This window comes from Candidatus Phytoplasma palmae, assembly GCF_046896035.1.
GTDB classification, from domain to species: domain Bacteria; phylum Bacillota_I; class Bacilli_A; order Acholeplasmatales; family Acholeplasmataceae; genus Phytoplasma; species Phytoplasma palmae.
Genome location: NZ_JBIPDD010000001.1, coordinates 1 through 57671 on the forward strand (window position 1 = coordinate 1; position 57671 = coordinate 57671).

A 57671-nucleotide genomic window follows, 5' to 3' on the forward strand; every position below is an offset into this window, starting at 1 on the left:
ATGCTTGGAAACTTGCTTGTTCGGTGGTGTGAGGGGTTTAGATTAATATCTAGTAAATAGAAAAACGGTCTAATTCTATCTCGATTAACAAATGGAACAGCTGTTTTAGGATTAGGTAATATTGGTACATTAGCTTCTATTCCAGTTATGGAAGGTAAATCAATGTTATTCAAAAAATTTGCTAACATAGATTCTTTTCCTATATGTGTAGATTCAGAAGATTCAGATGAAATTGTCAATATAGTTTCTAAAATTTCAGCTATGTTTGGCGCTATTAATTTGGAAGATTTTAAAGCTCCTGAATGTTTTTACATTGAAGAAAAATTAAAAGAAAAATTAGATATACCAGTATTCCATGATGATCAACATGGTACAGCTATTGCTGTATCTGCAGCTCTTTTGAATGCTTTAAAAGTAGTTAAAAAATCTATTGAAAATATTGAAATAGTTATTTTAGGTTCAGGTTCTGCGGGAATTGCCGTTGCTAAAATGTTGCTTCTTTTGAAAGCTAAAAATGTAGTTTTAGTAGATAAAGATGGCGCTGTTCATAAAGATTGCAATTGGTTAAACGATATGCAAAAGAAATTAGCATCAGTAACTAATATTCATAATGAAAGAGGAAGCATATCTGAAGTTATAAAAAACAAAGATGTTTTTATAGGAGTATCTAAACCAAATTTAGTTACTAGTCAAATGGTTTCCTCTATGAATAAAGATGCTATTGTATTTTCTTTAGCTAATCCAGTTCCTGAAATTATGCCTGAAGAAGCTAAAAAAGGAAATGCTAGAATTGTTGCTACAGGAAGATCTGATTTCCCGAATCAAATTAATAATTTATCAGCTTTCCCTGGCGTTTTCAAAGGCGCTTTAAAAGCTCGTGCAACTCAAATTACAGAAGAAATGAAATTAGCTGCTATTCATGCTTTATGTTCAGCTCTTCCAGAAAAAGAATTGAATGAAAATAAAATTGTTCCTTCAATTTTTGAACATAATATAACTGATAAAGTTGCTGAAGCAGTTGCTAAAGTTGCTATTAAATCAGGTTTAAGTAAAAAATAATTTTTTCCAATAAGTAAATTTGTGTATTTTTTTAAAAAATACACATTTTTATTTTTTATAGTTGTTTTTCAAAAAAATATAAAAAAAATAATTTAGAATTAACATATATATATGTTACAATTATTAAGAATATAATACTTTTTTCAATAAAAAAAATATGCTGATGTGGCGAAATCGGTATACGCATTTGACTCAAAATCAAACGAGATTAAACTCATGTCGGTTCGAGTCCGACCATCAGTACCAGCAAATAAACACAAGTAATTTGTCAATAATAAAAAAATAAATAAATTATTTTAGTTGATAAAATTTACTTTTGAATGTTTTTTTATTTTTTTATATTAAGAAAAAAAAATTAATTTTATTCAGAAGAGTAATAAAAATGTTTATACCTTTAGACAGGGAAGAAAAAAAAGAAAAATTAATTCATGATCATAGCAACCAAATATCTTTATTTGAACAATATTTAAATAATAATATCGATAATTCTTTTTCTTTTGTTTTTAAAAAAGTAAAAATTAAAGTATTAAAAAAGACTTGGAATTTATATTTTTTTACAAATCAAATAAAAAGCGATATTATACAACGTATGCATAATTTCGAACAAAAAGTAAATAAATTTATAGAAAAAGAAAGTAAAAAAATTATAAGAAATTTAAAGATTAATGTTTTTTTTGAATTAAATCAATTAAATAACTTAGATAAAGAAATTTTTTTTAATCTTTTATACCGTGTTTTTAAAAAAATAAATAAAGATGCAAGTTTATTGAATTTTTTAAAAAATAAGATTATTTTTTTTAATTTTGAATTGAAAATATGTGAATTTAAAATTTCTGAATTGTTTATTTTTGAATATTTATCGAAAAAATATTTTGAAGAAAAAATATATTTTTTTTTAGATGAAATAACAAAATTATTTTTTAATGAATATTCTGTTTTTTTTAACTTTAAAATTTTTATTAGTAAAAATGATTTTATATCTAATAATAATTATTTAGATGTTAGTGAAATTGATAATATTAACAATGAAAATTTATTATGGAATGAAAAATTTTATTTTATTTTAGATTTAATTATTAAACAAAAAAAAGAGAATAAAGTTTTTGAAATTTTTAAATATAAAATTAATTTCGTTGATTTTAAATTAAAAATATGTGAATTTGTTTCGGATTCAAAATTAATTAAATATTTTGTTATTCCTGAAAATTATGTTTTAAACAAGATAAAAAAAACTTTAAAAGAATTAAATTTAATTTTAAAAGAAAAATATGGTTTTTTGTTTGAATTAAAAATTAAAGGAATCGAAGATAAAGAAGATATAGAAGAAAATAAAAAAATGATTAAAATTAATGATGAAAAAAATATTAATAAAGAAAATAAGCAATTCGAATATATTGAGTTTAACAGCATTCCTATTACGCATGATAAAATAAAAGAATTTAGACAAAAATATAGTTATTTTAAAATTAAAGGTTATGTACAACAAAAAGAAGAGTATATTGTAGCAAAAGGGAAAAGCATTTTATTCTCTTTTTATTTGTTAGAACCTTTAGAAAAAAAAGATTCTATTTTATATAGAAAATTTTTCCTTCCTGAAGAAGAAAATTTGATTCATATAAGAAAAGATTTAAAAGAAGGAGTTTTAGTAGAAATAGATTCTTTTGTTGATAAATTTGAAAAAAATCAAGAATTTTATTTTAGTTTTAATTTTGATAAAACAAATTCTTTTTATAAACCTTATAAAATTATAAATTCTGTTCCTTTCCAATTGCAAAGATTAGATGATTATAAAGGAAGAAAAAGAATTGAATTTCATCTTCATACTAAAATGTCTAATTTAGATGCTGTAACTAGTGCGAAAGATTATATCGATACAGCTATTAGATGGAAACATGAAGCTATAGCTTTTACAGATCATGATGGTATTTATGTTTATCCGGAAATTGATAAATATACTAAAAATAAAAATATCAAACCTATTTTAGGATTAGAAATTAATTTTAATGAAGAAAAACCTGTTTTTATCACAAATCAAGAAGATTATACTCATTTTTCTGATTTTAATTTAAAAAATCATAGTTATGTTGTTTTTGATTTAGAAACAACTGGTCTTTCTAAAAATATAGATAAAATAATAGAAATATCAGCAGTAAAAATAGAAAATGGAAAAATAACAGATGAATGTTTTAATGAATTAATTAATCCCAAAATCAATTTAAGTCAAAAGATTATAGAATTAACTGGAATACAAAATGATGATTTAATTAACAAACCTACTATTGAGGAAATTTTTCCAAAATTTCTTGATTTTATCAAAGGATATGTTTTAGTGGCGCATAATGCTTTTTTTGATATAGGATTTTTAGAAGAAGTTATTAAAAAATTAAATTTAAATTTTACAGTAACTCCTGTAATAGATACTTTAAATTTAGCTAGAAAACATTTTAGTTCAGTTTTAAAATTTTTTAATTTACAAAAAATATCAAAATTTTTTAAAATAAAAAACCCTCTTGAAAGTCAAAACCACAGAGCTTTATTTGATTCTTATTCAACTGGTTTAGTTTTTTTAGAAATGATTAAAAAATTAGAGGAACAAAATATTTTTAATTTTTATGATTTAAAAGGTTCTTTACCTTTTATACTTGAACAAAGTTATCATGTTAATCTTTTAGTAAAAAATCAAATTGGTTATAAAAATTTATTTTTACTTTTAAGTGATGCTTTAACTAAAGATTTTTATAAGAAACCAATTATTATGAAATCTAATTTTGTCAAAAATAGAGAAGGGTTGTTAATAGGAAGTGGTTGTTTTGATGGTAAAGTTTTTAATACAGCTTTATATCAAAATGATGAAGAATTAAGTAAAGTTATTTCTTTTTATGATTATATAGAAGTTCAACCTGTAAACGCTTATAAGCATATTATTTGTGAATTAAGCGGTGATAATCAGGAGTATAAAATAAAAATTATTCAAGATACTATTATTAAAATAATTAAAGAAGCGAATAAACAAAATAAAATTGTTATAGCTACAGGAGATGTACATTATTTATCTTCTTATGACAAAATTTATAGAGAAGTTTATATTAATGCGAAATTAATTAGAGGAGGATTGCATAGGTTATCTAATTATGATCATGATAATTTGCCTGATAATTATTTGTTAACTACTCAAGAAATGTTGGATTCTTTTTCTTTTATTGAAGATGAAAAAACAAGAAAAGATTTAGTTATTAACAATACTCATTTACTTAATGATCAAATTGAAAAAATCCAGATATTACCTGAAAAACTTTTTTTCCTTAAAGATAATGCTTTTTCAAAAAATTTAAATATTCCGAGTATTAAAAAAGAAATAGAATTTTTAATAAAGGAAAAAACTAAAGCAATTTATGGAGAACCAATGCATCCTTTAGTTGAAAAAAGAATTTTTTTTGAATTTGACAAAATTATCGATAAAAGTAATAATTCTAAATCTAATCCTAGTATTGCTCCTATATATTATCTAACTTATTTGTTAGTAAAAAAATCAATAGAAGAAGGATTTCCAGTTGGTTCTCGAGGTTCAATTGGTTCTTCTTTAATAGCTAATGTTTTAGAAATAACTGAAGTAAATCCTTTAAGACCTCATTATCGTTGTTCTCAATGTCAATATACTGTTTTTCCGCAAATGAGCGAAGAGGAAAAAAAAGAAAAAAAATATAAAAATTATATTAATTCTAAAAATATTGATAAAAATAATTATAGTTCTATAAAAAGTATTTTTTCAGGTTATGATCTTCTAGATATGGATTGCCCATTTTGTTTTAAAAAATTTATTAAAGATGGTCAAGATATTCCTTTTGAAACTTTTTTAGGTTTTGAAGGAAATAAAACTCCTGATATAGATTTAAATTTTTCAGGTAATTATCAAAGTAAAGCTCATGGTTATATTAAAGAATTATTAGGTTCTGATTATGTTTATAGAGCAGGAACAATTCAAACAGTTGCTAAAAGAAATGCATTTGGTTATATCAAAGGATTTATTAAAGATAAAAATTTAGAAGATAAAATTCGTTTTTGCGAAATAAATAGAAGAACTCATTTTCTAGAAGGTATTAAACGTTCTACTGGACAACATCCAGGGGGCATTGTAGTCGTTCCTAATGAAACTTCTATTTTTGAAATCACTCCGGTTCAATTTCCTGCTAATGATATTACCGCTACTTGGAAAACTACTCATTTTGATTATCATTCATTTGAAAATAATTTATTTAAAATGGATATTTTAGGACATGATGATCCTATGTTAATTAAATTTTTTATGGATTATGTCCATAATAATCCAGAAAAATTTTCTTTTAAACGTTATCAAGATATACCTACAGATGATGCTGAAGTGTACAAAATTTTTTCTCAAACTGTTCAAAATATTTCTTCTTTAGCTATTCCTGAATTTGGAACTAAATTTGTTATTGATATGTTAAAAAATATTTATCAAAAAGAAAAAAAAGACTTTAATTTTTCTACATTAGTTAAAGTTTCTGGTCTTTCACATGGAACAGATGTATGGATTAAAAATGCTCAGGATATTTTGAAAAAACAAGGTGATTTTGAAAATAATACTAAAGGGAAAAATATTTCTTTTGATGATATTATTTGTTGTCGTGATGATATTATGAATTCTTTAATAAAACGAAATGTCGAAAAATTAAAAGCTTTTGAAATTATGGAATTTGTTCGAAAAGGAAAACAACATTCTAATCCTAAAGAATGGAAAGTTTTAGTTAAAGAAATAGAGAATAAAGTAGAAGAATGGTATATAAAATCTTTAAGTAAAATTAAATATCTTTTTCCTAAAGCTCATGCTGCTGCTTATGTTTTAATGGCTGTTAGAATTGCTTGGTTTAAAGTAAAATTTCCTCTTCTATTTTATAGTGGTTTTTTTTCTACTAGAGTGGAACAATTTGATTATGAATTGATGGTTACTAATGATATTCAAGCAATTAATTTGAAATTGTCTTCTTTAAATAGAAAAAATATTACTGCTAAAGAACAAAATATTTTTAATACTTTATTAAACGCTTCTGAAATGATTTCAAGAGGATTTAAATTTTTGCAAATTGATTTAAATAAATCTGATGCATATAATTTTATTATCGAAAAAAATAAATATTTAATTATGCCTTTTATTTCTATTGATGGTTTAGGAAAAGTATTAGCCGAAAATATTGTTAAAGAAAGGGAAAATAAGTTATTTACTCAAAAAGATTTTCTAACGAGAATTAAAATTAACAAAACCCTTCTTAAAAAAATGAAAGATGAATTTAGAATAATAGAAAAATTGCCCGAAGAATAAAATAAATTTTTTATATAAAAAACATTAATATCCAAAAAATATCAAAAATATCTTTTTTTTAATTCAAAATATTTATTATAATAATAACAAGGTAATAAAAAATTTAATATCAATAATTTTGGTATTTTATGTATAATATATTTTTTAAAGTTTTTCACATATACGCATATACATAAAAATTTTATTAATTATTATTACTAGTGTTGTTAAAGAAAATTTATTATAAGAAAATTATTTATTTCTTTTTTATTTATTTTTCAAAATTATATAAAATAATTTTAATAGGAGAAAAAAGTGAAAGTAATAGTTATTGGGTGTACTCATTCCGGCACTGCCGCAGTTAAAACAATGATAAATAATAATGATGATATCAAAGTATCTGTTTATGAAAGAAATGATAATGTATCTTTTCTTTCTTGTGGAATAGCATTATATATTGGCGGAATTGTTAAAGATAAGAAAGGTTTGTTTTATTCCAATCCTGAAGAATTAATTCATATGGGAGCTGATGTAAAATTAAGACACGATGTTTTAAAAATTGATTTTGACAAAAAAGAGATTTTAGTGAAAAATTTAAAAAATAATGAAGAATTTATAGATAAATTTGATAAATTAGTTTTATCTACTGGTTCTTGGCCTGTTATTCCTAAAATAGAAGGAATAAATTCAAAAAATGTATTAATTTCCAAAAATTTAGAACATGCTAATAAAATTATTGAATATGCTAAAAATATTAATAAAATAACTATAGTAGGGGCTGGTTATATCGGAATAGAATTAGCTGAAGCTTTTATTCATCAAGGTAAAGAAGTTACTATGATAGATATTCAAGATAGAGTTATGTCTAAATATTTAGATGAAGAATTTACAAAAATAACTGAAGAAACTTTAAAAAAGAACAACGTTAAATTATTATTAGGTCATAAAGTTACTGATTTTATTGTTAAAAATAATTTAGTAACTCATGTTAAAACTGATAAAGGTTCTTTTGAAACTGAAATGGTTATTATGTGTGTAAGTTTTTTACCTAATACAAAATTAGTAGGAGAATTTTTAAAAAAATCACCTAATGGAGCTATAGAAGTTAATGAATTTTTACAAACTTCACAAAAAGATGTTTTTGCTTGTGGAGATTGCACTAATATTTATTTCAATCCTACTCAAAAATCTTCTTACATTCCTTTAGCTACTAGCGCTATTAGAATGGGAACTATTATTGGTTTAAATATTAAAAATAATGTACAAAAATATTCTGGTACACAAGGAACAAGTTGTGTTAAAATTTTTGAATTAAATATTTCTTCTACAGGTATGACTGAGAATTTTGCTAAGTTTTTAGGTATTAATTGCGATTCTGTTCTTATTAAAGACGCTAATAGACCTGAATTTATGAACAATTTTGATTCTGTTTTATTAAAAATTGTTTTCAATAAAGAAACAAATAAAATTTTAGGTGGACAAATTTTATCTACTGCTGATTTAACTGAAAAAATGAATACTTTAAGTGTTTGCATTCAAAAGAATATGTCTATGAATGAATTAGCTTTTGTGGATTTCTTTTTTAACCCTTATTACAATAAACCATGGAGTTTGTTAAATTTGGCTGGTTTAAAAGCTTTAGATTCAAAAAAATAAATAACATAAACAAAAATTTTAATTCTTTTTAAATTTTAGATTAAATAAATAAATAAAAAATTATAATTATAACTATGTTTCTATTTTTATTGATATATAAAATATATAATAAATATAAAACATAGTTTTATTTATATTAATGTCTATTTTTTTAAAAACTTTAATTATAAAAATCTAATTTATATAATTTTTAAACATTATATTGTGAAATATGGAAATAATTGATTAATTTTCATAAATTTTATACTTTATATTTTAAAAATTATAAAAATTGATTCATTAAAATAAATAAAAATTTTAATATTTAATAAAAAAATTATAATTTTTTTAAATTATAAAAAATAATTTTTTAACATAAGAAAGGTTTTTAAAAAGTAATAATTATGTTTAATTTAATAAAAAAATTATTTCATTGGATAAAAGGTTTATTTAATCCTTCTAATAGATTCTTGAAAAGAAATAACAAAATTGTTGATAAAATAGATAAATTACAAGTTTATACTAGTAAGCTAAGAGATGAAGATTTTCCTAAAGAAACAGAGAGATTAAAGAAACTTTTTAAAAAAGGTTTTTCTTTAGATCAACTTTTAATAGAAGCTTTTGCATTAGCTAGAGAAGCTGCTAAGAGAATAACTGGATTAAATTGTTATCGTGTTCAAATACTAGGGTCTATTGTTTTGCATCAAGGAAAAATAGCTGAAATGAAAACTGGAGAAGGTAAAACTTTGACTTCTGTGTTACCTGCTTATTTGAATGCTTTAAGCGGGGAAAGTGTTCATATTGTCACTGTTAATGAATATTTAGCTGATAGAGAAGCTAATGGATTGATAGGTAAAGTTTTTAAATTTTTAGGATTATCTGTAGGATTAAATATTAAATCAAAAAATATTGAAGCAAAAAAACAAGCTTATGAATGTGATATTTTGTATTCTACTAATAGTGAATTAGGATTTGATTATTTAAGAGATAATATGGAAATGAAATTTTCTAATATTTTAATGAAAAGAAAATATAACTATGCAATTTTAGATGAAGTTGATTCAATTTTGATTGACGAAGGAAGAACTCCTTTAATTATTTCTAATCAAACAAAACAAAATATTCATTTTTATAGGGATTCAGATCGTTTTGTTAAAAAACTGAAAGAGGATCATTATCTTATTGATTTAGAATCTAAAACTATAGAATTAACGGAATCAGGAATTAAAAAAGCGGAAATTTTTTTTCAAACAAAAGATCTTTATAATTCGAAAAATTATATTTTATTACATTGTATTAAAAACGCTTTAAAAGCTTATTTTATTTTAGAAAAAAATAAAGATTATTTAGTAGAAAAAGATAAAGTTTTAATTATCGATCATTTTACAGGAAGAATTTTGCATGGACGTCAATTTAGTGAAGGATTACATCAAGCTTTAGAAGTTAAAGAAGGATGCACCGTTAAAGAAGAAACAGATATTTCGGCAACTATTACTTATCAGAATTTTTTCCGTATTTATAAAAAACTTTCAGGAATGACAGGAACTGCTAAAACAGAAGAAAGAGAATTTATAAATATTTATAATATGCCAGTTGTAGAAATTCCTACTAATAAACCTATGATTAGAGAAGATGCTCCTGATTTTGTTTTTTTAAATTTAAAAGATAAATGGGAAGGTTTATTGAACGAAATAGAATATAGATTTAAAAAACAACAACCTATTTTAATTGGAACTGTAACTGTAGAAGTTTCTGAACAAATTTCAAAAAAATTAAAAAAAATAAAAATACCACACGAAGTATTAAATGCTAAAAATCATTTTAAAGAAGCTGAAATTATCGCTAAAGCAGGAAATAAAGGTTCTGTTACTATAGCTACTAATATGGCTGGACGTGGTACTGATATTCGTCTAGGTGAAGGAGTTAAGGAATTAGGAGGTTTAGCTGTTTTAGGAACAGAAAGACATGAATCCAGAAGGATTGACAATCAGTTAAGAGGACGTTCAGGAAGACAAGGAGATAAAGGATATTCTCGTTTTTTTGTTTCAGGAGAAGATGAATTAGTTGTACGTTTTAGTGGTAGTAAAATTAAAAAATTAATTTCTTTATTGCAACAAAGTAAACAACAAAAAGAACGTATTTCTTCTAATTTTTTAACTAATTTTTTTACTAATTTGCAAAAAAAAATTGAATCTAGCAATTATAATAGTAGAAAATTTCTTTTACAATTTGATTCTGTTTTAGGACTTCAAAGGGATATTATTTATAAACAAAGAAGAGAAGTATTAACATCTGATAATGTTAATATCGAAAAAATAGCTTTAAGTTTGATAAAAAAAACTTTAGATCAAAAAATTGATTTATTTTTCTATAAAAAATTTAACAAAAATAAAAAAGAAGAAAATTTAGTTAATTTTATTCATTTTTTAGAAATTTCATTATTTCCTAAGAATACTTTAAATTTAGAACTTCTTAAAAATATATATATGGAAAATAAAAACTTTTCTAAAATAGAAATCAAAAAAACTCTTTTCCTAACAGTTGAAGAACTTTTAAATAAAATAAAAATTAAACTTAATAATATTAATGAGAAAAAATATTTTATTTTCTTAAAAGAAATTATATTAAACAATATTGATATGCATTTTAAAAAACATATTTCATTAATGCTTTCTTTAAGAAAAAGTATTAATTTTGTTGGTTACGGACAACAAAATATTTTGATGGTTTATCAAACAGAAGGACAAAAATTTTTTAATGAAATGATACAAAATATCTCTTTTGATATTAGTTGTATGATTTTAAAATCATCTGTATTAGAAAATATTATTTCTAAATGATAATAGAAATTTTATTAGGATTTGAAAGGAATTTTATTAAAATTTATGGAAATGTATGAAGTTAATAAAATTTTAGAGAGTCTTAAAAATATTTTAACTGCTTTAGAAGAAAAAATAAATTTAAAAGAAAAACAAAAAGAAATACAAAATTTAAATTTAATGATGGAAAATTCTTCTTTTTGGAAAAAAAATAATAATGATGTTATAAATTTTACTCAAAAACTTCATAGAATTAAAGAACAAATTAGTATTTTTAATAATTTTAAAAAAAGTTTTAACGATTTAAATGTTCTATTTCAAATAACTGAAGAAAATACAAAAGATTTTTTATTATTGATTAAAGAACTAGAATTGATTCAAAAAAAAATAAAAAAATTCGAAATTGATGTTTTATTGAATCAACCTTATGATGAAAATAACGCTATTTTGTTATTACATTCTGGAGCAGGAGGAACTGAATCCCAGGATTGGTGCGAAATGTTATTTAATATGTATCAGAAATATGCTCAAAAAAAAAAATTTAAAATTAAAATATTACATTTACAAGAAGGAGAAGAAGCTGGCTTAAAATCTGTTAGTTTTTCCATAAAAGGACTTCATGCTTATGGTTATTTAAAATCTGAAAAAGGGGTACATAGATTAGTAAGAATTTCTCCTTTTGATTCAAATTCTAGGAGGCATACTTCTTTCGCTTCTTGTGAAGTTCTTCCAGAAATTAATGAAGATATTCAAATAGAAGTAAAAGATGAAGATATAAGAGTTGATGTTTTTAGGAGTAGCGGTGCCGGAGGACAACATGTAAATACTACTGATTCTGCAGTGAGAATAACTCATTTTCCTAGTAATATAGTAGTGAATTGTCAAAACGAAAGAAGTCAAATAAAAAACAAAGAAAAATCTTTGCAAATTTTAAAAATAAAATTGTTACAATTAGCAATTGAACAACAAAAAGAAAAAACACAAAGTTTTAAAAAGAATCAAAAAGATATTAGTTGGGGAAACCAGATAAGAAGTTACATTTTTCATCCTTATCAAATGGTGAAAGATCATCGTACTAATTGCGAATCTGGTCAAATTAATTTAATTATGGATGGAGAAATAGAAGATTTTATTCATGCTTTTTTAAGGAAAAAGTAATTATTAATTCAAAAATTTATCTAAAAATTTCTCTAAAATACTAATAAATGTAAAAGGTTTTTCAATGATACAAAATAAACAATTAAAAAACAGTAATTTATATAAATGGTCATATTTAATTTTTAATGATTTGATTTTAATTATGGTTATTTATTTTTTAACTTTTGGGACTAGATTGAATACTGGAGGTATTGATGGTTTATCAATATTAACAGTTCAATTTTTGGAATTTTTCTTTTTTAAACATAAAATGTCAGATATTATAATTACTAATTTTATGATTTTTTATAATATTTTAGCTTTATTAGTTGGTTATAAAGTATTCGGAAAAGATTTTTTTTATAAAACTGTTGTTTTAGTTATTATATTAAATTTCGGAGTTTTATTTTTAGCTCGTTTTTTTGGAGATGAAAATCAAAGTTTTTTATTACAAATTATTTGTCGAGATAATATATATTTAAAATTAACATTAGCTTCTGTTGTAGGTGGATTTTTTATTGGTTTAGCTTTAAGTAATATTCGTCGGTTAGGATATACTACTGGAGGAATAGATATTTTTCAGAAAATATTAAAAGATATTTGTGGCATTAATTTTATGATAGTAGTATTTTTGACTGATGGTATAATTATATTTTGTTCTATATTTTTCGAGAGTATAAAAGATTTTAATTTATATTATTTTTTAACTCAATCTTCAATAAGATTATTTTTTTCTTTTTTATCTATTTTAATTATTGGTTTTATTATGGAAAAAACAAGCCCTTTAAAAAATAGTTGATGAAAAAAAATAAGAATTTTATTTTTTTTTTTTTTTAAAAAAATTTTTACCTTAGGATTAAATTATTTTTATTATAAGCCAGAAAGGAAAAAAAAATAATGTATAAAAAAGGTTTTTTAAAAATAGAATTATCAAATCCTGATTTAAATGTGGGTAATCCATATAAAAATGCTCAAACTATTATTAAAGTTTTAAATAAAAGTAAGTCTAGTTTTGTTTTATTTTCTGAATTATGTTTAAGTGGGTATTCATCAGGAGATTTATTTTTTGATACTGCTTTTTTAGAAGAAAATTTAAAAGCTTTAAATTTTATAATTAATAATAATAATTTTAAAGGAGTTTATTTTATTGGGATGCCGTTCTTTTTTTCTGAAGGATTAATATTAAATATAGCAGTAGTTGTTCAAAATAAAAAGATTTTGGGAATTGTTCCAAAACAAACAATACCTAATTATAAAGAATTTAATGAAAAAAGATGGTTTAGTTCTGGAAAAATAATAAAAAGTAGAATTATTGATTTTCTTGGTCAAAAAGTTCCTATTGGTGATATTTTATTTATTAATAAAAAATTTGATATTATTTTTGGTGTAGAAATATGTCAAGATTTATGGAATATTGAATCCCCTAGTGATTTATTAGTTTTAAACGGAGCTCATCTTATTTTCAATTTATCAGCTTCTACTGAACATATTGGTAAAGTAAATTTTCGTAAAATGGCTGTTTTAAATCATTCTAGAAAACAAATAGGCGGATATTTTTATACTAGTAGTGGTATTACAGAATCTGTTACAAATACTATTTTTTCTAGTCATAAAATAGCTGCTGTTTTAGGTAATGTAATTGGTGAAAAAAATTTATTTGATGAAGACAAAAATTTAATTGTAGATGTTTTTGTCGATGTTATTAAATTTCAGCGTAGAGTAGATACTACTTTTGCTGATCAAAAAATAGGTAAAGAATTTCCTTTTTTAAAATCTTATTTTCAATTAGAAGAAACTGAAAATTATCACTTTGAAAAGCCTTTCTCACCTAAACCTTTTGTTGAAGTTCCAGAATTAAAAGAAAATTTAAAATTATCACACATTATTCAGGTTAAATCTTTAAAAACTAAAATATTGAATATTAAAAACGCTAAAATTATTTTAAAACTAAGAGACAGAATAAATGAATTTTTAACTCTTATGGTTGCTATTCAAAGTTTAAAAATGAATAAAATTTCTTTAGATAATGTAATTGTTATAATAGAGAAAAAATATTTTAAAGAAGAAGAATTATTTTTCTTAATTAATGAATTTTTGACAGAATTAGGAATTAATTCAATTATGGATAAAAAATTATTTTTAAGTAAAAAAATAAAAGACAAAAAAATAATTTTAGAAAGTGATAATTTATCTGAAATAGCTTTAGGAAAAGTTTCTTCGAAATATTGTGATTATGACTATATATATAATGTTAATTTAGGGATACCTAACACTTTAATGGCAGAATTAATTATTTTTTATTTTGAAGAAAAAATTATATCTATAAATCCAAAATTAAAAGAATTTTATTTAAAAAAAATAAATGAATTTTTATCTTTAAAAATTTTAATAGAAGATTTTATTTTATTTCATCGTTTGAATAACAATTTTAATACAGAAAAAATAGCATATTTAATTAGTAAAACTTTTATGTTAACTTTTGAAAAAAGTTTAGAATTGACTAGAAAATATATTAAAAAATTTTATAATTCTCATCATAAGAGGCAACAAATGGCTCCTGGTCCTAAAATTATAGAAAATAGTGTTTCTTTTAGAACGGAATTACAATTGCCCATTTTTTTAGATTTTATGAATTAAATTAATATATAAAAAATTAATAAAAAATATTTAAAAATTATTTTAAAGAGGGAAAATGAAAAAAAAAGTAATTATTGGAATGTCTGGAGGCGTAGATAGTAGTGTATCTGCTTTTTTATTAAAAAAACAAGGTTACGAAGTAGAAGGAATTTTTATGCGTAATTGGGATAGTAGTTTGAATTATGATATCCAAGGGAACCCCTTTATTAATGAAAATATTTGTCCCCAAGAGCAAGACTTTAAAGATGCTTTGGCTGTAGCTCAACAATTGAAAATTAAACTTCACAAAGTTAATTTTACAGAAGAATATTGGAAAGAAGTTTTTTCTAATTTTTTATCACTTTTAAAAAAAAATTTAACTCCTAATCCAGATGTTTTATGTAATAATAAGATTAAATTTTCAACTTTTATAGATTATGCCTCTAAATTTAACCCTGATTATATAGCTATGGGTCATTATGCTAATATTACCTATATAAATAAAAAACCAGTTTTAACCAAAGCTTTTGATAAAAATAAAGATCAAACTTATTTTTTATCTCAATTAAAACAAAAACAATTAGAAAATATTATTTTTCCCTTAGGGCATATTACAAAAGAATCTGTAAGAAAAATTGCTTCAGAGTTAAAACTCATTAATGCTAATAAAAAAGATTCTACAGGTATTTGCTTTATCGGGGAAAGAAAATTTTTTTCTTTTTTAAAGAATTATTTAAATTTCCAAAAAGGTCCTATTAAAGATGTCAATAATGTTTTTTTAAAAGAACATGAAGGAGTAATAAAATACACTATTGGCCAAAGAAAAGGATTAAATTTGAAAGTTACTAAAGAAAATTCTTCTCCTTGGTTTGTAGTAGGAAAAGATTTGAAAACCAATACTCTTTATGTTGATCAAAATATTGATAGTCCTTATTTATATAGTGATTCTGCTATAGTTGTGGATATTGTATGGAGAAGTTATGATATTTATCAAAATAATGGTAAAATGAAAATGAAAGCAAAATTTCGTTATCGTCAACCAGATCAAGACATAGAAATGATTTGGTTAAACGAAAAAACTGTTAAAATTTATTATCCTCAAAAAATAAAATCAGTTACTCCTGGGCAAATTTGCGCTTTTTATAAAGATGAATTTTGTTTAGGTGCTGGTATGATTAAAGAAGTTTTTTTAAAAAATAAAAAACTTTTATATGTTTAATTTTTTATAGTTTTGACGTTAATATTGTGGGTTTAAATTAAAAATAAATAGAAAAAAAATAATAAAGAAAATTATATAATTTTAAATTGGAGTTAAAAAAATTGTTATTTAATTTAATAAAAAGAAACAATAATAAAATCGAAAATGAAGAATTTTTGTATAATAATTTAGTCAAAACTATTTGCAATTATATCAAAGATAAGAATATTTTAGAAAAAATTAATCAATGTTTCTTTTTGGCTAAAAAGAAACATGAAAATCAAAAAAGAGTAACAGGAGAAAATTTTATTATTCATCCTATTTCTGTCGCTCAAACTTTAGCTGATTTAAAAAGTGAGCCAAATACTTTAATGGCGAGTTTATTGCATGATGTATTAGAAGATACAGATTTAACTTATAAAGAATTAAAAGAAATAGTGGGACAGGATGTAGCTGATATAGTCCTGAATACTACTAAATTATCTAAATTAGTTTTTAACCAAAAACAAAGAGAAATAGAAAATCAACAAAACATGTTTTTGGCTATGGCTAAAGATATTAGAGTTATACTGCTAAAAATAGCAGATAGATTGCATAATATGAAAACTTTACAGCACTTAAGACCAGATAAACAAATACGTATTTCACAAGAAACTTTAAGTATATATGTCCCTCTAACTCATAGATTGGGTTTATTTTCTATAAAATATCAATTAGAAGATTTAGCTTTTAGATACATTAATCCTGAAAAATATTATTATATTTCCAATTTAATTAACATGAAAAAAAACGAAAGAGAAAATTCTATAAATAATATTATTCGAAATATAAAAAAATTATTTTATAAATCTAATATTAAGAATTTTTCCATCACAGGAAGAAGTAAAAATATATATAGTATTTTTAAAAAAATGAAACAAAGAAAATTAGATTTTACAGAAATTTTCGATCTATTGGCTGTTAGAATTATTGTGGATAAAGTAGAATTGTGCTATTATTGTTTAGGCATTATTCATACTCATTATTCTCCCATACCTTTAAGATTTAAAGATTATATAGCTATTCCTAAATCTAATTTATATCAATCCTTACATAATACTGTTTTATCTAAAGATGGTTTATTATTTGAAATTCAAATAAGAACCAAAGAAATGGATAAAATTGCCGAATACGGCATTGCTGCTCACTGGGGTTATAAAGAAAATAAAGTTTATTCTAAAGAAACCAAACAATTAGAAATAGTTAATAAATTAAGATGGTATAAAGAATTAATTAAAATTACTGAAGAATCTGAAAATTATTTCAATAAAGATTCAAAAAATTTTGTAGATGCGATTAAGAATGATATTTTAGGGCAAAATGTTTATGTTTTTACACCTAAACAAGAAGTGTTTGAATTTCCTTCAGGTTCAACTTTAATTGATTTTGCTTTTAGAATACATTCAGATTTAGGATATAAAATTACTAATGGTTTTGTAAATGGAAAAATTGTACCCATAAATTATCAATTAAAAAATGGTGATGTAATTTCTATTAAAACTAATTCAAATATTTTAAGAGTTAAACAAGAATGGTTTAATATAGTAAAAACTAGTTATGCGAAAAAATTAATTAAAAGATTTTTAAATAAACAAAAACAAGAAAAAATGTCTTTATCCCAAATAGGAAAAGAAATTTTACACAAAAAACTTATTTTTTATAAAATAGAAGATTTTAAATTAGACAATAATTTTATTAATATCAATTTTAATAAAACAGAAATCAAAAATATAAATGATTTTTATGAAGCTATAGCTAATAAAAAAATTAACATTAATAATGTTATTGATAAAATAAAAAATTTAAAAAAAATAAAAAATCATAATTTTTTATTACCTGATAAAATCAAAAACTTTAAAAACAAAAATATTAAAAACCAAATAGATATTTTCATAGAAGATAGACCAAATTATAGAACTAAATTAGAAATAGCTAATTGTTGTTCTCCTGTGAGAGGAGAAGAAATTATAGGTTTTATTACCAAAGAAAAAGGCGTCAAAATTCATAAAAAAGAATGTCCAAATTTAAAAAATTTTGATAATGAAAAATTAATTAATTCTTTTTGGAATCAAAATTCTAATTCAAAATATAGTGCTTGGATTTGTATTATTGCGAAATATGATACTTCTTTAGTTAATGAAATTATTAAAAAATTAAATTTTTTAAAAATTGATATTTTAAAAATTAAATTTTTTAAAAATTACGAAAATTCAGAAATTATTATTCGTTTACGAGTTTCACTTTCTAATATAATAGAAATGAAGAAAATATTTTTTTCTTTATCAAAAATGAAAAATATTTATCAAATATATAGAGGAATAAATTAATCGATAATTACATGAAAAAAATACAAAAAATAAATAAAATAAAAGGTACTAAAGATTTAATATTCGAGGAATTAGAAAAATGGAAATTTGTTGAAAATAAAGCAAAAGAACTTTTCAGTAAATATAATTTTCATGAAATAAGAACCCCTATTTTGGAATATAATGAAGTTTTTTATCGTTCTAATCAATTTTCCGATATGGTTATGAAAGAAACTTTTAAATTTAAAGATAAAAAGGATAGAATATTAGTTTTAAGACCAGAAGGTACTGCTTCTATAGTACGTAGTTATATTGAAAACAAATTAAATTATTTAGAAAAGACTTATAAATTTTTTTATATAGGACCTTTTTTTAGATATGAAAGACCTCAAAAAGGTCGTTATCGACAATTTCATCAAATAGGAGCTGAAACTCTTAATTTGAAAAATTTTTTATCTGAAATAGAAATTATTTTATTAATTCAAGATTTTTTACGAATTTTTAATCTTGAAAATGCTTTAATCAAAATTAATACTTTAGGGGATAAAAATACTCGTGATAATTTTTTAAATGTTTTTTACCCATATATTGAAAAAAATAAACAATATTTATGCAATTTATGTCTAAATAGGATGGAAAAAAATATTTTAAGAATTTTCGATTGCAAAAAATGTCGTGAAAAGGAATTTTTTCAAAAAACACCTGTTATTTTAGATTTTTTATCAGAAGATTCTTTTTTAAAATTTGAAAAAACAACAAATATTTTAAAAAATAAAAAAATTAATTTTCAAATTGATCCTAAATTAGTTCGTGGATTAGATTATTATAATGATTTAGTTTTCGAAATTATTATTCCTTCTTATGGCAAAGAAATTGTTTTAGGCGGAGGAGGATCATATAATGAATTAATTTCTTTATTTGGAGGAAAAAATTCTAATAGTATAGGATTTGCTTTCGGTTTAGAGCGTTTAGTTGAAATTTTAGATGAACAAAATTTTTTTAAACATTTAAATAAAAAAAATAATTTAGATGTTTTTTTGTTAGTTTTAGAAGAACAATTTTTATTAAAATCTTTTGATTTTCTATATAAACTAAGAAAAAATAAAATTATATCTGAGATGAATTATAATAATTTTCATTTTGAAAAAAATTTTAAAAAAATTTTAAAAGAAAAACCAAAATATATTATTTTTATAGGAAAAAAAGAAATTCAAAATAATAAGTTAACTATTAAAAAAATTAATACTGATTTTGTGTACACTTTAAATGAAAAAGAAACTATAGAATTTTTAATTAAGGAATTATCAAGTGAAAAATAAATATATCGTAAATAATGAAATAAATGAAATAACATTTCAAAAAATAGGACAAAAAGTTCATCTAAAAGGATGGATTTCCAGAAAAAGAAATTTAGGTAATAAAATTTTTTTAATTCTAAAAGATATTTCTGGTAATATTCAACTAGTTGTAGATAGTAAAAATGAACAATATAAATTAATTTCAGAAATAACAATCGAAAGTGTTGTAGAGATAGAAGGAACAGTAATCGAAAGAATTAATAAAAATTATAATTTAAAAAACGGAGATATAGAAATTTCTGTTGCCAAAATTAATATTTTTTCTTTAGCTGAACCGCTTCCTTTAAATGTTTTAGATAAAATAGAAGCTGCAGAAGAATATAGGTTAAAATACCGTTATTTAGATTTAAGAAGAGAAGAAAAACAACAATATTTAATTCAGAGACATAAAATAACCCAAAATATTAGAAAAACACTTTTAAAAAATAATTTTTTGGAATTAGAAACACCTATCTTATCTAAATTAGTCCCTGAAGGAGCTCGAGAATTTTTAGTACCTTCTAGAATTCATGAACATAAATTTTATGCTTTACCTCAATCTCCACAAATTTTTAAACAATTATATATGATTGCTGGTTTTGAAAGATATTTTCAAATTGCTCGTTGTTTTAGAGACGAAGATTTAAGATCAGATAGACAACCAGAATTTACTCAAGTTGATATTGAAACTTCTTTTTTTAATAGAGATAAAATTCTCTCATTAATAGAAGAAATTATATATGAACTTTTTAAAGAAATTTTGAAAATTAATTTAAAAATACCTTTTTTAAGATTAAAATATGAAGATTGTATGAATTTTTATGGTAGTGATAAGCCTGATTTAAGAATAGATTTATTAATTGAAGAATTTACTGATTTTTTTGAAAAAAAAATTTTAATTAATCAACAAACTCAAATCAAAGGAATTAAATTTAAAATTAATACAAATGAAGAAAACAAATTAAGCAATAAAAAAATAAATCATTATAAAGAATTGTTAAAAAAACAATATAATTTAGAATTAAACGTTTTAACTAAAAAAAATAATATTATCAAAGGAAAATTTAGTGAATTTATTAAAAAAGATTTTTTTTCTCAAGATAATGAAATTTGTTTTTTTACAATTTTATCCCTAGAAAATAAAGAATTTTATAATAATGCTTTAAAAGCTCTAGGTTTTTTAAGAAATAAATTAGGAAAAGATTTAAATTTTATAAATACTGATAAAGAATCTTTAATTTGGGTAGTTGATTTTCCTTTATTTGAATTTAACGAAAAAGACAAAATATACTATTCTATGCATCACCCTTTTACATCTCCTTTAGAAATTGATTCATTATGGCACGAAAAACCAGAAGATATAAAAGCAAATTCTTATGATTTAGTTTGGAATGGATATGAAATAGGAGGCGGTTCTTTAAGAAATTATAGATCAGATGTTCAAGAATTAATTTTTAAAATATTAGGTTTTTCTGAAAAAAACATAGAAAAACGTTTTGGTTTTTTTATTAAATCTCTTAAATATGGAACTCCTCCGCATGGCGGTTTTGCTTTAGGATTAGATCGTTTAGTAATGCTTTTAACAAAAACTAACAATATTAAAGATGTAATTGCTTTTCCAAAAACTCAAAGCGGACAAGATTTAATGTTAGAAACTCCTAGTTTTATAGAAGAAGAAAATTTATCAGATTTAAAAATTAAATTACTAAAAAAATAAAAAAGGAATATTGTGTTTAAAAAAAAATTATCTGTTGATTTGAATAAAAATAATTTTTATATTATTTCTGTAAGTGGTGGAATTGATTCTATGACTTTATTGCAATTTTTATATAAAGAAAAATATAAATTAGTTGTAGTTCATTTTAATCATTTATTAAGGAAAGAATCTTTTAAAGATAAATTAATAATTCAAAAATATTGTAATGACAATAATATCCCTTTTTATTATTTTGAGTTAAAACTTTCCTCCCAAAATATTCAAAATGAATCCAGAATATTGAGAAAAAAAAAATTAAAAGAAATTGCTTTTTTATACAAAACTAATTATATATTAACAGCTCATCAATTAGATGATTTGTCGGAAACTATTTTTTTTAAACTTTCTCGCGGAAGTTCTTTATTAGGATATGCCGGAATGCAAGTAATTTCTAAAGATGATGATTTCTTTTTTTTAAAACCATTTTTGTATATTTCGAAACAAAAAATTATCGATTATGCTTTGAAAAATAAAGTTTCTTTTATAGAAGATGAAACTAATAATTCAAATAAATATACTAGAAATAAAATAAGAAATCAAATAATTCCTTTTTTTAAGTCTATTAATAATAATTTTTTAAAAAATATTAAACATTTTCATATGCAAATGTCTGAAACTTATGATTTTATAAGAAAAAAAACCAATATTTTTTTAAAAAAAAATAAAAAAAAGAATGGTTTTTGTTTGAAATCTTTTTTAGAGCTACATGATATTGTGCAACAAGATATTATTTTATTTTTGTTTGAAAAACATAAAATTAATAAAAATTTTTTTTTAATAAAAAATATTATTAAAGGAATAAAAAATTTTTATAAGCCCAATATTAAATGGGAATTAAACAAAAAATGGGATTTTATAAAAACTTATGAATATTTTGATTTAACGAAAAAAGAATTAAAAAATAAATTTTTTCATCAAAATAATAAAAAAATTTTATTATATTCTTGTACAAATAGAAAATTATTATTTTTTTGTGATAAAATAATAAAAGTAAATTTTAATTTAAATAATATTTCAACACCATTTATTTTAAGAAAAAGAATTCCAGGAGATATTTTGCAATTTCCTTTCGGTACAAAAAAACTAAGGAAATTTTTAATTGAAAAAAAAATTATTTCTTTCGAAAGAGAACAATTATTTTGCATAGTAGATAAAAATAATGTTATTATTTGGATTCCTGAACTTTATATTAATTCCACTTTAGGAAATAAAAATTTTATTTATTTAGGTTTAAAATTTTTATAAATGTTAATTAAATTACATTTGGATAATTATTTTGGTTTTTATTTATATAAAGATATAAAGTTAACAGGAGTTTTTTCAGTATGATAGATTTATCTGTTTTTTGGATTCAAATTAGAACTTTTACTGCTTTTTTTATCGGTTTATTTTGTGGTTTTTTATTATTTTCACTTATGTATTTGTTTTTTATTATTAAAAATTTTAATAAAACTTTTCATCAATTAAAAGTTAAAAACAATAAATTAACAAATGAACAAATGAATGAATTTATAATAAAAGCCCAACAAAAATTTAAAAAAGATATTAAAAAAGATAAAAATGATTATATATTTTCTTTATGGCGTAATATTCATGAATTAACTTATAAAATATCGTCTAGTTTTTTTCCTGATTCAGAATTTCCTTATTTAGAATTAACTATAGATGAAAGTTTAGTTTTAATCAAATATCTTCATCACCGTATTGAAGAATTATTTCAAAAAAGAATTATTTTTGTTTTTAAAAAAATGACTTTAAGAAGAATTTTTACTTTAAAAAAGCAATTAGTTGATAAAAAGTATATTGATAATTTTAAAAAAACAAATAAATGTATTAATTTAGTTTCTAATACTTTGAATTTGTTTAATCCTTTTCATTGGACAAAAAAAATATTTTTTAATACTTTTTACGAAACTATCATTTCTAAAATAGGGTGTTCTATTATTGTTATTACAGGAGAAGAGGTTTATAAAATTTATAGCAAAACATTATTCACTGCAGATCAAAATTTGAATAAAATTTTAGCTACTTTAGAAAAAGAAATTTTAAAAAAAAATAAAAAAAAAAAATAAAAAAAAAGATATAAATAAAATGATATAATTTTTTGTATGGATACGAAAAATAATATTATTAATTGGTTTCCAGGCCATATGAAAAAAACTTTTAAAGAAATAAAAAATAATTTAAAATTAGTAGATATGGTTCTGATTATTTTAGATGCTCGCATACCATTTTCGAGTATGAATTTTGAACTTTTGAAATCTTTAAACAATAAACCTGTCTTAATTTTATTAAATAAAAGTTCTTTAGCTGATTCTTCTAAAAATAAAATTTTTATTGATTTTTTTAAAAAAAAAAATCTTTTCACTTTAAATATTGATGCTAAAGAAAGAAATAATATTAATTTAATCATTCCTAAAATTAAACAAATAATAAAAAATTATACTTTTAAAAAAAAAAGAATTAACAATTTGTTGAGAATAATGATAACAGGTGTTCCTAACGTAGGAAAATCTACTTTAATAAATTGCTTAGTTAAAAAAAAATCTACTCAAACAGCTGATACTCCTGGAGTTACTAAAAAATTACAATGGATTAATTTGAAAGATAAAATAAAATTATTAGATACTCCTGGAGTATTATATTTTAAAAATTTAACTATAGAAAATGGTTGTTCTTTATCTATTTGTGGTTGCATTAAAGATAAAATGATTCCAAAAGAATTTGTCTTAAATTATTTTTTTTCTTATTTAAAAAAATATTATTATGAAAATTTAAAAAATTGTTTTAATTTATCTGATGAAGAATTAAAACAAGAAGACTTATTAACATTAATTATCAACAAAAACTATAATTATCAAAATAATATATCTAATAAAAATCAAATATTTACTATGATTATAAAAAAAATAAAAAGCGGAAAAATAAAAAAAGTTAATTTTGACTTAAATCTTTATAAAAAAATGATAAAATAATACTAGTTTTTTTAACTAAAAAATTATTTTATTTTTTTTTAATATTAAAAAAAAGGTATGGTTTTTATGAAAAACAAAGTTATTATTTTAGAATCTCCTGCTAAAGCAAAAACTATTAGCAGTTACTTTGATGACAAAATTTTAGTTTTATGCTCAAAAGGCCATATTAGAAATTTATCTTTAAAAGGCAGAGATCGTTTAGGTATTTATATTAATGATGGTTTTAAACCAGATTATCAAATTATTCCTGAAAGAGAAAATTTAGTAAAAGAATTAATTAAAAAAACAAAGGGAAAACAAGTTTTTTTAGCAACTGATCCAGACAGAGAAGGAGAAGCTATAGCTTGGCATTTGTCTGAAATATTAAAATTAAAAAAAAATCAAAAAAATAGAATTTTTTTTAATGAAATAACTAAAAAAGTAGTTTTAGAAGCTTTTGAAAATCCTTGTTTAATTAAAAATTTATTAGTAGAATCTCAAGAAACAAGAAGAATGCTTGATAGAATTATTGGTTTTAAATTATCACGTTTAGTTAGGAAAATTAAGGCTCAATCAGCAGGAAGAGTTCAATCTGTTGTTTTAAAATTAATAATAGAAAGAGAAGAAAAAAGAAAAAAATTTATTCCTGAGGAATATTTTTTAATTAAAATTATTTTTTCAGATTTTCAAGCCAATCTAATAATAAAACCTAAAGAACATAAAATTAAAAAAGAAGAAGCAGAGATTATTAATGAAAAAATCAAAAATAAAAGTTTTTTGTTAAAAAAAATTAATAATAAAAAAGTATTTAACAAACCACCTAAACCTTTTATAACTTCTCTTTTACAACAAGATGCTTTTAAAATTCTCAATATGAATTCTAAAAAAACTATGATGATTGCTCAAAAACTTTATGAAGGTGTTATAATTGATGGAAAATTAACAGGTTTAATTACTTATATGAGAACAGATTCTTATAGAATTTCGAAAACTTTCATAAAAGACATTAATATTTTTATTCAGGAAAAATATGGTAAAAATTATTTAGGTTCTTATAAAGAATATAAAAATAAAAATAATCAAGATGCTCATGAAGCGATTAGGCCTACTGATATAAATAAAGATCCAGAATCTCTTAAAAAATATTTAAATAAAGATGAACTGGCTTTATATAATATAATTTACCAAAGAACTTTAGCTAGTTTTATGTCTGATTCTATTATTGATAGAACAGAATTTATTTTTCAAAATGGTAAATATCTTTTTTCTGCTGAAGGACATAAATTATTATTTGAAGGTTTTTACAAAGGATTAGGATATTCTTTTCAGGATAATATTTTGCCTCCTCTAAAGGTGAATGAGAATTATTTAGCTAAAGAAATTCAATCAATTAAAAAAACAACTAATCCGCCTTCTAGATTTAATGAAGCTTCTTTAATTAAAAAATTAGAAAAATTAAAAATTGGCCGACCTTCTACATATGTTAATATCATTGAAATTTTAAAAAAAAGATTTTATGTAATTTTAGTAGAGAAAAAATTTGTACCTACTAAAATAGGTTTTTTAACGTATCAGTTATTAGAAAAATTTTTTTCTTCTATCATTAATGTTGAATATACAGCTCAAATAGAAGAAAAATTAGATTTTATAGCTAATGGTAAACTTAATAAAATAGATTTTTTAAAAAATTTTTATAATGATTTCAAAGAACTTTATAATACAGCAGCTAAACAAATAGAACCTGTTAAGTCTGTTTTAACTGATAAAAAATGTGATTTATGTGGATCTTTCTTAGTTAAAAGAAGAGGAAAATATTCTGTTTTTTTAGGCTGCAGTTCTTTTCCTAAATGTAGAAAAGTTCTTCCTTGTAAAGACGAAGAAGATTTAATTTAATTATTATAAAAAAATAAAAGATTATGGATATTAGTATATTATGTTTAACTTTTTTAAAAAAATATTTAATAAAAATAAAAATGAAAAACAAATAGATTCTTTAGGAATAAGAAATCTAGAATATAACTTTTCTCAGTGGATACAAAAAATTAAAAAAACAAAATTTTTAGAATTATCTTTATTAGATGAATTAAAAATTTTATTAATAAAATCTGATATCGGAATTCAAACTTCTTCATTATTAATAAAAAGAATTAAAGATTCTGTAGAAAAGAACAAAATTAAACAAACTGAAGAATTTTTAAACTTAATCAAACAACAAATATTATTTTTATATGAAGAAAATAAAACTGAAAATTTAAACAAAAAATATCCTTGTAAAGATAATTCTAAAAAAAAAATATTTTTATTAGTTGGAGTTAATGGATCAGGAAAAACAACTACTATTGGTAAATTATCTATGAAATTTAAAAAAGAAGGAAAAAAAGTTTTATTAGTTGCTGGAGATACTTTTAGAACTGGGGCAATTGAACAATTAAAATTATGGGGAGAAAAAACCAATTGTGAAGTTTTTTATAAAAAAAAGGTAAATTCTTTTGTGAGTCCTTCTAATGTTATTTTTGAAGCTTTATCTTATGCTAAAAATAAAAATTTTGATATTATTTTATGCGATACTGCGGGTAGATTAGAAAATAAAAATAATTTAATGAAAGAATTGGAAAAAATAAAAAAAATAATACAAAACCAAAACCCTAATGATGAATTTAAAAAATTTTTAATTTTAGATTCTATGACTGGGCAAAACGGATTAAACCAAATAAAGCTATTTCATAATGCAATTTCGTTAAATGGTGTAATTTTAACTAAATTAGATGGCATTTCTAAAGGTGGTTTAATTTTAGCAATAAAACATATTTATAATATAGAAACTAAATACATAGGAATAGGAGAAAAAGCCGATGATTTAATTAAATTCGATATTCAAACTTATGTAAATAATTTATTTGAATAAAAATAAAATTTAAGTTTAATTTTCTTTTTTTTATTTTAAGAATAAAACAATTTTAAAGGATCTAAAAAATATGAATTTTTTAAATAATAGTTTTCAAAAAATTATTAATAAAATAAAAAACAAAAAATTTATTCAAGAAAAAGATATAGAGTTAATAATGAAAGAAATTCGTCTTTCTTTTATAGAAGCAGATGTTAATTATGAAGTTATAACTAGATTTAATGAATTAATTAAAAAAAAATCTTTGGGTAAAGAAATTTTAAAAGGTCTTAATGCGCAACAACAAATAATTAAAATTATTAGAGACACTTTAACTGAAATTTTAGGATTTGAAAATGTAGGTTTAAATTTAAGTAAAAAAATGGATACTATTTTATTAATAGGTCTACAAGGTAGCGGAAAAACAACAATATCTGGAAAATTATCTTTCTTTATTAAAAAAAAATTAAATAAAAAAGTTTTATTAATTGCCGCAGATACTTATAGATACGGAGCGATTGATCAATTAATAGCCATAGGAGAAAAAATTTCTGTAGAAGTTTTTTTTCAAAAAAATAATAAAGTTTTAGATATTATTAAAAATGGTTTAAAATATGCTTTATTAAATAATTTCGAAACAGTTATTATAGATACTGCTGGTAGATTAAGTATAGATAAAGAATTAATAAAAGAATTGCAAAAAATAAAATTAATTTCTGCACCTTCAGAAGTTTTAATAGTTTGCGATGCTCTTTTAGGGCAAGAATCAGCTATTGTTGCGAAAAGTTTTAATGAACAAATAGGAGCTACAGGTGTTATTTTAACAAAAATGGACGCAGATATTAAAGGTGGTTCTGCTTTATCAATTAAATCTGTTACTAATCTTCCTATTAAATTTATTTCTTCTTCTGAAAAACATGATGATGAATTTGAAATTTTTTATCCAGAAAGAATGGCTTCTAGAATTTTAGGAATGGGAGATATTTTAACTTTAATAGATAATATAGAAGAAAAAATTGATAAAGAAAAAGATCAAAAAATCTTTAACAGAATTTTACAAGAAGATTATAACTATTTTGACCTAATTAAGCAAATAAATTTAATTAAAAAATTAGGTTCTCTAAAAAAAATATTGAATTTTGTTCCTATGATTGGAAATCAAATAAAAAATTTTCCTTTCTTAGAAAATGATATTATTAAAAAAATGGAATCATTAATAAAAAGCATGACTATTGAAGAAAAAAGAAATCCTAAATTAATTGAATCTAATAACAGAAGAAGAATAAGAATTTCTAAAGGTTCTGGTAATAATTTAAAAGACGTGAATTCTTTAATTATTTTTATTAAAAAGCAAAAAGAAATATCCAAAAAAATGGGTAATTTGGCCAATAATAATTTATTAGATAATTTAACCAATGAACAAGATATAATTAAAAAATTTTTCGATAAAAATTAAAAATTTTAAGGTTTATTATAAAATGAAAAAATTAATTTTAATAGATGGTAATGCTTTAATATTTAGAGCTTATTATGCTACCTGTTATAAAAAAACTCATTCAATGCAAAATTCTCAAGGAAAAGATGTTAATGCTTTGATAGTTTTTATACAAATGTTTAAAAAAATTTTAGCAAAAAATCAAAAAAATAATCATATTTGTGTAGCATTTGATTTAAAAACAAAAACTAAAAGACATGAATTATGTGAAAAATATAAAAAAAACAGACCTGTTACACCTGATTCATTAATACAACAAATAAAAATGATTAAAGAATATTTATCTTTATCAGGAATTAAATATTATTCTAAAGAAAATTATGAAGCTGATGATATTATTGGCACGTTAGCGCAACAAGCAAGTAATAATAATATTTCTGTTGTGATTTTTTCTAGTGATAAAGATTTTTTACAATTAATCGACGAAAACATTCATGTTTGCTTAATTAAGCAAGGTTTATCTAAAACAATCTATTATGATATTGAACAATTATGGAATGAATATCAATTAAAACCAAATCAAATTATAGATTTTAAAAGTTTAGTAGGAGATAAATCAGACAATATAGAAGGTGTTCTATCTATAGGTCCTAAAACTGCTTCTAAATTGCTAAATAAATTCGATAATTTAGAAAATATTTTTAATAATTTAGAAAAAATAGAAATCAGAATAAGACAGAAATTATTAGAATTCAAAGAAAGAGTTTTTTTGAATCGTCTTTTAGTTTCCATTGATAAAAATGTACCTCTAGATTTTAATTATACTGAAACAAAAATAAAGAAATTTTGTGTTTTTTCATTAAATGATTTTTTAGAAAAAAATAAAATTCAAAAAAATAATTTTATTTTATAAAAAAAAGATAAGTATTGTATCTCAATACTTATCTTTTTTGTTTTTATGATAATTTTTTATCATATTTTTTATATTCCGAAAAATAAATTATTTTTTCCTTTTTTCTTCTAAAATTTGTTTTTCTTTTTCCAAAAATATTATTTTGATTTCTAATTTTTTATCGCGATAGAAATTAAGACGTTTGTCAATTTTTTGTTAAAAAAGTTATTATCTTAAGCCCCGCACACCACCACGCAAGCAAGTTTCCAAGCACATAGCGGTTACATCGTTAAATTATATATAAAGCGTGAATTTAATTTTTATTTGGATTTTTTTAATATTAAATTTTTTTAAAAAAAATGAAATTATTTTTTTATGCTTTTTCTAAAAACGTGTTTTCCCTTTCGCCTTGTAAAAGTCATTAACTTTTTCCTTGATAGATCATTATACTTTAATATTCCAATTAAAGTTTTGAATATACTACGACTACTATGGTTCTGCTTTTCCCTTATCTCAAATTTAATTATTTTTATTAATTTTATAAAGACTTAGGGAGATAGAAGTTACTATAAAACAACACCTTGTGCTTTTAGGAGAGATAACCTTTATTAGTATAGAAGGTGGTTTCTTGTTTTATGAAAACTATAAAAGTATGATAATTTAATTTATCGAAGTAAAAATAAATTAACGTAAACAAGAAAAAAATAAAAATTATTTAATATATTTATTTTGATTATTATTAATAACCTCTCTTTATTCTCTTAGAAGCCTTTCAGCTTTTATCCATGAACACTGTCATCTTGCAAAATCTGTTTGGTTAATAAAACCTCAATTTGCTTTTTTCTTCTGCTATAATTCATAATTTTTTCATTTTATGAACCGAAAAAATGATGTGCGACATTATCACGATCGCTACGATTGGTTAGTTCGTTATTGTTTTATGCATCTTTCTCGCCCTACTTCTTGAATTAGTCTATTCACTTCTAAAACTAAAGAATCCAATTCAGAATCTTTTGGAACAATGAATTGCCCTTTTAGCAATAATGTTCTTTTGATATTATCAATTTTAAATGCTTTATTTTTAGCTTCTAATTTTAATTGGTTATTTTTTGTTTTTAAATCGATTATTTTCATTTCTAAAGAATTTATTTTTTCATCAATTTCAAAACAAGAAAAATTTGAAATTTGAAATTTTTCAGAATCAAAAATTTTATTTTTTTCTTTTATTTTCGTATTAGAATTAGAATTAGATAAATTTACACAAGAAGATTGATTAGAACCTTTTGTTTTATAATTTTTTTCGTTTTTAATGTAAATGTTTTTATATATTTTATCACTTTGAATATCTAAGAATACTTTTAAAGCGTTATTATTATAATAATTTAAAAAAATTATAATAAATAAAATTAAAAATATTAAAGATATTAATTTCATTTTTTTTAATTTCAATTTCAATATTCTTCCTGCTTGTCTCTTTTTTTATTGATTGTAAATTCATTAAATTATAAAAAATTTTTTTAAATTTTTATATTATTTAATAATAAACAATTTTTATTATAATATATTTTTTATTTTTTTAAATAAAAAAAAAAATTATATTTAGTTATAATAATATTTTTTTATTATTAATAATATTAATTATTAATGTTTTAAAAAAAAATAATTCAAAAAATAACCTTTTTTTCGATGTTTTTAAAATTATTATTTTTTGCATTTAAATAAAAAAATTTAAATAAAATTATAAAAATAGCTTTTTTTAAAAAGTCCTTTTTTGGGTTATTTTATTTCCTTTATTACTTCCTATAATGTATATTATGTAAACCTAAAATAACAAAAAATTAAAAATTTTTTTTATTTTTACAAAAATATTTAAAATTTAAAAAAAAATTCTTGAAAAAGAGTGTTTTTTATTGATTTTTTTAAAAAAATGGCTTTTTTTATATTATTAAAAATAATAAATTATTAGTATAATTAAAGTTATTTTATAATTTGTATAAAATTTTAATATTATTTTTTTTCAAAAAAATACAATTGACTTTTAATAATAAAAATTTTATAATGAGTTAGTAAAAATTAAATTTATTATTGATTAGTTCGTTGAATATTTACTTTTTTGTTTCTTTATTTAGAATAAATATTATGAAAAAAATTTAAAATAAATAATAATTTAATACTATTAAAAGCATAAATTTTATTTATTTTAAATTTTTTTTTATTCATTTGTTGTTTATCCAATCAAAAAATTGAAATATAAATAAAATGAATCAACTATAAATATTAGTGATTAATGATTTTAAAAATTTCCAGTTTCCACTGTAAAAAATAAAAAAGGTTATTATGAAAATAAAAAATATAAATTTAAAACAAATTACTCTAGGGGCTTTGTTAATTTCTTTATGTTTAATTTTGTCTCAATTGAATTTTTTAATTCCTTTTAAAATAAAAATGCCCATAGTTTATTCTAATTTTTGGGTCTTTTGGCATTTCCCTTTATTTATTGTATGTTTTTTATTTAAATTCAGAAACGCTTTGTTAATCATTATTATTTATTTCGTTTTGGATACTTTTACTTATTCATTACCTCGATATATTATTTATAATGATTGGTTTCATTTAATGAATAATTTAAAAAAAAATTTTACAAAAGATAACTATAACTTAACTTTAAGTATATTATTTGGAAGTTTAATTCCTATATTGTCTTATGTTCTTTTATCTTTAAATTTTAATAATAATAAAGAACAAAAATATTTTTTTAATAAAAAAACAGTTTTATTTTTATTTTTTGTCATATTATTGCAAAGCATTTCTAGAACTTTAAATGGATATTTTGTTTTTTTTTATCGTATTAAAACTTTATTAGAAAACAATTATAATTTAAACAACAATTGGATGAATTTTTTTTTAAACATATTAAAAAATCATAATATTAAAAGTTTTTTTATACTTTGGATATTAAACATAATTCCAATAATAACTTCAAACTTAATTAATTTCATTTTATTGTCAACAATGGATAAAAAAATTAAAAAAATTCACAATCATTATCATTAGAAGAATTTTTATTTTTTTGATATATTCTAATATATTTTATATGTTATAATTAATACAAAAAATAATGTTTTTTAGATAAAAAAAATAAGGAATATAAAAATTATGAACAATGAATTTTTAACAATAATTCTTATTGTTATTTTTTATTTATTTGGCGCTATTCCTTTTGGTTTAATAATAGGTAAAATTTTTAAAAAAAAAGACTTACGTTGTTTAGGGTCAAAAAATATTGGTTCTTCAAACGCAGCCAGAATTTTGGGTTTTAAATATGGTGTGATTATATTTATTTTAGATTTTCTAAAAGGATTTTTAGCTATATTTTTGATTAAGAATAATTTTTTCAATACATTACATTTAGATAATTCAATTCAGGAAAAAAGAATTTTTTTCGGAATAGCAGCGATAATAGGTCATATTTTTTCTATTTTTAATAATTTTAGAGGAGGAAAAGCTATAGCTACTTCTGTAGGAGTTATTTCTGGTATTAATATTATCGTCGGTATATTAGGAATTTTAGCTTTTATTATTTTATTAATTTGTTTCGGATATGCTTCTTTAGCTTCTATAATAGCGACTTTATTGGTTAATATCGCTTTATTGATTTTTACTTTTTTCAATCCCAATTATATTCAAAAATTTGAAATATTTTTTATATGGTTAATAAGTATTATTATTTTTTTAAAACATTATAAAAACATAACTAAAATATTAAAAGGCAATGAAAATAAATTTATTTTTTTTAAAAAAATAAAATTAAAAAATAAAAAAAAGTAAATTTTATATATTTTGTAAAAAGATATTTATTTTTATAAAATTTTTATTCATTGAAAATTATTAAAAAGGATTTATTTATAAATTATAATTATGAACAAAAATATTGATCAATTGCAAGAAAAAATAGAAAAACTAGAAAATAAAATAACAAAAACAATAAAAGAAATTCAAGAAATAAAAAAAATAACTGAATTAGAAATATCTTATTTAGGAAAAAACGGTTATTTATCTTTTTTATTAAAAGAAATTAAAAATTTTAATCTACAAGAAGATAAAAAAACAGCGGGTAAAAAAATTAATTTTTTAAAAGAAAAAATTATTTTTTTATTAAAAGAAAAAAAAACAATTTTAGAAAAAAAACATTTAGAACAAATTTTAAAAAAAGATACAATAGACACAACTTTACCAGAATTTCCTTTTAAAAAAGGTTCCCTTCATCCTTTAAATAAAACAATTAAAAAGATAGAAAATTTTTTTTTAAAATTAGGTTATTCGGTTATCGAAGGAAAAGAAATAGTAACAGATTTATATAATTTCGAAATGCTTAATATAGAAAAAGATCATCCAGCAAGAGATATGCAAGATTCTTTTTATCTTGATATAGATTCAAAAACTCTTTTAAGAACGCACACTTCTTCAGTTCAAATCAAAGCTATGCTAAATAGTAATTCAAAACCTTTAAAAATTATTTCTTCAGGTAAAGTTTATAGAAGAGACAAAGATGATGAAACACATAGTCATCAATTTACCCAATTAGAAGGTTTTATGATTGATTACAATGTAAATTTAAAAGATTTAAAACAAATTATTATTAATTTAATAAAAGAAATTTTCGGAGAAAAACAAAAATTAAGATTTAGACCTTCTTATTTTCCTTTTACTAAACCTAGTTTAGAAGTAGATTTAATAATGGAAGATAAAGAAAATAAAAAATTTTTTTTAGAAATTATTGGTGCAGGATTAATTCATCCAAAAGTTCTTTCTAAAGGTGGTTATGATCCTAAAAAATTTAACGGTTTTGCTTTTGGAATAGGAATAGAAAGAATAACAATGTTAAAATACGGGATAAAAGATATTAGACATTTTTATAATAATGATTTTCGTTTTTTAAACCAATTTATAGAATAAAAATTAATATTAATAAAATCAATATAATATAATAAATTTATGATTTTTAAAAAAAGCTCAATTTTTTATTCCAAAATTATAAAAATTATTAAATTAATTTCACGCAAAGGTATATAAAAATGATAATTAACGAAAATATTTTAAAAAGATATATTTCATTTAAAGATTTGGATTTAAATATTTTAAAATCATTAATTAATAATCATATGATAGAAATAGAAAATGATTTTATTTTAAATAAAAATGATCAAAAATTATTAATAGGAGAAATTGTATCATTTGAAAAAATACCAAACTCAAAAAATTTAAATTTAGTGCAAGTGAATATCGGAAATTCTATTTTACCTATTATTTGCGGTGCTGATAATATTAAAATTAAAAAAAAAATAATAATAGCTTTAGAAGGGGCTTATTTAGGAAAAAATTATACCCAAGTTAATAAAAAAACAATTTTAGGAATAGAATCTCCAGGAGTAATTTGCTCAGCTAAAGAAATAAATTTGAATGATGAAATTTTATCTGATGATGAAAAAAAAGGTATTTTGCTTTTAGATGAAAAAGATTCCAAAGCTATTGTAGGTAATTGCGCTTTAGAATATTTAAGTATGAAAGGTTTTTTTTTAAAATTATCTTTAACTCCAGATAGAGGTGATTTATTATCATATTTAGGATTTGCTAAAGATTTAAAAGCAATATTAAAAGATAATATTCATAATAATGTTGTTTTATTAAAACAAAAATTAAATGATATTATTCCGACAAATCAAAAAAATCCTTTTCAAATTGAAATAAAAAATCCAAATTGTCAAGAATTGCATTATATTTATTTAACAAACGTAAAAATTCAAGAATCACCTTTATGGTTGAGAAATTTTCTTATAGTTCATGATGTAATTCCAATAAATAATATTATAGATATAATGAATTTAGTTTTAATAGAAAAAGGAGTTCCTTTAGATATAATAGATGTTTCTAATTTATCAGATTATAAGCTTACAATTAGAAATGCTTATAATAATGAAAAAATTATTACCCCTTCCGGAAAAAAATATTATCTAAATAATGAAGATTTAGTTATAAAAAATAAAAATAAAATTATTTCATTAATTGGAGTCATTAACGACAAAGAAAACACTTTAAATGAAAAAACAAATAAAATTTTAATAATTTCTAGCTATTTTAAATATCAAAATATTTTTAAAACAAGTAAAAAATTAAATATTAAAAATGAAAAAATTGTTAATTGGTCAAGAGGTTTTGATCCTTCATTAATAAAAAATGCTTTAAATCAAGCCATTTTTATTTTAAAACAATTAAATAAAGAAATAATTATAAATGATAATATAATTTCTATTTTTAGAGAAAAAATTTCTAAAAAAAGCATTTTATTAAATTTAGAATTCGTTAAAAATAAAACAGGAATTATTTTTGATTTAACCAAAATAATAAATTTTTTAAAAAATTTAGATTATAAAGTAAAAATATTAGATGAATTTAATTTAGAAACAATACCACCTTTAAGACGTCAAGATATAGAAACACAAGAAGATATAATATCTGATCTAGTAAGAATGCACGGTTATGAAAAAATAGAAAATGAAAAAATAATTAAAAAAAATTTAATCTCTAATGAAAAACAAAAAATAAATAAACTAAAATATTTACTTATTAATTTAGGATTTTACGAAATAATAACCTACAGTCTAGTAAATTTACAAAATTGGTCATTATTTTCAGTTGGCGAAAACAAAAATTATTTAACATTATCAAAACCACTTTCTCAAGAAAGATCTATTTTAAGACAAAATCTAAGCGGTAATATGTTAGAAGTTTTAAGTTATAATCAAAAATACAATAATTTTGATAATTCTTTTTTTGAAATAGGAAATATTTACAAAAAAGAAAACAATAAAAAAACTAAAGAAATTTTACATTTATCTTTAGGAATAAACGGAACTTTTATTAATTCCGGCTGGATTAAAGAAAATATCAACAGTTCTATTTTTATTTTAAAAGGGGTTTTTAAAAAAATAGAACAACTTTTCAATATTAATTTTTTATTATGCCCAAGCAAAAGTTACTCTAACTTACATCCTGGAAAACAAATAGATATTATGTTTAATAATGAAAAAATAGGTTTTATAGGAGAAATTCATCCTTCTTTAAAAAAAATGTACAATTTAAAAAATGCATTTATTTTAGAATTAACTTTAAAAAAAGAATTTTTTCAAAAAACCAAAAAATTAATAACTTTTCAAGAAATAACCAAATTACCTTCTATAGTAAGAGATTTAAGTATTTTAGTACAAAAAAAATATAACTACGAAAATATTTTAAAAACTTTATTAGAAGAAATATCAGATATATTAATCAAATGCGAATTAGTAGATATTTATCAAGATGAAAAGTTTTCTTCAAAAGAATATTCTTTATCATTTAGATTAATTTTTAATGATCAAAGTAAAAATTTGCAAAAAAATATTGTAAAAGAAATTATGGATAAAATAGAAAATAAAATTAAAACAAAATATAAAGCCAAAATAAGATAATTTTAAATAGATTAAAAAAAATAAAATTATATTATTTTTTTTAAAAAAGAAAACTATAGTATAAAATAAATATATGATAAATACTTTATAGAAAAGTGTGGAATAATTTTTGCAAAAAGGAATTGTAATTGAATTTTTAGTAAAAGAATATGTTATCATTGATTTAGAAACAAAAGAAAAACATTATGCTCAAATTAAAGGCAAATTAAGACACTGTTTTGTTAAAAAAAATAAAAATAAAATTTCGGAAAAAATAGAAGAAATAAAAATAGGTGATATAGTTCTTTATGAAAAAAAAAATGATACATTCTTAATAGATGCTATAACGCCACGTTTTAATTCTTTAAAAAGACCAAATATAGCAAACATTAATCAAGTTTTATTAGTATTTTCTTTGAAAAAACCAAAATTTCAATTTAAATTACTAGATAAATTTTTATTAATATTAAATAAATATAAAATTAAAGTTAATTTAATTTTTTCTAAAATAGATTTAATAAATGAAGAAGAATTTAAAATTTTTCAAAAAAAAATTTCATATTATGAAAAATTTTACGATATACATTTTGTAGATAGTAAAAATAAAACAGGTTTAGAAAATTTATTTAACATATTCAAAAGCAAAGTAACTATTTTGGCTGGACAAACTGGAGTAGGAAAATCTACTTTAATAAACGCTATTACTTCTTTGAATTTAAGAACACAAGAAGTTTCTAAAGGTTCAAATAGAGGTAAGCATACAACTAAGAATTCTAAATTATATTTTTTTAATGAAGGTTATATTGCTGATACACCCGGTTTTACAAAACTAAATTTATCCGACATAAATTTTAATGAAGTTAAAAATTTCTATAATGATTTTGTTTTTTTTTCTACAAAATGTTTTTTTGGTTTTAATTGCTTACATTTAAACGAAAAAAACTGCAAAATAAAAGAAGTTTGTCAAAAAGGTTTAATTCCTAAAATAAGATATAAAAATTATTTATCATTATTAAAAGAAATAGAAAACAAAAATTTTAAAAGAAAAAAAAGAAATTAAAATTATTCTTATTAATGAAGGAATATATATGAATTTTGATGAAATTAACCAAAGAAAAAAGAAAATAAGAAATTTCAGTATTATTGCACACATAGATCACGGAAAATCGACATTAGCAGACCGTATTTTAGAAATTACTAATACAATAGACAAAAGAAAAATGAAAAATCAATTTTTAGATTCAATGGAACTAGAAAGAGAAAAAGGTATAACTATTAAATTAAACGCAATAGAAATTAATTATCTAGCTTTAGATAAAAATAATTATATTATGCATTTAATAGATACTCCAGGACATGTAGATTTTAATTATGAAGTTTCTAGATCTTTAGCAGCATGCGAAGGAGTTTTATTAATTATAGACGCTACTCAAGGAATTCAATCTCAAACTTTAAATAATGTTTATTTAGCTTTGGAAAATAATTTAATTATTATTCCTATTTTAAATAAAATAGATATGCCTAGCGCTAATATAGAAAAAACAAAAAAAGAATTAAAAGAAACATTAGGAATAAACGATGATTTAATGATCTTAGCAAGTGGAAAAACAGGAGAAGGAGTAACAAATATTTTAGAAAGTATTGTGAAAAATATAAACCCTCCTGAAGGAGATATAAAATCCCCTTTACAAGCTTTAATTTTTGATTCATTTTTTGACCCTTATAAAGGAGTAGTGCCTTCAATTAGAATTATTAACGGTATTGTTAAAAAAGGAGATAGAATTCGTTTTATTTCTACTAAAGCTACTTATGAAGTAATGGAAGTAGGCATATTTAATCCTAACCCTGTTCCAAAAAAATTTTTATCAGCAGGAGATATAGGATATTTAACTGCATTTATAAAAAATATAGAAGATATTAAAGTAGGAGATACTATTACATTAAGTAAATATAATCAAGTATCTCCTTTGCCTGGTTATCGAGAGATAAATCCTGTAGTTTTTTGCGGATTATTTCCTGCAGAATTTAATAAATATCATAACCTAAAAGAAGCATTAAAAAAATTAAAATTAAATGATTCTTCTTTAGTTTATGAAAAAGAAAATTCCAACATGTTAGGCGCTGGTTTTCGTATAGGGTTTTTAGGTTTATTGCATATGGAAATAACAAAAGAAAGAATAATAAGAGAATTTAACATAGAAGTAATTATAACCGCTCCTTCAGTCGTTTTTCATGTTTATCAAAAATCAAATAAAAAAATAATTGTAGATAATTTAAACAAATGGCCAATTAATCAATCAATAGAAAAAATAGAAGAACCTTTTATAATGGCTTTTATCACTTGTCCAGAAGAATATATTGGTTCAGTAATGGAAATTTCTCAAAACAAAAGAGGAATTTTACAAGATATTCAATATTTAACTAATAAAAGAGTAACTTTAAAATATTTATTACCTCTTTTAGAAGTTATTTATAATTATTTTGACAAATTAAAATCAGCTACTAAGGGATATGCTTCTTTTGATTATCAATTAGATAAATATTATTCTAGTAATTTAAAAAAAATAGATATTTTATTAAATTCAGAAATAGTTGATGCTTTATCTTTTATTGTTCACGAAGATTTTGCTTATAATAGAGGGAAAATTATTTGTCAAAAATTAAAAGAATTAATTCCAAGGCAAATGTTTGAAATAGTTATTCAAGCAGCTTTAGGTAAAAAAATTATCACAAGAGAAACCATTAAATCCATGAGAAAAAATGTTATTGATAAATGTTATGGCGGAGATGTAAGTCGTAAGAAAAAACTTTTAGCAAAACAAAAAAAAGGGAAAAAGAAAATGAAATCTTTAGGAAAAGTAAAATTACCGCAAAAAGCTTTTTTAGCGATATTATCCTCTTATGATAAATAAAAAATAAATAAAAATTTTATTTTTTCGAAATAAATATTTTTGAAATTATAAAATTATTATGTTCGTTCGAAAGAAAGGATAGTTTAAACAAAATGGTAAATTTAATAGAATTAAAATCTATAACAAAAGTAATTGATAATCAGATAATTTTAAAAAATATTAATTTACAAATTAAAAAAAATGAATTTGTTACTTTATTAGGTCCTTCAGGTTGCGGAAAAACGACTATTTTAAAAATACTTGGCGGTTTTGATGAATTTAACAGCGGAGATATTCTTTTTAATAATGAAAGTATAATTCACGTTCCCCCTCATGAAAGATTAATAAATACTGTATTTCAAAAATATGCTTTATTTACTCATTTAAACGTTTTTGAAAATATAGCTTTTAGTTTAAGAATAAAAAATTTTAATACAAATGTTCAAGAAGAGATTAAAATTTTAAATTTTAATTTTAAAAATAAGATAAAAAAAATTAAAAAAAATTATAACAATCAAATAGAAAAAATAATACTTTATCCAAAAAATTCTTTTATGTTTTGGATTAATATTTTTTTTTGCGATAAAGAAAAAAAACAACAAATAAAAAATTTAAAAAAAGAATTTAAACAACAAATTAATAATTTAAAAAAAGAAAATAAAAATATTTTATATAATTTAAAAAAAAAATTTTTGTCATCCAAACAAAAAGAAAAAATAATCCAAGAAAAAGTGTTACATTATTTAAAATTAGTAGGTTTAAAAGGATTAGAAAAAAGAGAAATAAGTCAACTATCAGGCGGTCAACAACAAAGAATAGCAATAGCCAGAGCATTAATTAATGAACCTAAAGTTCTTTTATTAGACGAACCTTTAGCAGCTTTAGATTTAAAATTAAGACAAGAAATGCAATATGAACTCAAAGAAATACAAAAAAATTCAGGTATTACTTTTATTTTTGTAACTCATAACCAAGAAGAAGCTTTAACAATGAGTGATAAAATAGTTGTTATAAATCATGGCGAAATTCAACAAATAGGAACTCCTGAAGATATTTATAACGAACCAGCAAATAAATTTATAGCTCAATTTATAGGAGAATCTAACTTAATTTCAGGAACAATGCTAAAAGATTTTTTAGTTTTATTTGACGAACAAAAATTTCAATGTGTTGATTATGGATTTGAAGAAAATCAAAAAGTAGATATAGTTATTAGACCTGAAGACATTGATATTGTTGATTATGAAGAAGGTTTGTTAAAAGGAATAGTTCATTCTATTTTATTTAAAGGTGTTTATTGGGAAGTTATAGTAAATACTCAATATAGAAAATATAAAATACATACAACTGATTTTATAAAAATAAATACAAAAGTAGGAATTTTTTTTAAACCAGAAGATTTACATGTAATGGAGGTATGGTAATTTATGCCTTATGTTGAGCATAATAGATTTAATAAATGGGCAAAATATTTAGCATTACCTTATTTAATAATTCTTGTATGTTTCATTTTAACTCCTATTTTAATTATTATTTTCGATTCTATTCAAAAATATAATAATCGTAGTCTTTTTCAAATAGTTTTTACTTTAGAATATTATAAAAATTTTTACACTAATTTATCTTATATTTACGTTTTATTAAGATCGATAACTATTGCCATCATAGCTACCATGTTTATTGTAATTATAACTTACCCTTTAGCTTATATAGTTTCTCAATGTAAACTTTTTACTCAAGCCATTTTAGTTTTATTAATAAATGGAACTATTTGGATTAATATGATATTAAAAACACAAGCTTTAGTACAAATTTTTTCTTTAATAGAAATTTCTTTCAACACAAATTTATTAGAAACTAATGCTTCAATGTTTATTGGGTTTATATATTTGTTTTTACCTTATATGTTTTTATCAATTTATTTAAGTATAACGCAAATAGATAATTCTTTAATAGATTCAGCAAAAGATTTAGGAGCAAATACAACTCAAATTTTTAGAAAAATAATTTTTCCTTTATCTTTACCAGGATTAATTACAGGAAATGCTATAGTTTTATTACAGATTGTAACAAATATTGTAGTTCCTAAATATTTAGGTCCATCTAATGTAAATGTTATTAGTGAATTAATAGAAAACAAAACTTTTTTAAGTGGAGATATTAAAAGTGCTTGCGCTATAGCGGTAAATTTAACTTTTTTAATGTTTTATATTTTAATTTTGTTCAAAATTGATCCTCCAGGAAGTGTTAAAAAGAAATATGTTGAAAATAAGTAAAAAAAGAATATCTTTTTTATATTTAATCTTAGTACTTCTTTTTATTTATTTACCTATCTTATCTTTAATTATATTTTCATTTAATGAAAATGAAGGCAGAATATCTTCTTTAGTTCATTTCAATAAATTTAGTTTTAAATGGTATTATAAAATTTTTACCGATGCAACAGTTAAAAACTCAATAATCATTACATTTAAAATAGCCATTTTATCTACTATTTGTTCTACTATTTTCGGAACTTTAGCTGCAATTTCGTTAATGAATTACAATAAAAAATGGAGTAAATTAATTTTAAATGCAAATCAATTATCAATTATAATACCAGAAATAATTAACGCTTTAGCTCTTTTTGTTTTATTCAGTTTTATAGGTTTAAATAATAGTTTTTGGAGAATGTTATTATCTCATATTTCATTTAGCATACCATACGTTTTAATAGCTGTTTACACGAAATGTTGTGATTTAGATTCAGATTTATTTGAAGCAGCTTATGATTTGGGAGCTACTTTTTTTCAAACACTAATAAAAGTAATCTTACCGCAATTAAAAGGAGTTATGATCGCTAGCGCTGGTATAGCTTTTGCTTTATCTTTTGATGATTTTATTATATCTTATTTTGCAGGTGGATCTGATTATCAAAATATATCTGCTTATATTTATAGTTTAAAAGGAACAATAAATCCTACTATTAACGCGTTATCTTCTATTTTAATTTTATTTGTTTTATTTAAAATATTATTAGACTATTATAAATTAAGAAAAGATTCTATAAAAAAATGAAAAAAAAAATATTATTTTTTACAATTTCTTTATTGATTGTAATAATTTACATTTTTATAAGTATACTTTTATCAAAAAATAAAAAAGAAAAACAAATTATTTCATTATTTAATTGGAGCGAATATATAGATCCAGAAATTATCGATAATTACAATAAACAATCTGATAAATTTAATGTAAAACAAAGTTTTTTTTCTTCTAATGAATTGGCCATTAATAAAATTAAAGCTGGTAATCAATATGATATAGCTATTTTAAGTGAATATGCCATAGAACAATTAAAAAATGATTATTTATTGAAAATCAAAAAAAAAGATGATTTAAAATTTACACCTTTATTTGAAACAATAAACGAAATTAATAAAAACAAAATATTCAAAGATTACTCTATACCTTACTTTTGGGGAAAATTAGGATTGCTTTATAATAAAAATAAATTTTCTAAAGAAATGATAAAATCAGATTGGAAAAAATTTTTAAATAATCCGAATTACAAAATTTCTTTATATAATAATGCTTTTGAAGGTATTTTTTTAGGATTAAAAGCTACTGATGGAGATATTAGTGGAATTAACGAAAAAGATATAGAAAAAGCTAAAAATTGGCTTATAAAATTAAAAAAACAAAACAATAGTTTATCTTTTATAACAGATCAATTATTAGATAATATGAAAGTAAAAGGAAGAGAACGTTACGATATATCTTTAACTTATTCAGGAGATGCTAGATATTTAATAGAACAAAATAATAATTTACAATTTTATGATTTTTCAGATGATGATGAATTCCAAAAAGGCACTAATGTTTGGATTGATGGTTTAGTATTACCAAAAGGTAGCAAAGAAGAAGCAGCATATGATTTTATTAATTTCTTATTAAATCCAGAAAATATCAAAAAAAATACTTCTTTTATAGGATATGATTCTCCTTATTTAGAAAGACAAGATAAAATTATAGATTTAAAAATAGATAAAAAAAATGATAAAATTTACCAATATAATGAAAAAACTAAAATACAGATAAGTAATTCTTGGAGCGAAGTTTGTTCTTTTCCTAATCCTGAAGATAAATATTTATTCTTTTTAAGCTTTCTAATTTTATTAATTTTTATTGCATTAAGATTTGTTCATTCAATTAAATTGAAAAATAAAAAATTCATAACCAAGAGTGAATGATTAAAATCTTTTAAAAACCTCAAAAGAGGTTTTTTTATTTTTATATATTTTTAAAGTATTTATTTTAAAACAAATAAATAAAATGAATTTTATTTATTTTAATTTATTTGTTTTAAAATAATTGATATAAATATAAAATATTTATTATTTTTTGGTGTGGATAATGAGATTCGAACTCACAAGAGAAAAATTTCTCACATGCCCCTCAAACATGCGCGTATACCGTTCCGCCATACCCACAATATATCTTTATTATTAATAAAAAAGAAAAAAATAATAAAAATAAATTTATTATTTTTTTTTCTTATTAATTTGAGATTTAAAATATTAAAAAACAATTATTCTAGAATTAATATATAAGGAGAAAGATGATTATCATTTTGTATTTTTTCTATCTCTAAATGAGGATATTTTTGTTCAACAAAAAATTCTAACTGAGATAATTGCTTTTCGAAAATAGGTTTTTTATGATAAAAAATAGTTAAAAAATTATTTTTTGAAGTAATTATTTTTTTTAATAATTTTTTAGCTAAAAAAATTAAATCTTTATGATAATCTACAACTTTTCCTTGTAATAAAGCTAAAAAACTATCTTTTTCTTTATTATATTGTTCAATATTAAGTTTATTTGCGTAAGTTATTTCTCCTATTTTGTTTTTTTGTATATTTACCTTCATATTTGTTAAATTTTCTTTTAAAGATAAATTCTCGTCAAAAGCTAAAAGAGCGCTATAACCTTGAGCTATATTTTCTGTTTTAATAATTTCTATTTTTAATTCTGAATATGATTCAATTAATTTAATAGTTTTAAATAACATTTGTTTATTATTAGGCAAAATAATAATATTTTTATCTTTATCAACAGTATTAAGAATATTTTTCAATTCTTCTAAAAAAGAATCTTCTTTTTTATTATTAATTAAATAATCAACTTTTAATTCTTTAAAAATATTTTGAACTTCTTTTCCAGAAAAAACAGAAATAATAACATATTCATCTTTATTTATTTTTTTTTTATTATTTAACTTAACAATATTTTTATTTTGTTCTTTCATGTTATCAATTTTACATTTAACTAATTTTCCGTAAAGAGACAAATTATTTAAAATAAATTCTGGATTATTAGTATGAATATGAATTTTTATTAATTCATCTTTTTGTATCAAAATTAAAGAATCTCCTATAGAAGATAATTCTTTTTCTTTTGCTTCTTTATTAAATTCTATATTAGGAAATAATTTAACAACCATTTCAGTGCAATAATTATATTTTATTTCAGTTTCCTTGAAAATATTATGTGAAATTTCATTTTCAGTAAATATATCTGACAATTTTTCTTCTTTTATTTCTTCTACCGGATTATTATCTAAATATAAATAAACGCCTTCTAAAAAAGAAATAAAACCAGCACCTCCACTATCGACTACATTAGATTGTTTTAAAACATCAAGCAAATCAGGAGTCTTATTTAAAGAAATTTTAGCATATTTAATTAATTCTTTTATTAATTTTTTAATTGAATGAATATTTTTTCGTTTTTCTTTAACTTTTTCAATTGATTCTCTTAAAACAGTTAAAATAGTACCTTCTATAGGCTCTAATATAGAATCATAAGCCTTTTTATAACCGTTTACAAGAGATTGAATAAATTCATCAATATTAATTTCTGTCTTTTGAAAAATTTTAATTTGTTCATAAATTCCTGAAAAAAATTGAGATAAAATAACTCCTGAATTACCTTTAGAACCGATTAATAAAGCATCATTTAAAATTTTAGAAACTTCAATAATCGAACAATCCTCGGTAAGTAAAAGTTTTTTTACACCTTCCATCATAGTCATTTGCATATTAGTTCCTGTATCACCATCAGGAACAGGAAAAACATTTAAATTATTTATTATTTCGTGATTATTTTTTAAATGCAAAGTTCCGTTTATTATCATTTGCTTAAATAAATTACCGTCTATAATTTTCTTTTCTTCTTCTAACATGAGACAAAATTCCTTTTTGTTTTTTTATAATTAAATTTTTAATGTTTTAAGATATGATTGAATTATATATTAATAATATACTATTTCCTGAAATGATTTTTAAAACAATTAAATTTATTATTTTTTTTATTAAAAATTAAAAAATGAATAATTGATTTTAACCATTAAATTTGTTCTTAGAATATAAAAAAAGAAATCATTTAAAATTATGGATAAAAAAAACAAAAACACATCTAATTATAACATATTAGTATTAAAAATTAATATTATTTTTTTATGTAAATTTTGAAATTTTATTAAATAATTATTAAAAACATTTTTTAATATTATAATTATAATATTATGATATATAATAAATATATATATAAAAATTATTATTTTTAAGAAGAAAGAGTTTAATATATTATGAGTAAATGTTATATAACTGGTAAATCTACATTATTTGGCAATAGACGTAGTCATGCAATGAATGCAAACAGAAGAATGTGGAAATCTAATTTACAAAAAATTCGTATTAAAGATGAAAAAGGTAAAATTAAAAAAATATATATCTCTGCAAGAGCATTAAAAAAATTAGTTCTAGAAAGAGTTTAGTCACTTTTTTATTCATTAACAAAAAATAAAAAAAAGAAACAATTTTGTTTCTTTTTTTTATTGTTGAAATTTATTTGTATTTTATTATATTTTCCATATCATGTCTTTATGATATTTAAAATTATTTCACTAAAAGATTTAAGAGGACTTAAAATAAAAGTAACTATAAAAAAAGATAAAAATAAAAGAGAATCTAATCGATCTATTAAACCACCATGTCCAGGAAATATATTATTAAAATCTTTTAATTTAGAATTTCTTTTAAATTTAGAAGCTATTAAATCACCTAATTGGGAAACAATACAACTTAATAATATAAACAATATAAAAAAACAATAACTTTGAATTGAAATTAATTTATCAATAAAAAATATTAAAGTCATTATTAAAGTAACTAAAAAACCACAAAAAAATCCTTCCCATGTTTTTTTAGGACTTAATTTGGAACAAAGATAATTTTTTCCAAATAAATTTCCACCAAAATAAGAAAAACTATCATAAGTAATAGTAATAATAAAAATATATAAATACCATTGATAATTTAAGATAATTAAACTAAAAAAACAAGAACTAAAAAAAACAATATATACTAAACTTAAGAAAATATAACTAAGATTATTTATTTTAAAATTATATTTAAATAAGAAAAACAAAAATAAAACAAATATAAATAATAAAAAATAAAACAAAAAGAAATTATTATTAATCAAAAAATTTAAAGTTTGAAATAAATTAGTCTTTTGTATTTTTTCTCCAAAATGTATTATATTATTGTTTTGAAAAGATTTAATAATAATTGAAACAAAAAGAAAAAAATTAAAAAAAAATATTAAAAAAATAAAAGGATAAAAATTTTTTCTTTCTTTTTTAGGTTTTTGTAAATTTAAAATTTCGTTAGAACCTTGAAAAATCAAAATTAACACCAAAAAAAGGCAAAAATAAATAAAAAAAGAAAAACCATAATTTTTATCTATATAAAACAAAAAATAAAAAGAAAATAAATTTAATAAAAACATTGTTAAACCAATGTAAATTTTATTACTAATATTCATCATGTTGTCCTTTAAATTTTGAGCAATTCATTATTTTTAACTAATGTTTCTTTTTCTATTATTTTAATCCATTTATTATTTAATTCTTGTATTTTTTTTAAAAAAATATTTTCCGATTGATTATTTAATTTTAATTTTTTAATTTTGTCATTTCCGAAACGTCTAATATTACGAATATTAATTTTTGTTTGTTCTGAAATTTTTTCAACTTCTTTAATTAATGATTTTCTTTTTTCTTCTGTAGGTTGAGGAAAAATTAACTTAATTTTTACTCCATCATCTTGAGGAGAAATTCCAATTTTAGAAGCCAAAAGAACTTTTTTTATTTCAGGTATCAAATTAGGATCAAAAGGTTTAATATTTATTTGATTACCTTCTGTTACACTAATAGTGCTAATGTTTCTTATTAAAGTATCTTCTCCATAATATTTTAAAGTTATTTTATCTAATATCTTTGGGTTAGCAATTCCAGTTCTAATATCTACAAATCTTTTCAACATTAAATCTTTAGCTTTAAGCATTTTAGGTTCTAATTCATTTATAATTTCTTGAGCTAATAATTCCATTTCAATTCTCCTTAGAAGTAATAATAGTTCCTATTTTTTCTTCTTGTAAAATAACTTTTTTAATATTACTTTTTTTATTCATATCAAAAACTAAAATATTAATATTATTTTCCCAACATAAAGAAACTGCAGTTATATCCATAATATTTAATCTTTGAGAAATAACATCTTTGTGTTTTATTTTTTTTAACAAAATTGCATCTTTATATTTCTTTGGATCCTTATCATAAACACCTTCAACGCCATTTTTAGCCATCAAAATATTTTCAATATTTAATTCAGCCGCTCGTAAAGCTGCTGCAGTGTCTGTTGAAAAAAAAGGCAACCCTACGCCTGCACTCAAAATTACAATTCTATTTTTATTTAAATGACGTAAAGCTTTTCTTTTAATATAAGGTTCTGCTACAGAAATAACAGAAAAAGAAGTCATAACTCTTGTTTCGACATTTATCTTTTCTAAAGCATCTTGCAAAGATAAAGAATTAATAATAGTTCCTAACATACCCATATAATCAGATTGACTACGTTCCATTCCTAATTCTTCTCCAAAAATACCGCGCCAAATATTTCCAGCACCTACAACAATAACTATTTCCAATCCTAAATTTTTTATTTCTTTAATTTCTTCAGCAATTTTTTGTACTTTTTGTGGATCAATATTAACTTTATTACCGCTACTCAAAGCTTCACCACTTAATTTTAAAAGAATTCTTTTAAACATAAATTAAAATTTCCTTTTTATTTATTAAAAATTTCCCCAACTTCAAAACGATAAAATTCTAAAACAGTAGAATCTTTTGATTTTAAATATTCTTTAACTTTTTGTTTTGGATTATTATATAAATTTTGTTCTAATAAACATTTTTCATTTAAAAAATTTTCTAAAAGACGAGATGATATTAATTTTTTAATTTCTAAATTTTTATCAGGATGTTCTTGTGTTACTTGATCGAAAAAAATATTTCTTTTTTGATTTAAAAAATTAGAATCAATTTTGTCTTTACTTATAAAAATAGGTTTCATTGCTACTATATGAACAGGAATTTCTTCTAAAGATTCAGGGCAACTTTTACCAAATAAAACCAAAGAAGAAATTATTCCTTTTTGATGTTTATAAAAACTAAAACTTTCTTCATCTTTTTTATAAATTACTTTAATTCTCCTTAAAATAATTTTTTCTTTAAGTATAGAAATTTTTTCTAATATTAATTCTTGAATGTTTTTTTTCTCATTAGGGATTTCATAATTTAAAAAATCTTGTAAATTATTTATAGAACGATCAGCTAATAATAAATTTTTTTCAATTTCTTTATATAAACCTAAAAAAATTTCATTTCTAGCCACAAAATCTGTTTCCGTATTTAATTCAAACATAATAGCTTTATTGCCTTTAACAGCAACTCCTGTTAAACCTTCAACTGTATTATTTTCACTATTAATTTGATTTATTTGTTTAGCTTTTACAAGTCCTTCTTTTTTGAGTAAAATTATAGCTTTTTCAATATCACCATTTGTTTTTTCCAAAACTTTTTTGCAGTTAAGTATGCCTACTTGTGTTCTTTGCTTTAGTAACTTGATCTTATCTAAAGTAATTTTCATTTTTTGTTCCTCTCTGCGAATTAGAATTATTAATTATACCAAAATAATAAATAATTTTCCGTAAAAATTTTTTATGTTATTAGTTTTACTTTTTTTTATTTATTTTTATTACTTAATTCGTTAGCAGACTTCTCGTTATTTTTTATGTTATTGATTTCATTCATATTAATTGTATTTTTTTCATTAGAATTGGAAGAATTTCTAGCTTTAGTACCTTCAATAACTGCATCAGCTACAATAGAAGCTATTAATTTTACACCTTTGATAGCATCATTATTAGCAGGAATAATATAATCAACTAAATCAGGATCACAATTACTATCAACAATACCAAAAACTTGAATATTTAACTTACGAGCTTCTTTAATAGCGATTAAATCTTTTTGAATATCAACTACGAAAATAGCTTTTGGCAAACTATCCATGTCTTTAATTCCGCCTAAAAATTTTTCTAATTTTGCTCTTTGTTTTTTTAATTTTATAACTTCTTTTTTTGTTAAATCATTCCATAAACCTTCTTCTTCTTGTTTATACAATTCTTTTAAGAAATTAATTCTTTTTAAAATAGTTTGAAAATTAGTAAAAATACCTCCTAACCATCTTTGAATAATATAATATTGATTGCATCTTTGCGCTTCTTGTTTAATAATTTCTTGAATTTGTTTTTTAGTTCCTAAAAATAAAATTTTTTCACCATCAGCAGCCATTTTAACAATTTTTTTATATGCAATATCAATGAAAACAATAGTTTTTTTCAAGTCAATAATATTAATTTTATTTCTAACAACAGGTACACCACCTTCAGTTAAAGAAAAAAGAAAAGGTTTCATTTTATAGTTGCATTTTCTCGCTGCATGTCCAAAATGAATACCTGATTCTAATAATTGTTTTATTGAAACAACAGCCATATTTAAAAAATTCTCCTTTTTTATAAACAAATGAAATAATGATATTTTATATTTTATTACTTATTGAGTATAAAACACTAAGTATAAAAAATTATTATAATTATTACTTATTACTTTATTTATTTATTATTATCTTTTATATATTATTTATAATTTTTATATATTTACTATAATTCTTAAATTTCGATTTTAAGATATACCTTTTTTAGTATAACATATTTTATTTTCTTAAAAATTATTATTTTAAATTTTATTAATTATTTATTAAAACATTTAATTAGTGCTACCAAATCCCCCTTTTCTAATGGGTTTTTTATTTTTTTGAAAAACTTCATCTTCAGTAAAATAAATGTTTTGAAAAATTCCCTGAGCGATTTTTTCGTGTTTTTTAATCAAAACATCTTGTTTTGAAAAATTATATAAAGGAATAAAAATATGACCTTCATTTTTTTCATTATCATAATAATCACTATCAATAACTCCTACATTATTAGCAAGAATTAATCTTTTTTTTATTGATAAAGATGACCTAGCATAAATCAATAAAACCTTATCATTAGGAAAAAAAGCTTTCACACCTGTAGGTAACAAGAAAATTTCTTCAGGTTTTATAACAACTTCACAAGCGGATTCAAAATCATATCCTGCACTAAACAAAGTTTGTCTTTTAGGTAAATTAATATTTTTTTCTATATATGAACTTACAATTTTAAAAAAAATTTTTTTTTCTTTATGCAAAATTATTTCTCCTTATTTTGTCTTTTTTTATAAAAATGTCTGGGATGATTTTCAAAAAATTTATTTTTCAAAAATTTATTAGAAACATAAGTATAAATTTGAGTTGTTTTTAAATTTTTATGTCCTAATAGTTCCTGAACTACTCTTAAATCAGCACCATTATTAAGTAAAATAGTAGCAAAAGCATGTCTCAAAATATGAGGTGAAAGTTTAAAATTTTCTGAAAAAGAATTACCTATTTTATTTAAAATTATTCTGATCCCTCTTTGTGTTAGACATGATCCTTTAAAATTCAATAATAAAAAATTTTGGTTTAAATTTTTGTCATATTTTTTATTTTTTAATAATAATTTTTTTCTTATGTTGTTAATATAATAAACTAATTTTTTAACTAAATTTTTATGCAAAGGCAAATATCTAGTTTTATTTCCTTTACCATGTATTAAAATTTGAGAATTAGAAAAAAATATATCTTTAATTTGTAATTTAATTAATTCACTAACTCTTAAACCGCAACTATATAATAATTCTAATATTAAATAATTACGAAAACCTAAATCATTTGTAATGTCAATAGAATCAAATAATTTTTGAATAACTTTATCAGAAATTACTTTAGGCAATTTTTTATAAACTTTTTTAACCTTAATAGACTTAAAAATATTAAAATTAAAATTATATTTTTCTAATAAAAAATTATAAAAAGTTTTTAAAGAAGAAATTTTTCTCATAATAGAAACATTTTTAAATTTTTTTTCATTTAAAAAAGACAAATAATAACGAGCTTGATTTTCTTGCGCTAAAGAATCAAAATTAAATAACATATTTTTATTTAATAAAAAATTTTTAAATTCTTTAATATCACTAATATAATTAATAATAGTCAAATTAGAATAATTACGTTCAATTTTTAAAAAAATTTCAAATTCACTAATTAAATCAAACAATTAATACCTACTTTTTTAATTTTTTTTAAAAAAATTCAAATAAAAAAAATTACATTAAAAAGATTCAATTTAATGTAATTTTTTTACCTTTAAAATAATTAACTACTTTTATTCATCTTAATAAAATATTCTTTAATCATTTGGACATAATTATGTTTTTTTATATGAATATTATTTCTGATAATATAATGACGTAAATTTTTAGGAATGAAAACTCTTATGTCATCTTGATTATATCCTATAACAATAGATTTTTCATCATAAATTATTGGTTTTTTACAAATACTAGGATTTTCAATAATAAATCTTTTTATTTGTTTTATTTTTAAAGAAAATAGATCAAATTTTTGTTGTTTGAAAATTCTAGAACGAGTAGAAATTATATTAGTAAAATCAATTTGTTCATGGTCTAAAATAGAATCAATATCTGATTCTTTCAAATTGAATTTATTTAAATTTTTCTCTTTATATTTAATACCATGAATTTCTAACCATCTTTTAGCTTTTTTACAAGAAACACAACGAGCATTAGTATAAATCAAAACCATATACAACATTATTCCTTATTATTTTTTTTTATATTTTTTAAAAAATGAGTAAAATATAATAAATAATAAATAAAAAATAAATCAAAATTACATTTATTTTAACAAATTTTATTTAAAAAATCAAAAATTATTATAATCAAGTAAAAATTTTTTTATATGTATTAAAAAAAAAATTTATACAAATACTTCATGTTATTTTAAAAAATACATTAAAATACTTCCCGCTACAGCAACATTAAGACTTTCTACCGAAGTAGTTTTAATATTTAAAAAAAAATGAGATTTTTTCTTAACTTCTGAAGAAATTCCAGAACCTTCATTACCTACTATTAAAATTCTTTTTGGATTTTCTTTAAAAAAATTTGAATTTAATTGATTTAAATTAATATTTTTATCATAAACACAAGAACTAAAAATTTTATAAGATTGATTGATTTTTAAATCCAAAAAATTTATAATATCGCCTCTTTCTAAAAATAAATTAAAACAAGCTCCTTGACTAGATCTAATAGTTTTTTCATTATAATAATCTACAGAATTTTTACTAAAAAAAACATGATTGAAATTAAAAGCGCAAGCACTTCTTAACAAAACACCAGCATTTTGAGGATTTTGAATTTCATCCAAAACTAGAATATTATTATTTTTATTTTTCAAAGGTATATTACAAATTTTACAAAGAGCTATTTTAAAAGGAGGTTCTCCTAAAACATTTAGTTCTTTAAATAAAAATTCTTTCATTAAAATACTATTTTTTAAAAAAGAAGAAGAATACAATTCTATGACAATCTTTTTTTTCAAAGCCTCTTCAATCAAGTGTTCTCCATATACTATGAATTCTTGATATTTATCACGATATTTTTTTAATAAAAGTTTTTTTAATTTTTTAAATTTATAATTGTGTCTAGAAGATATCATTTTTTTTATATTTTCAATTCTTTAAATTCATTATTTATTTATTAACATTAATAAACATAAAAACATAACTTTAATTTTGTTTAATATTTAAAATAAAAATAATATTTTTTTATATTTATAATATATTATAAATAAAAATTTTCAATAAATTATTCAAAAAACCTAAATTAATTTTATAATCATATTTTTTGCATCAAATCAATCAAAAAAATAGCAATAATAAAAGCAATACAAGAAAAAATATATTTAATTATAACACTTTTTTTGTCTTCTGGATTTCTGGAAAAATCTAAATAAAAAGAAATCAAAATCATAATACCATCAATACATAACAAAATATTTTTTAAATTTAATTTAAATTTATTTTGAATATATAAGAATATAACATCTGTTCCGCCTGTAGAACAATTATTGGCAAAAATTAAACCACATCCAATACCCAAAAATATACCTATAATTATTGAACATAAAGACATTTTAAAAAATTTATTATTTTTAATTAAATCAGGCATTTTATTAATAATAAAATCTCTTTTAAGATTGTAATGATCAAACATTTTAATAACAAAAGAAAAAGAAAAATTAAATATAACTGTTGAAATAAAAAAATTAATATTACCGATTAAAAAACCAAATAACAAAATAATCAAAATACGAAAAATAATAATAGAATTATTATTGCTAAAAAAATATTCTTGTTTTTTGTGTTTTTTTCTATAAAAAAAAAGTTTATCTAAAAAAATTAAACTACTTTCTAATCCTCCAACAATAAAATTTTCAGATAAAACGAAAAAATATACACCAAAAACCAGTAAAAAAAAACCAATAGAAATTATAAATATTTTCATCAACCTAAAAAAATGATATATTTGATTAAAATAATTTAAGAAACTTAATATTATAAAAAAAATAAAAAAAAATAAAAATATAAAGTATGATTTTATTTTTTTTGAAATTTTCATTTATTGAATTATCCTTAATAATTTTTTATTTTTTTATTTTTTTGACAAAACAAAAAAATTTATACTTCATAAAAAATTTATATATGAAAAAAATAAAATAAAAAATAAATTTAATAAAAAAATATATTTTATAACTTTTTTAATAAAGAAAACATTTTTCTTTTATAAACTTCCACGCCTGGTTGATTAAAAGGATTAACACCAAATAAAAAAGCTGACATAGCGCAAGATTTTTGAAAAAAATAAAATAAATAACCTAAATTATATTCATTTTTTTTATCTATTTTTATTTCTATATTTGGAACATGTCCTTCAATATGAGATTGTTTCACAGATTTTATAATTGTTTGGTTTATTAAAGACAAATTTTTACCAGATAAAAAATTAAGATTATCTAATTCATTAGTAATATTTGGTATTATGCAATCTTTATCAATTTCCTTTATATTTAAAATAGTTTCAAACATTATTTTATTACCTTCTTGGATAAATTGACCTAAAGAATGCAAATCAGAAGTATAATTTAAAGAACCAACAAAAATACCTTGTTCTTTTTTACCTTCTGATTCAGCAAATAATTGTTTCCACCATTCTGATAAAAAAAACAATTGATCATCATAATTAACTAATAATTCTATCTTTTTATTAAGTTTATTATATAAACAGTATCTAGCTAATGCATATTGATAAGCTAAGTTTTTCTGAACATCATTATTATTAAAATCATTATAAGCAGCTTTAGCCCCTTTTAATAAAGAATCAATATCTAAATTAGCAAATACAAAAGGTAATAAACCTACTGAAGTTAAAACGCTATATCTACCTCCAATAGAATCCGGAATAACAAACCTTTCATAATCTTCTAATAAGGAAATTTGATATAAATTACCTTTTTTAGAATCTGTAGTAACAAAAATACGCTTTTTTATTTCTTTTTTTGTAACATATTTCATTTCTAATTTTTGTTTTAAAATTCTAAAAGCAATAGCTGGTTCTAAAGTAGTACCAGATTTCGAAATAACATTAATAGCCCATTCTTTATCACTTAAATATTCAATTAAATTAGATAAATAATTTCCTGATATTTGATGACCAGCAAAAATAATTTCAGGTTTATTTTTGATAAAAGGTTTTTTTAAAAATTCTATACCAGCTTTAGCTCCTAAATAAGAACCACCTATACCTATAACTACTAAAACATCTAAATAAGAATTTTTTTTTTTCAATTCTTTAATTTTTTGTATTTCTTTTTGTTCATTATAAAGATTTAAATCAACCCATCCTAAAAAATCTGTATATTCTGTTTTGTGTTTATAGTGTAACAAATTGTGAATTTTTTTTATAGTTGGTTTGAAATTTATTTTTTCCTTTTCAAAATCAAAAAAATTTAAAATACCTTTAAAATCCATTTCAAAAGACATAAAAAGAAACCTCGTAAAATATTCTAAAACAATAGTTTTATTATTGTTAATATTAATAATTCATTAAAAAATTATTTTTTATTTTAATCAAAACATAGCTTTTATATTATATATTTATATTCTAAAAATATCAAAAAATATAAAAAAAACAACCTACTTCAAAACTATAGGTTGTTTATTAAAAAATAAATAAATTTAAAATTTGAAATTATTTATCAGTTTGTTTTTATTCCAAAGACAAAAAATTTTTTTTCTATCATAAAAAAAGAAAATTTTTTACTACATTGAAATATAGTAATTATAAAAATAATCAGAATAATTTTTAATATAATGTTCCTAAAGTCATTAATAATTTTAATTATAGTCTCGTTATTATTAAAAAAATTATTAACTTCTTTATTTTCTTTTTTTCTACTTGTGTTCTATATTCTTGAATTTATTCTATCCTTAGAGGACTGGCAAAAGACAAGAATATAGAGCACAAATAGAAAATAAAACAAAAAAACCAATAATTTTATTAATAAATTTATAACAAGAACATCATTAGAACTGAAACACACTATTTTAATTCCAATATTCAAGATATATAAAAAATATTACATAATTATTATACATCAAAATTTAGAAAATTCGACAAAATAATAATAAAAAAAGTTTAAACGAAATATTATTTTTCAAAATATATTATTTAATCATAAAAAAATAATATTTCAGTTTTAAAACCACTAATAAACAAGTTTAAAAACAAAAAATGTTATTTAAAAAAAACATTTTTAAAGTAGTAAAATAGTTAATTTTTTATAGAAAAAAATTACAATATTATATAATATTCATAAAAAAATTTTTTTAATCTATTTTTTTTTCTTTATTTGGTAAATAAATAACAAAAAAGTAATTATTAAAACAAATAAATTACTTATTAAAATACTTAAACCAAAACTACTAGGTTTACCACTTAAAAAAGAAAATAAATAAAATTGATTAAAAATAAATAAACAAAATAAACGACAAATAATACGCAAAAGATTCATAAATAAAACAAAATTAACTTTTTTATAAAAAGAAGTCATATAAGTCAACATATTGGAAGCCCAAACTGATGTAAATAAAGATGTAGTTTCAAAATAAAGAATAACTTTAAAAGCATTTATTTTAGAAAAAGATAATTTATCTTTTTTATATAAAAAATACATAATATCTTGGCCAAAAAAATGACTAGTCATAAATCCTAAAATACCTATACAAAAAGTTATAATTACAACTGTATAAAAAATTTTAAACGATTGTTTATAATTTTTCAATCCAGCGCATTTACTAATCATAACAGACTGAGCCTCATCAAAAGCACTTGAAATAGAATAACAAATACCATTAACACCTGCAATTAAACCTATAACAGACATAATATCAGAATCATTACCATAATAATTAGAAGA

Annotated in this window: 42 protein-coding genes, 2 tRNA genes and 1 pseudogene (1 of these 45 running past the window's edge); 30 read left to right on the top strand and 15 right to left on the bottom strand. The window is 20.5% G+C overall.

What is annotated here, in order from left to right; genetic code table 11:
• Window positions 1–84 precede the first annotated feature (84 nt).
• The 19 genes and pseudogenes from ACHMP6_RS00005 to ACHMP6_RS00095 form a co-directional block, all read left to right on the top strand.
• Window positions 85–1059: pseudogene (locus tag ACHMP6_RS00005) on the top strand (NAD(P)-dependent malic enzyme); the annotation flags it as partial.
• Window positions 1060–1218: 159 nt separating this feature from the next.
• Window positions 1219–1305: transfer RNA gene (locus ACHMP6_RS00010), tRNA-Leu, on the top strand.
• A gap of 136 nt (window positions 1306–1441) precedes the next feature.
• Window positions 1442–6397, top strand: a complete 4956-nt coding sequence (polC, locus tag ACHMP6_RS00015) for a DNA polymerase III subunit alpha (protein ID WP_412097478.1) — start codon at window positions 1442–1444, stop codon at window positions 6395–6397.
• A 294-nt stretch (window positions 6398–6691) separates the two neighbouring features.
• Complete coding sequence (locus tag ACHMP6_RS00020) at window positions 6692–8032, top strand: FAD-dependent oxidoreductase (protein ID WP_412097479.1); 1341 nt, start codon at window positions 6692–6694, stop codon at window positions 8030–8032.
• A gap of 383 nt (window positions 8033–8415) precedes the next feature.
• On the top strand, window positions 8416–10851 hold the full coding sequence (gene secA, locus ACHMP6_RS00025; RefSeq protein ID WP_412097480.1) for a preprotein translocase subunit SecA: 2436 nt from the start codon (window positions 8416–8418) through the stop codon (window positions 10849–10851).
• 45 nt (window positions 10852–10896) lie between these two features.
• Window positions 10897–11988: a peptide chain release factor 2 gene (gene prfB, locus ACHMP6_RS00030; protein ID WP_412097481.1), complete on the top strand. Its 1092-nt coding sequence runs from the start codon at window positions 10897–10899 to the stop codon at window positions 11986–11988.
• 64 nt (window positions 11989–12052) lie between these two features.
• Window positions 12053–12766, top strand: coding sequence for a YitT family protein (locus tag ACHMP6_RS00035; RefSeq protein ID WP_412097483.1), 714 nt, complete (start codon window positions 12053–12055; stop codon window positions 12764–12766).
• Between the two features lie 98 nt (window positions 12767–12864).
• Window positions 12865–14604 carry a nitrilase-related carbon-nitrogen hydrolase gene (locus ACHMP6_RS00040; protein ID WP_412097485.1) on the top strand — a complete coding sequence of 580 codons (1740 nt, stop codon included), beginning with the start codon at window positions 12865–12867 and terminating at the stop codon, window positions 14602–14604.
• Window positions 14605–14659: 55 nt separating this feature from the next.
• Window positions 14660–15802 (top strand): tRNA 2-thiouridine(34) synthase MnmA, encoded by a 1143-nt coding sequence (gene mnmA, locus ACHMP6_RS00045; RefSeq protein WP_412097486.1) that lies wholly within the window; start codon window positions 14660–14662, stop codon window positions 15800–15802.
• An 86-nt stretch (window positions 15803–15888) separates the two neighbouring features.
• A complete protein-coding gene (locus ACHMP6_RS00050) occupies window positions 15889–18147 on the top strand; it encodes a RelA/SpoT family protein (RefSeq protein WP_412097488.1) in 2259 nt (752 codons plus the stop codon).
• Window positions 18148–18158: 11 nt separating this feature from the next.
• On the top strand, window positions 18159–19445 hold the full coding sequence (gene hisS / locus ACHMP6_RS00055) for a histidine--tRNA ligase (protein ID WP_412097490.1): 1287 nt from the start codon (window positions 18159–18161) through the stop codon (window positions 19443–19445).
• Complete coding sequence (aspS, locus tag ACHMP6_RS00060) at window positions 19435–21180, top strand: aspartate--tRNA ligase (RefSeq protein ID WP_412097491.1); 1746 nt, start codon at window positions 19435–19437, stop codon at window positions 21178–21180. Before hisS ends, aspS begins: the two co-directional genes overlap by 11 nt.
• Before the next feature lie 12 nt (window positions 21181–21192).
• Window positions 21193–22464, top strand: a complete 1272-nt coding sequence (tilS, locus tag ACHMP6_RS00065) for a tRNA lysidine(34) synthetase TilS (RefSeq protein WP_412097492.1) — start codon at window positions 21193–21195, stop codon at window positions 22462–22464.
• 80 nt (window positions 22465–22544) lie between these two features.
• The gene (locus tag ACHMP6_RS00070; RefSeq protein WP_412097493.1) at window positions 22545–23291 is read left to right on the top strand and encodes a hypothetical protein; all 747 of its coding nucleotides are present in this window, start codon (window positions 22545–22547) and stop codon (window positions 23289–23291) included.
• A 36-nt stretch (window positions 23292–23327) separates the two neighbouring features.
• Window positions 23328–24194, top strand: coding sequence for a ribosome biogenesis GTPase YlqF (gene ylqF / locus ACHMP6_RS00075; RefSeq protein WP_412097494.1), 867 nt, complete (start codon window positions 23328–23330; stop codon window positions 24192–24194).
• Between the two features lie 66 nt (window positions 24195–24260).
• Window positions 24261–26066, top strand: a complete 1806-nt coding sequence (topA, locus tag ACHMP6_RS00080; RefSeq protein WP_412097495.1) for a type I DNA topoisomerase — start codon at window positions 24261–24263, stop codon at window positions 26064–26066.
• A 40-nt stretch (window positions 26067–26106) separates the two neighbouring features.
• Window positions 26107–27078 (top strand): signal recognition particle-docking protein FtsY, encoded by a 972-nt coding sequence (gene ftsY, locus ACHMP6_RS00085; protein WP_412097496.1) that lies wholly within the window; start codon window positions 26107–26109, stop codon window positions 27076–27078.
• Between the two features lie 70 nt (window positions 27079–27148).
• On the top strand, window positions 27149–28513 hold the full coding sequence (locus tag ACHMP6_RS00090; RefSeq protein ID WP_412097497.1) for a signal recognition particle protein: 1365 nt from the start codon (window positions 27149–27151) through the stop codon (window positions 28511–28513).
• Between the two features lie 22 nt (window positions 28514–28535).
• Window positions 28536–29405 (top strand): 5'-3' exonuclease, encoded by an 870-nt coding sequence (locus ACHMP6_RS00095; protein WP_412097498.1) that lies wholly within the window; start codon window positions 28536–28538, stop codon window positions 29403–29405.
• Between the two features lie 909 nt (window positions 29406–30314).
• On the opposite strand, the gene ACHMP6_RS00100 is transcribed toward ACHMP6_RS00095, so the two are convergent.
• Window positions 30315–30833: a hypothetical protein gene (locus tag ACHMP6_RS00100; protein ID WP_412097499.1), complete on the bottom strand. Its 519-nt coding sequence runs from the start codon at window positions 30831–30833 to the stop codon at window positions 30315–30317.
• Window positions 30834–31721: 888 nt separating this feature from the next.
• Here ACHMP6_RS00100 and ACHMP6_RS00105 point away from each other — a divergent pair.
• The 10 genes from ACHMP6_RS00105 to ACHMP6_RS00150 all read left to right on the top strand — a co-directional run bounded on the left by ACHMP6_RS00105 (window position 31722) and on the right by ACHMP6_RS00150 (window position 43991).
• A complete protein-coding gene (locus tag ACHMP6_RS00105; RefSeq protein WP_412097500.1) occupies window positions 31722–32438 on the top strand; it encodes a hypothetical protein in 717 nt (238 codons plus the stop codon).
• A gap of 102 nt (window positions 32439–32540) precedes the next feature.
• Entirely contained in the window at window positions 32541–33212 is a 672-nt protein-coding gene (gene plsY, locus ACHMP6_RS00110; RefSeq protein WP_412097501.1) for a glycerol-3-phosphate 1-O-acyltransferase PlsY, read from the top strand.
• 111 nt (window positions 33213–33323) lie between these two features.
• Window positions 33324–34340 (top strand): phenylalanine--tRNA ligase subunit alpha, encoded by a 1017-nt coding sequence (gene pheS / locus ACHMP6_RS00115; RefSeq protein ID WP_412097551.1) that lies wholly within the window; start codon window positions 33324–33326, stop codon window positions 34338–34340.
• Window positions 34341–34459: 119 nt separating this feature from the next.
• Window positions 34460–36889: a phenylalanine--tRNA ligase subunit beta gene (gene pheT / locus ACHMP6_RS00120; protein ID WP_412097502.1), complete on the top strand. Its 2430-nt coding sequence runs from the start codon at window positions 34460–34462 to the stop codon at window positions 36887–36889.
• 109 nt (window positions 36890–36998) lie between these two features.
• Complete coding sequence (rsgA, locus tag ACHMP6_RS00125) at window positions 36999–37928, top strand: ribosome small subunit-dependent GTPase A (protein ID WP_412097503.1); 930 nt, start codon at window positions 36999–37001, stop codon at window positions 37926–37928.
• Window positions 37929–37956: 28 nt separating this feature from the next.
• On the top strand, window positions 37957–39780 hold the full coding sequence (gene lepA, locus ACHMP6_RS00130; protein ID WP_412097504.1) for a translation elongation factor 4: 1824 nt from the start codon (window positions 37957–37959) through the stop codon (window positions 39778–39780).
• Between the two features lie 92 nt (window positions 39781–39872).
• Window positions 39873–41183, top strand: a complete 1311-nt coding sequence (locus tag ACHMP6_RS00135; protein ID WP_412097505.1) for an ABC transporter ATP-binding protein — start codon at window positions 39873–39875, stop codon at window positions 41181–41183.
• A 3-nt stretch (window positions 41184–41186) separates the two neighbouring features.
• Window positions 41187–42035: an ABC transporter permease gene (locus ACHMP6_RS00140; RefSeq protein ID WP_412097506.1), complete on the top strand. Its 849-nt coding sequence runs from the start codon at window positions 41187–41189 to the stop codon at window positions 42033–42035.
• Complete coding sequence (locus tag ACHMP6_RS00145) at window positions 42019–42816, top strand: ABC transporter permease (protein ID WP_412097507.1); 798 nt, start codon at window positions 42019–42021, stop codon at window positions 42814–42816. Before ACHMP6_RS00140 ends, ACHMP6_RS00145 begins: the two co-directional genes overlap by 17 nt.
• Window positions 42813–43991 carry an extracellular solute-binding protein gene (locus tag ACHMP6_RS00150; protein WP_412097508.1) on the top strand — a complete coding sequence of 393 codons (1179 nt, stop codon included), beginning with the start codon at window positions 42813–42815 and terminating at the stop codon, window positions 43989–43991. Before ACHMP6_RS00145 ends, ACHMP6_RS00150 begins: the two co-directional genes overlap by 4 nt.
• Window positions 43992–44143: 152 nt before the next feature.
• On the opposite strand, the gene ACHMP6_RS00155 is transcribed toward ACHMP6_RS00150, so the two are convergent.
• A tRNA-Leu gene (locus ACHMP6_RS00155) sits at window positions 44144–44231 on the bottom strand.
• A 98-nt stretch (window positions 44232–44329) separates the two neighbouring features.
• Entirely contained in the window at window positions 44330–45982 is a 1653-nt protein-coding gene (locus tag ACHMP6_RS00160; protein WP_412097509.1) for a DAK2 domain-containing protein, read from the bottom strand.
• A gap of 405 nt (window positions 45983–46387) precedes the next feature.
• On the opposite strand from ACHMP6_RS00160, the gene rpmB reads away from it, so the two are divergent.
• The gene (rpmB, locus tag ACHMP6_RS00165; protein ID WP_412097510.1) at window positions 46388–46576 is read left to right on the top strand and encodes a 50S ribosomal protein L28; all 189 of its coding nucleotides are present in this window, start codon (window positions 46388–46390) and stop codon (window positions 46574–46576) included.
• A 98-nt stretch (window positions 46577–46674) separates the two neighbouring features.
• Here rpmB and ACHMP6_RS00170 read toward each other — a convergent pair whose 3' ends face one another.
• The 12 genes from ACHMP6_RS00170 to ACHMP6_RS00225 all read right to left on the bottom strand — a co-directional run.
• Window positions 46675–47628 (bottom strand): phosphatidate cytidylyltransferase, encoded by a 954-nt coding sequence (locus ACHMP6_RS00170; protein ID WP_412097511.1) that lies wholly within the window; start codon window positions 47626–47628, stop codon window positions 46675–46677.
• 11 nt (window positions 47629–47639) lie between these two features.
• The gene (locus tag ACHMP6_RS00175; RefSeq protein ID WP_412097512.1) at window positions 47640–48194 is read right to left on the bottom strand and encodes a ribosome-recycling factor; all 555 of its coding nucleotides are present in this window, start codon (window positions 48192–48194) and stop codon (window positions 47640–47642) included.
• Window position 48195: 1 nt separating this feature from the next.
• Window positions 48196–48915, bottom strand: a complete 720-nt coding sequence (gene pyrH, locus ACHMP6_RS00180) for a UMP kinase (RefSeq protein WP_412097513.1) — start codon at window positions 48913–48915, stop codon at window positions 48196–48198.
• A 17-nt stretch (window positions 48916–48932) separates the two neighbouring features.
• A complete protein-coding gene (gene tsf / locus ACHMP6_RS00185; RefSeq protein WP_412097514.1) occupies window positions 48933–49793 on the bottom strand; it encodes a translation elongation factor Ts in 861 nt (286 codons plus the stop codon).
• Window positions 49794–49888: 95 nt separating this feature from the next.
• Entirely contained in the window at window positions 49889–50701 is an 813-nt protein-coding gene (rpsB, locus tag ACHMP6_RS00190) for a 30S ribosomal protein S2 (protein WP_412097515.1), read from the bottom strand.
• A gap of 273 nt (window positions 50702–50974) precedes the next feature.
• Window positions 50975–51439 carry a dUTP diphosphatase gene (gene dut / locus ACHMP6_RS00195; protein WP_412097516.1) on the bottom strand — a complete coding sequence of 155 codons (465 nt, stop codon included), beginning with the start codon at window positions 51437–51439 and terminating at the stop codon, window positions 50975–50977.
• 2 nt (window positions 51440–51441) lie between these two features.
• The gene (locus ACHMP6_RS00200; RefSeq protein WP_412097517.1) at window positions 51442–52386 is read right to left on the bottom strand and encodes a tyrosine-type recombinase/integrase; all 945 of its coding nucleotides are present in this window, start codon (window positions 52384–52386) and stop codon (window positions 51442–51444) included.
• A 98-nt stretch (window positions 52387–52484) separates the two neighbouring features.
• A complete protein-coding gene (locus ACHMP6_RS00205) occupies window positions 52485–52934 on the bottom strand; it encodes a Spx/MgsR family RNA polymerase-binding regulatory protein (protein WP_412097518.1) in 450 nt (149 codons plus the stop codon).
• A gap of 192 nt (window positions 52935–53126) precedes the next feature.
• Window positions 53127–53852 carry a TrmH family RNA methyltransferase gene (locus ACHMP6_RS00210; RefSeq protein WP_412097519.1) on the bottom strand — a complete coding sequence of 242 codons (726 nt, stop codon included), beginning with the start codon at window positions 53850–53852 and terminating at the stop codon, window positions 53127–53129.
• A gap of 179 nt (window positions 53853–54031) precedes the next feature.
• On the bottom strand, window positions 54032–54700 hold the full coding sequence (locus ACHMP6_RS00215) for a YitT family protein (RefSeq protein ID WP_412097520.1): 669 nt from the start codon (window positions 54698–54700) through the stop codon (window positions 54032–54034).
• Window positions 54701–54942: 242 nt separating this feature from the next.
• Complete coding sequence (locus ACHMP6_RS00220) at window positions 54943–56235, bottom strand: glucose-6-phosphate isomerase (protein ID WP_412097521.1); 1293 nt, start codon at window positions 56233–56235, stop codon at window positions 54943–54945.
• A gap of 851 nt (window positions 56236–57086) precedes the next feature.
• A protein-coding gene (locus ACHMP6_RS00225) for an MATE family efflux transporter (protein ID WP_412097522.1) crosses the window boundary here: on the bottom strand, window positions 57087–57671 show its final stretch. 801 nt of this gene lie beyond the right edge of the window; 585 of the gene's 1386 nt are visible here — the last part of the coding sequence; the start codon falls outside the window, past its right edge — the gene reads right to left on this strand; the stop codon is at window positions 57087–57089.

Bases quoted from the DNA above. Each gene is read 5' to 3' on its own strand.
- polC (WP_412097478.1), top strand. From the start codon at position 1,442: ATGTTTATACCTTTAGACAGGGAAGAAAAAAAAGAAAAATTAATTCAT.
- tsf (WP_412097514.1), bottom strand. From the start codon at position 49,793: ATGAAAATTACTTTAGATAAGATCAAGTTACTAAAGCAAAGAACACAA.
- ACHMP6_RS00105 (WP_412097500.1), top strand. From the start codon at position 31,722: ATGAAAATAAAAAATATAAATTTAAAACAAATTACTCTAGGGGCTTTG.
- ACHMP6_RS00150 (WP_412097508.1), top strand. From the start codon at position 42,813: ATGAAAAAAAAAATATTATTTTTTACAATTTCTTTATTGATTGTAATA.
- ACHMP6_RS00175 (WP_412097512.1), bottom strand. From the start codon at position 48,194: ATGGAATTATTAGCTCAAGAAATTATAAATGAATTAGAACCTAAAATG.
- pheT (WP_412097502.1), top strand. From the start codon at position 34,460: ATGATAATTAACGAAAATATTTTAAAAAGATATATTTCATTTAAAGAT.
- ACHMP6_RS00140 (WP_412097506.1), top strand. From the start codon at position 41,187: ATGCCTTATGTTGAGCATAATAGATTTAATAAATGGGCAAAATATTTA.
- rpmB (WP_412097510.1), top strand. From the start codon at position 46,388: ATGAGTAAATGTTATATAACTGGTAAATCTACATTATTTGGCAATAGA.
- topA (WP_412097495.1), top strand. From the start codon at position 24,261: ATGAAAAACAAAGTTATTATTTTAGAATCTCCTGCTAAAGCAAAAACT.
- plsY (WP_412097501.1), top strand. From the start codon at position 32,541: ATGAACAATGAATTTTTAACAATAATTCTTATTGTTATTTTTTATTTA.
- rpsB (WP_412097515.1), bottom strand. From the start codon at position 50,701: ATGGCTGTTGTTTCAATAAAACAATTATTAGAATCAGGTATTCATTTT.
- prfB (WP_412097481.1), top strand. From the start codon at position 10,897: ATGGAAATGTATGAAGTTAATAAAATTTTAGAGAGTCTTAAAAATATT.
- mnmA (WP_412097486.1), top strand. From the start codon at position 14,660: ATGAAAAAAAAAGTAATTATTGGAATGTCTGGAGGCGTAGATAGTAGT.
- ACHMP6_RS00205 (WP_412097518.1), bottom strand. From the start codon at position 52,934: ATGGTTTTGATTTATACTAATGCTCGTTGTGTTTCTTGTAAAAAAGCT.
- lepA (WP_412097504.1), top strand. From the start codon at position 37,957: ATGAATTTTGATGAAATTAACCAAAGAAAAAAGAAAATAAGAAATTTC.
- ACHMP6_RS00070 (WP_412097493.1), top strand. From the start codon at position 22,545: ATGATAGATTTATCTGTTTTTTGGATTCAAATTAGAACTTTTACTGCT.
- ACHMP6_RS00220 (WP_412097521.1), bottom strand. From the start codon at position 56,235: ATGTCTTTTGAAATGGATTTTAAAGGTATTTTAAATTTTTTTGATTTT.
- ftsY (WP_412097496.1), top strand. From the start codon at position 26,107: ATGTTTAACTTTTTTAAAAAAATATTTAATAAAAATAAAAATGAAAAA.
- ACHMP6_RS00210 (WP_412097519.1), bottom strand. From the start codon at position 53,852: ATGATATCTTCTAGACACAATTATAAATTTAAAAAATTAAAAAAACTT.
- ACHMP6_RS00215 (WP_412097520.1), bottom strand. From the start codon at position 54,700: ATGAAAATATTTATAATTTCTATTGGTTTTTTTTTACTGGTTTTTGGT.
- hisS (WP_412097490.1), top strand. From the start codon at position 18,159: ATGAAAAAAATACAAAAAATAAATAAAATAAAAGGTACTAAAGATTTA.
- ACHMP6_RS00090 (WP_412097497.1), top strand. From the start codon at position 27,149: ATGAATTTTTTAAATAATAGTTTTCAAAAAATTATTAATAAAATAAAA.
- ACHMP6_RS00035 (WP_412097483.1), top strand. From the start codon at position 12,053: ATGATACAAAATAAACAATTAAAAAACAGTAATTTATATAAATGGTCA.
- pyrH (WP_412097513.1), bottom strand. From the start codon at position 48,915: ATGTTTAAAAGAATTCTTTTAAAATTAAGTGGTGAAGCTTTGAGTAGC.
- ACHMP6_RS00135 (WP_412097505.1), top strand. From the start codon at position 39,873: ATGGTAAATTTAATAGAATTAAAATCTATAACAAAAGTAATTGATAAT.
- ACHMP6_RS00145 (WP_412097507.1), top strand. From the start codon at position 42,019: ATGTTGAAAATAAGTAAAAAAAGAATATCTTTTTTATATTTAATCTTA.
- ACHMP6_RS00095 (WP_412097498.1), top strand. From the start codon at position 28,536: ATGAAAAAATTAATTTTAATAGATGGTAATGCTTTAATATTTAGAGCT.
- ylqF (WP_412097494.1), top strand. From the start codon at position 23,328: ATGGATACGAAAAATAATATTATTAATTGGTTTCCAGGCCATATGAAA.
- ACHMP6_RS00040 (WP_412097485.1), top strand. From the start codon at position 12,865: ATGTATAAAAAAGGTTTTTTAAAAATAGAATTATCAAATCCTGATTTA.
- ACHMP6_RS00170 (WP_412097511.1), bottom strand. From the start codon at position 47,628: ATGAATATTAGTAATAAAATTTACATTGGTTTAACAATGTTTTTATTA.
- secA (WP_412097480.1), top strand. From the start codon at position 8,416: ATGTTTAATTTAATAAAAAAATTATTTCATTGGATAAAAGGTTTATTT.
- ACHMP6_RS00160 (WP_412097509.1), bottom strand. From the start codon at position 45,982: ATGTTAGAAGAAGAAAAGAAAATTATAGACGGTAATTTATTTAAGCAA.